Annotated in this window: 57 protein-coding genes and 1 tRNA gene (1 of these 58 running past the window's edge); 17 read left to right on the top strand and 41 right to left on the bottom strand. The window is 50.3% G+C overall.

From position 1 onward, the window contains the following. A protein-coding gene (gene glyS / locus ABIK47_00290; GenBank protein MEO0019068.1) for a glycine--tRNA ligase subunit beta crosses the window boundary here: on the bottom strand, window positions 1–722 show its start. 1,339 nt of this gene lie to the left of the window's left edge; 722 of the gene's 2,061 nt are visible here — the first part of the coding sequence; it begins with the start codon at window positions 720–722; its stop codon lies beyond the left edge, outside the window. Window positions 723–810: 88 nt separating this feature from the next. On the opposite strand from glyS, the gene ABIK47_00285 reads away from it, so the two are divergent. The 6 genes from ABIK47_00285 to ABIK47_00260 are packed head-to-tail and all read left to right on the top strand — an operon-like array spanning window position 811 to window position 7,142. Continuing rightward, entirely contained in the window at window positions 811–1,473 is a 663-nt protein-coding gene (locus ABIK47_00285) for a HEAT repeat domain-containing protein (protein MEO0019067.1), read from the top strand. 60 nt (window positions 1,474–1,533) lie between these two features. Next, on the top strand, window positions 1,534–2,703 hold the full coding sequence (locus ABIK47_00280; GenBank protein MEO0019066.1) for a GWxTD domain-containing protein: 1,170 nt from the start codon (window positions 1,534–1,536) through the stop codon (window positions 2,701–2,703). Next, the gene (locus ABIK47_00275; protein MEO0019065.1) at window positions 2,703–3,977 is read left to right on the top strand and encodes a GWxTD domain-containing protein; all 1,275 of its coding nucleotides are present in this window, start codon (window positions 2,703–2,705) and stop codon (window positions 3,975–3,977) included. Before ABIK47_00280 ends, ABIK47_00275 begins: the two co-directional genes overlap by 1 nt. Window positions 3,978–3,987: 10 nt before the next feature. Next, complete coding sequence (gene ricT, locus ABIK47_00270; protein MEO0019064.1) at window positions 3,988–4,821, top strand: regulatory iron-sulfur-containing complex subunit RicT; 834 nt, start codon at window positions 3,988–3,990, stop codon at window positions 4,819–4,821. Further along, window positions 4,802–6,052 (top strand): phosphomethylpyrimidine synthase ThiC, encoded by a 1,251-nt coding sequence (thiC, locus tag ABIK47_00265; protein ID MEO0019063.1) that lies wholly within the window; start codon window positions 4,802–4,804, stop codon window positions 6,050–6,052. The genes ricT and thiC overlap by 20 nt, the downstream gene beginning before the upstream one ends. Next, window positions 6,045–7,142 carry an alanine--glyoxylate aminotransferase family protein gene (locus ABIK47_00260; GenBank protein ID MEO0019062.1) on the top strand — a complete coding sequence of 366 codons (1,098 nt, stop codon included), beginning with the start codon at window positions 6,045–6,047 and terminating at the stop codon, window positions 7,140–7,142. The genes thiC and ABIK47_00260 overlap by 8 nt, the downstream gene beginning before the upstream one ends. Window positions 7,143–7,151: 9 nt before the next feature. Here ABIK47_00260 and ABIK47_00255 read toward each other — a convergent pair whose 3' ends face one another. From ABIK47_00255 to ABIK47_00225, 7 genes are all read right to left on the bottom strand, one after another. After that, a complete protein-coding gene (locus ABIK47_00255) occupies window positions 7,152–7,766 on the bottom strand; it encodes a CDP-alcohol phosphatidyltransferase family protein (GenBank protein MEO0019061.1) in 615 nt (204 codons plus the stop codon). Next, the gene (locus ABIK47_00250; protein MEO0019060.1) at window positions 7,763–8,641 is read right to left on the bottom strand and encodes an NAD(+)/NADH kinase; all 879 of its coding nucleotides are present in this window, start codon (window positions 8,639–8,641) and stop codon (window positions 7,763–7,765) included. The genes ABIK47_00255 and ABIK47_00250 overlap by 4 nt, the downstream gene beginning before the upstream one ends. Continuing rightward, window positions 8,601–9,446 carry a peptide chain release factor N(5)-glutamine methyltransferase gene (prmC, locus tag ABIK47_00245; protein ID MEO0019059.1) on the bottom strand — a complete coding sequence of 282 codons (846 nt, stop codon included), beginning with the start codon at window positions 9,444–9,446 and terminating at the stop codon, window positions 8,601–8,603. The genes ABIK47_00250 and prmC overlap by 41 nt, the downstream gene beginning before the upstream one ends. Next, window positions 9,443–10,513 (bottom strand): peptide chain release factor 1, encoded by a 1,071-nt coding sequence (prfA, locus tag ABIK47_00240; protein ID MEO0019058.1) that lies wholly within the window; start codon window positions 10,511–10,513, stop codon window positions 9,443–9,445. Before prfA ends, prmC begins: the two co-directional genes overlap by 4 nt. Window positions 10,514–10,723: 210 nt before the next feature. Continuing rightward, window positions 10,724–11,065 carry a DUF86 domain-containing protein gene (locus tag ABIK47_00235; protein ID MEO0019057.1) on the bottom strand — a complete coding sequence of 114 codons (342 nt, stop codon included), beginning with the start codon at window positions 11,063–11,065 and terminating at the stop codon, window positions 10,724–10,726. Next, complete coding sequence (locus ABIK47_00230; protein MEO0019056.1) at window positions 11,062–11,352, bottom strand: nucleotidyltransferase family protein; 291 nt, start codon at window positions 11,350–11,352, stop codon at window positions 11,062–11,064. The genes ABIK47_00235 and ABIK47_00230 overlap by 4 nt, the downstream gene beginning before the upstream one ends. Window positions 11,353–11,382: 30 nt before the next feature. Further along, entirely contained in the window at window positions 11,383–12,390 is a 1,008-nt protein-coding gene (locus tag ABIK47_00225; GenBank protein MEO0019055.1) for a helix-turn-helix transcriptional regulator, read from the bottom strand. Window positions 12,391–12,950: 560 nt separating this feature from the next. On the opposite strand from ABIK47_00225, the gene ABIK47_00220 reads away from it, so the two are divergent. Further along, window positions 12,951–16,937: a T9SS type A sorting domain-containing protein gene (locus ABIK47_00220; protein ID MEO0019054.1), complete on the top strand. Its 3,987-nt coding sequence runs from the start codon at window positions 12,951–12,953 to the stop codon at window positions 16,935–16,937. A 46-nt stretch (window positions 16,938–16,983) separates the two neighbouring features. Here the strand turns inward: ABIK47_00220 and ABIK47_00215 are convergent, their stop codons facing one another. Genes ABIK47_00215 through ABIK47_00195 form a run of 5 tightly spaced genes read right to left on the bottom strand, consistent with a single transcriptional unit; the run spans window position 16,984 to window position 20,095 of the window. After that, window positions 16,984–17,265, bottom strand: a complete 282-nt coding sequence (locus ABIK47_00215) for a DUF4321 domain-containing protein (protein MEO0019053.1) — start codon at window positions 17,263–17,265, stop codon at window positions 16,984–16,986. A 36-nt stretch (window positions 17,266–17,301) separates the two neighbouring features. Next, window positions 17,302–17,820, bottom strand: a complete 519-nt coding sequence (locus ABIK47_00210) for a Gx transporter family protein (GenBank protein ID MEO0019052.1) — start codon at window positions 17,818–17,820, stop codon at window positions 17,302–17,304. Beyond that, window positions 17,804–18,172 carry a NusG domain II-containing protein gene (locus ABIK47_00205; protein MEO0019051.1) on the bottom strand — a complete coding sequence of 123 codons (369 nt, stop codon included), beginning with the start codon at window positions 18,170–18,172 and terminating at the stop codon, window positions 17,804–17,806. The genes ABIK47_00210 and ABIK47_00205 overlap by 17 nt, the downstream gene beginning before the upstream one ends. Next, on the bottom strand, window positions 18,169–19,155 hold the full coding sequence (amrS, locus tag ABIK47_00200) for an AmmeMemoRadiSam system radical SAM enzyme (GenBank protein MEO0019050.1): 987 nt from the start codon (window positions 19,153–19,155) through the stop codon (window positions 18,169–18,171). Before amrS ends, ABIK47_00205 begins: the two co-directional genes overlap by 4 nt. After that, window positions 19,148–20,095, bottom strand: a complete 948-nt coding sequence (locus tag ABIK47_00195; GenBank protein MEO0019049.1) for an FAD:protein FMN transferase — start codon at window positions 20,093–20,095, stop codon at window positions 19,148–19,150. The genes amrS and ABIK47_00195 overlap by 8 nt, the downstream gene beginning before the upstream one ends. Window positions 20,096–20,353: 258 nt before the next feature. On the opposite strand from ABIK47_00195, the gene ABIK47_00190 reads away from it, so the two are divergent. Continuing rightward, entirely contained in the window at window positions 20,354–21,619 is a 1,266-nt protein-coding gene (locus tag ABIK47_00190; GenBank protein ID MEO0019048.1) for a M23 family metallopeptidase, read from the top strand. On the opposite strand, the gene ABIK47_00185 is transcribed toward ABIK47_00190, so the two are convergent. Continuing rightward, the gene (locus ABIK47_00185) at window positions 21,570–22,319 is read right to left on the bottom strand and encodes a ComF family protein (GenBank protein MEO0019047.1); all 750 of its coding nucleotides are present in this window, start codon (window positions 22,317–22,319) and stop codon (window positions 21,570–21,572) included. The two genes, ABIK47_00190 and ABIK47_00185, sit on opposite strands and share 50 nt — an antisense overlap. Further along, entirely contained in the window at window positions 22,316–23,083 is a 768-nt protein-coding gene (gene lgt, locus ABIK47_00180) for a prolipoprotein diacylglyceryl transferase (protein MEO0019046.1), read from the bottom strand. Before lgt ends, ABIK47_00185 begins: the two co-directional genes overlap by 4 nt. A 96-nt stretch (window positions 23,084–23,179) precedes the next feature. Here lgt and ABIK47_00175 point away from each other — a divergent pair, with 96 nt between their 5' ends. Together ABIK47_00175 and ABIK47_00170 are read left to right on the top strand one after the other, a co-directional pair. Beyond that, a complete protein-coding gene (locus tag ABIK47_00175) occupies window positions 23,180–25,141 on the top strand; it encodes a tetratricopeptide repeat protein (protein MEO0019045.1) in 1,962 nt (653 codons plus the stop codon). Window positions 25,142–25,176: 35 nt separating this feature from the next. Beyond that, window positions 25,177–25,250, top strand: a tRNA-Val gene (locus ABIK47_00170). Window positions 25,251–25,256: 6 nt separating this feature from the next. On the opposite strand, the gene ABIK47_00165 is transcribed toward ABIK47_00170, so the two are convergent. From ABIK47_00165 to gap, 6 genes are all read right to left on the bottom strand, one after another. Next, window positions 25,257–25,634, bottom strand: coding sequence for a hypothetical protein (locus ABIK47_00165; GenBank protein MEO0019044.1), 378 nt, complete (start codon window positions 25,632–25,634; stop codon window positions 25,257–25,259). Window positions 25,635–25,717: 83 nt separating this feature from the next. Next, window positions 25,718–26,035, bottom strand: coding sequence for a 50S ribosomal protein L21 (gene rplU / locus ABIK47_00160; GenBank protein ID MEO0019043.1), 318 nt, complete (start codon window positions 26,033–26,035; stop codon window positions 25,718–25,720). After that, on the bottom strand, window positions 25,992–26,330 hold the full coding sequence (secG, locus tag ABIK47_00155) for a preprotein translocase subunit SecG (GenBank protein MEO0019042.1): 339 nt from the start codon (window positions 26,328–26,330) through the stop codon (window positions 25,992–25,994). Before secG ends, rplU begins: the two co-directional genes overlap by 44 nt. 58 nt (window positions 26,331–26,388) lie before the next feature. Then, window positions 26,389–27,150: a triose-phosphate isomerase gene (gene tpiA, locus ABIK47_00150; GenBank protein MEO0019041.1), complete on the bottom strand. Its 762-nt coding sequence runs from the start codon at window positions 27,148–27,150 to the stop codon at window positions 26,389–26,391. After that, window positions 27,150–28,331: a phosphoglycerate kinase gene (locus ABIK47_00145; protein MEO0019040.1), complete on the bottom strand. Its 1,182-nt coding sequence runs from the start codon at window positions 28,329–28,331 to the stop codon at window positions 27,150–27,152. Before ABIK47_00145 ends, tpiA begins: the two co-directional genes overlap by 1 nt. Before the next feature lie 3 nt (window positions 28,332–28,334). Continuing rightward, window positions 28,335–29,348, bottom strand: coding sequence for a type I glyceraldehyde-3-phosphate dehydrogenase (gene gap, locus ABIK47_00140; GenBank protein ID MEO0019039.1), 1,014 nt, complete (start codon window positions 29,346–29,348; stop codon window positions 28,335–28,337). 590 nt (window positions 29,349–29,938) lie between these two features. On the opposite strand from gap, the gene ABIK47_00135 reads away from it, so the two are divergent. The 7 genes from ABIK47_00135 to ABIK47_00105 all read left to right on the top strand — a co-directional run bounded on the left by ABIK47_00135 (window position 29,939) and on the right by ABIK47_00105 (window position 35,498). After that, on the top strand, window positions 29,939–30,616 hold the full coding sequence (locus ABIK47_00135) for a hypothetical protein (protein ID MEO0019038.1): 678 nt from the start codon (window positions 29,939–29,941) through the stop codon (window positions 30,614–30,616). Further along, complete coding sequence (locus tag ABIK47_00130; GenBank protein ID MEO0019037.1) at window positions 30,613–31,107, top strand: hypothetical protein; 495 nt, start codon at window positions 30,613–30,615, stop codon at window positions 31,105–31,107. The genes ABIK47_00135 and ABIK47_00130 overlap by 4 nt, the downstream gene beginning before the upstream one ends. A 54-nt stretch (window positions 31,108–31,161) precedes the next feature. Continuing rightward, on the top strand, window positions 31,162–32,442 hold the full coding sequence (locus ABIK47_00125; protein ID MEO0019036.1) for an HAF repeat-containing protein: 1,281 nt from the start codon (window positions 31,162–31,164) through the stop codon (window positions 32,440–32,442). A 213-nt stretch (window positions 32,443–32,655) separates the two neighbouring features. Continuing rightward, entirely contained in the window at window positions 32,656–33,927 is a 1,272-nt protein-coding gene (rho, locus tag ABIK47_00120; protein MEO0019035.1) for a transcription termination factor Rho, read from the top strand. A gap of 12 nt (window positions 33,928–33,939) precedes the next feature. After that, window positions 33,940–34,161, top strand: coding sequence for a 50S ribosomal protein L31 (gene rpmE, locus ABIK47_00115; protein MEO0019034.1), 222 nt, complete (start codon window positions 33,940–33,942; stop codon window positions 34,159–34,161). Between the two features lie 9 nt (window positions 34,162–34,170). After that, a protein-coding gene (gene prfB / locus ABIK47_00110; GenBank protein ID MEO0019033.1) for a peptide chain release factor 2 occupies window positions 34,171–35,254 on the top strand; the annotation gives its coding sequence in 2 pieces (ribosomal slippage) (window positions 34,171–34,227 and window positions 34,229–35,254; 1,083 coding nt in all). A gap of 58 nt (window positions 35,255–35,312) precedes the next feature. Further along, complete coding sequence (locus ABIK47_00105) at window positions 35,313–35,498, top strand: ferredoxin (protein MEO0019032.1); 186 nt, start codon at window positions 35,313–35,315, stop codon at window positions 35,496–35,498. Between the two features lie 20 nt (window positions 35,499–35,518). On the opposite strand, the gene hflX is transcribed toward ABIK47_00105, so the two are convergent. The 20 genes from hflX to ABIK47_00005 all read right to left on the bottom strand — a co-directional run. Then, window positions 35,519–36,769 (bottom strand): GTPase HflX, encoded by a 1,251-nt coding sequence (gene hflX / locus ABIK47_00100; protein MEO0019031.1) that lies wholly within the window; start codon window positions 36,767–36,769, stop codon window positions 35,519–35,521. Continuing rightward, window positions 36,769–37,347, bottom strand: a complete 579-nt coding sequence (locus tag ABIK47_00095; protein ID MEO0019030.1) for a CDP-alcohol phosphatidyltransferase family protein — start codon at window positions 37,345–37,347, stop codon at window positions 36,769–36,771. Before ABIK47_00095 ends, hflX begins: the two co-directional genes overlap by 1 nt. Then, window positions 37,331–38,020, bottom strand: a complete 690-nt coding sequence (rsmI, locus tag ABIK47_00090) for a 16S rRNA (cytidine(1402)-2'-O)-methyltransferase (protein ID MEO0019029.1) — start codon at window positions 38,018–38,020, stop codon at window positions 37,331–37,333. The genes ABIK47_00095 and rsmI overlap by 17 nt, the downstream gene beginning before the upstream one ends. A 5-nt stretch (window positions 38,021–38,025) precedes the next feature. Further along, window positions 38,026–38,496 carry a metallophosphoesterase gene (locus ABIK47_00085; GenBank protein ID MEO0019028.1) on the bottom strand — a complete coding sequence of 157 codons (471 nt, stop codon included), beginning with the start codon at window positions 38,494–38,496 and terminating at the stop codon, window positions 38,026–38,028. Then, the gene (locus ABIK47_00080) at window positions 38,496–40,196 is read right to left on the bottom strand and encodes a sigma-70 family RNA polymerase sigma factor (protein ID MEO0019027.1); all 1,701 of its coding nucleotides are present in this window, start codon (window positions 40,194–40,196) and stop codon (window positions 38,496–38,498) included. Before ABIK47_00080 ends, ABIK47_00085 begins: the two co-directional genes overlap by 1 nt. 6 nt (window positions 40,197–40,202) lie before the next feature. Beyond that, a complete protein-coding gene (gene dnaG / locus ABIK47_00075) occupies window positions 40,203–41,879 on the bottom strand; it encodes a DNA primase (GenBank protein MEO0019026.1) in 1,677 nt (558 codons plus the stop codon). Further along, window positions 41,872–44,175 carry an endonuclease MutS2 gene (locus ABIK47_00070; protein ID MEO0019025.1) on the bottom strand — a complete coding sequence of 768 codons (2,304 nt, stop codon included), beginning with the start codon at window positions 44,173–44,175 and terminating at the stop codon, window positions 41,872–41,874. Before ABIK47_00070 ends, dnaG begins: the two co-directional genes overlap by 8 nt. A gap of 33 nt (window positions 44,176–44,208) precedes the next feature. Next, window positions 44,209–44,403, bottom strand: a complete 195-nt coding sequence (rpsU, locus tag ABIK47_00065) for a 30S ribosomal protein S21 (protein ID MEO0019024.1) — start codon at window positions 44,401–44,403, stop codon at window positions 44,209–44,211. Window positions 44,404–44,433: 30 nt separating this feature from the next. After that, window positions 44,434–45,156 carry a 16S rRNA (uracil(1498)-N(3))-methyltransferase gene (locus tag ABIK47_00060; protein ID MEO0019023.1) on the bottom strand — a complete coding sequence of 241 codons (723 nt, stop codon included), beginning with the start codon at window positions 45,154–45,156 and terminating at the stop codon, window positions 44,434–44,436. After that, a complete protein-coding gene (gene dnaJ, locus ABIK47_00055; protein MEO0019022.1) occupies window positions 45,156–46,298 on the bottom strand; it encodes a molecular chaperone DnaJ in 1,143 nt (380 codons plus the stop codon). Before dnaJ ends, ABIK47_00060 begins: the two co-directional genes overlap by 1 nt. A gap of 76 nt (window positions 46,299–46,374) precedes the next feature. Continuing rightward, complete coding sequence (gene dnaK, locus ABIK47_00050; GenBank protein MEO0019021.1) at window positions 46,375–48,261, bottom strand: molecular chaperone DnaK; 1,887 nt, start codon at window positions 48,259–48,261, stop codon at window positions 46,375–46,377. 65 nt (window positions 48,262–48,326) lie between these two features. Beyond that, window positions 48,327–48,887: a nucleotide exchange factor GrpE gene (locus ABIK47_00045; GenBank protein MEO0019020.1), complete on the bottom strand. Its 561-nt coding sequence runs from the start codon at window positions 48,885–48,887 to the stop codon at window positions 48,327–48,329. A gap of 458 nt (window positions 48,888–49,345) precedes the next feature. Beyond that, window positions 49,346–49,900, bottom strand: a complete 555-nt coding sequence (locus ABIK47_00040) for a 2-oxoacid:acceptor oxidoreductase family protein (protein MEO0019019.1) — start codon at window positions 49,898–49,900, stop codon at window positions 49,346–49,348. Next, entirely contained in the window at window positions 49,890–50,651 is a 762-nt protein-coding gene (locus ABIK47_00035; GenBank protein ID MEO0019018.1) for a thiamine pyrophosphate-dependent enzyme, read from the bottom strand. Before ABIK47_00035 ends, ABIK47_00040 begins: the two co-directional genes overlap by 11 nt. Continuing rightward, entirely contained in the window at window positions 50,648–51,709 is a 1,062-nt protein-coding gene (locus ABIK47_00030) for a 3-methyl-2-oxobutanoate dehydrogenase subunit VorB (GenBank protein ID MEO0019017.1), read from the bottom strand. The genes ABIK47_00035 and ABIK47_00030 overlap by 4 nt, the downstream gene beginning before the upstream one ends. After that, window positions 51,709–51,951, bottom strand: a complete 243-nt coding sequence (locus tag ABIK47_00025; GenBank protein ID MEO0019016.1) for a 4Fe-4S binding protein — start codon at window positions 51,949–51,951, stop codon at window positions 51,709–51,711. The genes ABIK47_00030 and ABIK47_00025 overlap by 1 nt, the downstream gene beginning before the upstream one ends. 9 nt (window positions 51,952–51,960) lie before the next feature. Next, complete coding sequence (locus ABIK47_00020; GenBank protein MEO0019015.1) at window positions 51,961–52,746, bottom strand: cobalamin biosynthesis protein CbiA; 786 nt, start codon at window positions 52,744–52,746, stop codon at window positions 51,961–51,963. Window positions 52,747–52,852: 106 nt separating this feature from the next. Beyond that, complete coding sequence (locus tag ABIK47_00015) at window positions 52,853–54,127, bottom strand: hypothetical protein (protein MEO0019014.1); 1,275 nt, start codon at window positions 54,125–54,127, stop codon at window positions 52,853–52,855. A gap of 11 nt (window positions 54,128–54,138) precedes the next feature. Next, window positions 54,139–56,805: a BamA/TamA family outer membrane protein gene (locus ABIK47_00010; protein MEO0019013.1), complete on the bottom strand. Its 2,667-nt coding sequence runs from the start codon at window positions 56,803–56,805 to the stop codon at window positions 54,139–54,141. Window positions 56,806–57,023: 218 nt separating this feature from the next. Further along, window positions 57,024–57,671 (bottom strand): isoaspartyl peptidase/L-asparaginase (locus ABIK47_00005; GenBank protein ID MEO0019012.1); only part of this gene is annotated, 648 nt, incomplete at its 5' end.

The following is a 57,671-nucleotide window of genomic DNA, read 5'->3' as shown; positions in this document are numbered from 1 at the left end:
TCCTTCACAATCAAACCATTAACCTCTGCAGCCAGTTCTGTCAGCCGCTCAAGAAGGAGTGACCTCCGTCGGTAGGGATTAACGACAACCTTATAACTTTCAAGCAGTTGCTCATAATCATCCGCCTTAGAAATAGCTACCGGCTGCTCACTAAAGTTGCGGTGACCGAAGGTCACATTCCCAGCAACGACACCCTCAATTGAAAATGGCACCACCTCGCTTCCCAAGAGACATAAAATCCAGCGGACCGGCCGGGAAAAACGGAAGTTCCCTTCATTCCAACGCATCAGTTTGGGAAAAGGCAGGGTGGCAATGACCTCGGGAAGGCGGTCGGCAAGGATTTTCGCTGTTGGCACCGCCGGGATTTCCTTTTTAACAAACACATAATCACCCTTTGCCGTCTCCTTGACAAACAAATCCTCCACCCTCTTCCCTTGAGCCGCAGCAAAACCCATCGCTGTCTTTGTCGGTTTACCATCACTGTCAAAAGAGACCCTTTTGGGCGGACCCTGCACCTCAACCACAGCACTTGGCTTTTCCTTTGCCACCGCTTTAATGTAAACAGCCAGCCGCCGTGGTGAAAAAAGCGCCGCGCTGACACCAAACCCAATGCCATTCTCTTGGAGAATATTGACAACCCGGCGCTTAAGTTCTTCAGCGGTGCCCGGGATCACCCCGGGCGGCAGCTCCTCGGTGCCGATTTCCAATAAAAAACTTTCCACGTATGGATAATATAATCTTAAATTCCGATGTCAAGGTAAAGAACATCTCTCCATTTGACCATTAAAAATGCTGTTTTAAAATATAACAGTGGCTTGGAGATTACCGGCGTTAACCGCGATTCTCCTTTTACTCTCAGGCTGTTCATCTCCATCTGACCGCCTTCGTAGAGATTTGAAATCTCCTGACCCGATGAAGCGGGCAAAAGCCTGTGAAAGGCTCGGGCAACTAAAAGATAAGAATGCCGTGCCCCTGTTAATAGAACTACTTGCCGACACTATACCTCTTGTCCGGCTTAACGCCGCGCTCGCATTGGCTAAAATCAAGGATGAGACGGCGCTTCCCCATCTTGCCCAGCGAGCAGAAAAAGAGCCCCAAGATGAGGTAAGAATGGCGATGGTCCGAGCGCTCGCTGATTTTGGTCAAGGCGGTATCGCACCGCTGATTGAACTCACCAACTCTTTAAACCCTCTGGTGAGAAAGGCTGCTTGCCAAGGGTTGGGAAGAATCGGCGGACATCAGGCGGTTGAGCCCTTAATCCGGCATCTTGACGACCCTGACTTTAATGTCCGCAGGGCGGCAATCATCGCTTTAAGACGCATCGGCGACCCACGGGGACTTGAGGCAATCGCCCGCAGGGTTCAAAGTCCAGACCCGGCAACCGAAGAGGCGGCAGCAGAGGCATTGAGTGGCAGGGGTTACGAGGAGCAACTGAACAGGATAAAACACCTCCTCCGGCAATTTCGGCAGTGAGGCTCAAAACCTTTCCTCCTTGACTTTACTAATGGATAGTTTAAACTATAAGACTGGACGATGAATACCTTTATCGGCATACCGTTACCCCTCCTTATCTTCCTTCAGCCCGTATTCCAAGGCAATTTGAGGCTGAACCTGGATTATTTGCTCTATCCCGATACGGGCAATAACTATTCGCTGGAAATCTTCTATGAAATCCCTTATTCCTCCCTTTCCTTTATAAGGGATACCACCGGGTTTAGTGCCAATTACCGCCTGACACTCGAACTATTTGACCGGCATAAAAATATCCTTAGCGCTGAGGTATTCGAACGCCGTGTTCAGGTTTTTGACTACAATTTGACCATAAGTCGCGACTCCTCTACAAGCGATATCATCAGAGTGCCGATTCCCAAAACCGCTGTGGCCGCAGTGATAACCCTGTCTGATTTAAGGAGCGAACGCCGGGCAGTTGCCCAATTTCCCTTGGAAAAGCAATCAAGTACTTTCCTCTTGCGGCTGTTAAAATCAAGCCAACCAAATCCCAGTCGCACCTACAATCTTAACGACACTATCCAAATCCTTGCCCAAATTCCTCCTGAATATCATTTTGATAGTCTGCGACTCACCATCAAAAGCGGGGGCAGAAATATCATCCAGGAGAAACTCATGGTGGTAGAATCAGCGGGGGTAAAAAAGGCGGAGTTTCGCTTGCCGGTAGTTGATACCTCAAGCCGCTATCGGTTAAGTTCCGGGGTTTATCTTGTGGAGGTGTCACCGTTTTCTCAAGCTACTCCTCAAGGCACGGTTGAGTTTAAGGTTGATTTACCCTTCTATTTTGATGACAGTCTTTGGTCAGCAAGGGTAGACCAGTTGCTTTATATTGCCACCTACGAGGAGATGAAAAAACTTAAAAAGACTAAAAAGGAATTCCGAAAAGAGGCGTGGGATGAATTCTGGCAGAACAAGGACCCCAACCCATCGACCGAACTCAATGAAAGAGAAGAGGAGTATTTTGAACGCATTAATTATTGTGAACAGCGGTATAGCAAAGGTGACCGGGGATATAGAAGTGATCGGGCGAGGATTTATATTACCTACGGACCACCTGACCAAATTGAATACCGACCGTTTGAAATTGACCGTCCGGCTGAGGAAATCTGGCATTATTATCGAGAGAACCGAACCTTTATCTTTGTCGACCGATACGGGTCAGGGCAGTTTGTCCTCGTACAGGGAGGAAATTAATGCCTCCTGTTTTGATTCCCCTTCTCGTATTTGCCGCCTTCGACTCCCTCAGGTTTGACTTTGACTGGGCGCTATTTCACCATCAGGGTGATTCAGCCCGAGTCGAGTTTTATTACGGGATCGCCTATGACCAGTTAAACTTCCAAGAGATAGAAGACTATTTGACAGCCTTTTTTAATGTCAGTTTTGAAATGAATGGGTTGGACAACCAATTTCGGGAATCGGGCACAATTCAAAAGCGCGCTCGCATAAGAAGCTTTCAGGAGGCAGCGGCTACCCAGAGGACCTTCATCGACCAGTTCAGCGTCATCGCTTCACCTGGCTTGTATGAGGTCAAGATAACTGTTTTTGACTCCGTCCATAGTGGCATGGTAATCGATACAATAAGAGTCCCGAACTTTAATGAAGGGGGGGCTTTGAGTTCAATTCAACTCGGGAGCGGTATCTTTACCGACAGCACAACCGGCGGGTTTGCGGTCATCCCTAATCCCGGCAGACGTTTTCTCTCTGGCGAGAGAAGAAAAATCTATGCCTATTTCGAGACCTATGGTTTGAAGCCCGATTCTCAGGACTATCAGGTTCGGTACCATCTCATTAAAACCAATAGGAGAGACACCCTTCTCAGCTCCGCCCCCATCCCCCGCAGGAAAACCGCCTGGAAAGGTGCTGTTTGTGTGGAGCTCACCATTGATAGCCTAATGCCAGATTCCTACCTCTTGGTCATCGATGTCTCTGACGCCAGTTCTAACCAGACCCTGCACGGTGAAAGGGAACTGACGATTGCCTCTACAATCAGAGCCACAGGTGATCACCAACCTTACCAGTTTACCATCACTCCGAGAGAGGAACGCTATTATCGTGAACTCCAATATATCGCCACCCCTGGTGAACTTGCCTACTATCAAACCCTTTCTGACTCTGGCAAGGAGGCATACCTCGCCTGGTTCTGGTCAAGGCATAATTTAACCGAATTTGTGCGCAGAATGGAAACAGCGGAAAACCGCTTTAAAACTGCCCGGACCCCCGGTGTTAAAACCGACCGGGGCAGAATATATGTCAAATATGGTGAACCGGACGCAGTGGAGAGAAAGACCATCGAAATGGAAATTAAACCACGAGAGTACTGGTTTTATTACCAAGAGGGACTTAAATTCATCTTTATTGACCTGCGCGGGGATGGGAACTACCGGCTTGTCTGGAGCAATAGTCCTGATGAACCATCAACCGGGTTGGAACACCTCTTGACACCTCAGGAACAGGAGGAATTTCATTAAATTAAATTTTATGGAAGCAACGATTGGTTCAGAATCGCACCTCCATCCTCAGGGCAAACAGATAGGTCTTGTTCAGTTCAATCTTTTTAAAGCAGACTGGTGTGCCTTACCACCAGAACTCGAAGTGAAACCGGGGGATTGGGTTGTGGTCGGGGACGATGATGGCGAAGATATGGGCAGACTGGTTGCGCTCGCCCCTGCCGGTATAAGACCGGTTGAGGGTGTTATCCAGCGCCGGGCAACAGAAACGGACCTCCACAACCGTGCAGCCCTTGATGCCAAGGTAGCACAGGCGATTGAACTTTTCCGCCAGTTACGTGATGAGTATAAACTCGATATGCAAGTCGTGGGCGCTCACTTGCGACTGGACAAGAGAAAAATCTGCTTCTATTTTGTTGCCGAGGAAAGATTGAACTTCCGGATACTTCATAAAGCCATCGCCTCAGCGCTCAATATGAGAGTGGCAATAAAACAGATTGGTGTCCGTGACCACACCCGTTTGCTTGGTGGTTTGGGTATCTGTGGTCGGGTTGTCTGCTGCAAACAGTTTCTCAAGGAGTTTAAACCAATTACGCTGCGGATGGCGCGACAGCAGAACCTCTTTGTGGAACCAACCAAGATCTCCGGATTATGCGGAAAACTGCTCTGTTGTCTCAGTTTTGAAAAAAGTGATTATCAAGTTGCTAGTTATCCATCTGTGGGTTCACAGGTCGAAACCACCTATGGCATCGCTACGGTAATCGCGGTCAATCATTTGACCAAACAAGTAACATTGCGTTATGGTGACAGCACCGAACAGACCGTGACGGTAGAGGAACTGAAAAATGGACAGAAAAACGATTGAACTCATCGCTCGCACAGAGGGTGTGAAACCTACAGAGTTAATGAAATTGGTTGAGTCTGGACGGGTGGTGATAATGAAGAATAAAAAGAGACGGATAGCACCTGTAGCGGTTGGTGAAAAGATGCGGGTTAAAGTAAATGCCAATCTCGGGACATCACCAGACAGAATCGACATCGAAATGGAACTGGAAAAACTCCGCACAGCAATTGCGGCTGGCGCTGATACGGTAATGGACCTATCGGTAGGTGGGGATGTTGACGAACTGCGTCAAACCATCCTGAACTCAGCCTCGGTGCCGGTGGGAACGGTACCGATATATCAAGTGGCTTTGGAAGCGAGGAAACACCACCGATCGTTTCCCCAAGCCACTGTCAAAGAAATATTCAAAGTAATCGAAAAGCATCTCGAGGATGGCGTGGACTTCATCACCGTGCATTGTGGGATTACTAAAGAAAATATCAAACCGCTCTTGTCCCGACCCAGACTCTGCGGTGTTGTCAGCCGGGGTGGTGTGATGATGATTGAATGGATGCGTTACAATCGAAAGGAAAACCCACTTTACGAATATTACGACGAACTTCTCCAGTTGGCAAAGGAGTATCACGCCACCCTTTCTCTTGGTGACGGTCTTCGCCCAGGTGCCATAGCAGATGCCACTGACGAAGCCCAGATCCGAGAGCTAATTACCATCGGCGAACTTGTCCAGCGGGCACGAGCCACTGGTGTGCAGGTAATGGTGGAGGGACCCGGACACATTCCCCTTGACCAGGTTGAAGCCAATGTTCGGCTCGAAAAGACCATATGTAACGGTGCCCCGTTTTATGTCCTCGGTCCACTCGTGACCGATGTCGCCTGTGGTTACGACCACATTGCCGGTGCAATCGGGGGCGCAGTCGCAGGTTGGCTTGGTGCCGATTTTCTCTGCTACGTTACCCCATCGGAACACCTTGGTCTGCCGGATATTGAGGATGTTCGGGAAGGGGTAATTGCCGCTCGCATTGCCGCTCACGCTGCCGATATTGCCCGGCACCATCCCAAGGCGCTGAAATGGGACAAAGACCTTTCCCGTTATCGCGCCGCCCTCCAGTGGAAAAAAATGCTTGCCAAGAGTATCGACCCTGAACGGGCAAAAACAATCTTTGCCGTGCAGCGTTCCCATACCGAGAATGCCTGCACAATGTGTGGCGAGTTTTGTGCCGTTAAGAAAAGCAAGGAGACATTATATGATTAAACCGCAATACAAACTTTATACGCCCGGACCGGTAGCGGTCCCTAAAGAGTATCTGAAAGCCCTTGCCAATGACCTAATATATCACCGAGAGGAGTCGTTTGGCAAACTGCTCAATTCGGTCGTAAAAGGCCTGCAGCAGGTATTTCTGACCTCAAGACCGGTTTACATCTTAACCGCATCAGGCACCGGCGCGATGGAAGCAGCGGTCGCCAATCTGATAAATCCCAATGAAAGGGTAATCGTGGCGCATGCCGGCAAGTTCGGCGAGCGCTGGCGGGAACTTGCCATCCGCTTTGGTGGTTATGTTGATGAGCTCTCCCGTCCTTATGGAGAAACGATCCCCCCTGATGAACTGGAGAGGAAATTGAAAGGCAACGACGCTGCCCGCTGCGTCTTCACCACCCTCACCGAAACCTCAACCGGGGTCGTTCACGACATAAAGTCCTTTGCCGAAATCTGTCACCGATTGAACCGCATTCTCATTGTTGATGCCATTGCCGGTCTTGGTATTGATGAGTTACAGATGGATGCCTGGCGTGTTGATGTCGTCCTTGGTGGCTCCCAGAAATGCCTCGCGGTTCCACCAGGGCTATCCTTCATCGCCCTGAGCGAACGTGCCTGGGAGGTTGTGGAGAAAAATCGCAACGCCCGCTTCTACTTTGACCTCCGTCAGTACAAAAACTTTGCCGAAAAGGGTCAGACACCCTGGACACCGGCAATATCAATTCTTTATGCCCTAAATTTCGCTCTGCAAAAACTTAACCGCAAAGGGATTAAAACCAACTGGCGGGAAAAGGAACAGATTGCCAGTTTTGTCCGCCAGGAGGTTCAGAAACTGGGTTTAAGCATCTTTCCCCAGCGTCCATCTAACGCCCTGACCGTTATCCGCCTGCCGGAAAAGGTTGACGGCACTAAAATTGTTGAATACTGCAAAAAACGGCACAAAATTCTGCTGGCAAATGGCCAGGCAGAATTGCGCGGGAAGGTTGTGCGAATTGGTCATATGGCACCGGTAACAAAAGCGGAGATGCGAAGGGTATTAGGATATTTTGCTGAAGCCTACAAGAAAATCAGCCGCGGCTCTGCTTAAATAAACCTCTTAATTTGATTCCCCCGGAAGATGGAATCTGACCATTATCCGGAGGAAGAGAACAAGATAGTTCAAGAACGAAACCACAATCAGAATCAGGACGGTGTAATCAGCAAACGGTTTCAATTGAGTAAGATAGGGCAGAATTTGACCAACCGCGGAATTGCCGGTATCGGCATAAAGTGTATAAAAAAGAATTAACAGGGCAAAGGCACAACCTGTTATCTTGCCCACTACATCGGAAGAGATCAAAGAGCCGCGCACCTTCATCACAATTGCGCTACCGGCAAGTATTAAAATATCCCGGGCAATGACCGCGCCGGCAAGGTACAACGGCAAATCGCTGATAAAAACTAATGTTACCAGCACTGCGGCTACCCAGATTTTATCCACCAAATGGTCAAGCACCCTGCCCGTGTCCGAGACCTGATTTAAACGCCGTGCGAGAAAACCGTCAAGCGCATCGGTTGACCAAGAGATTATCATCACAACTATCGCTGCGACACTCTGATGCCGGAACAGGAAGAAAAGCACCAAAGGCAAAAAAATCAGCCGGGAAACACTTAAGATATTGGGAATGGTTAAAATCCTTGCGCTGTTTAATCCACCCTTTTCCTGGCTCAACGCTGGCTCCCTGACCATTTAAGTTTGTTACGCAGGATATCAAAGTAACATTCACCCTTGGGCACAACCAATCGCACCGCGAAATCTGCTCTCCTGATTGTCAGGTGCTCACCTAACCTTATTAACCACCGATTCTGCCCATCCAGGGTAACGATTGCCTTCTGCGATTTACCGGTGAGCTCCATCACCACCGGCTCATCTGCAGGTAGCACAACCGGACGGGCAGCGAGGGCATGCGGGCAGAGCGGTGTTAATACAAATGCGGACATTGTCGGAAATACCACCGGACCACCTGCGGCGAGGGAATAGGCGGTTGAACCGGTAGGGGTTGCCACCACAATCCCATCGCCACTAAACTTGTTCACGAACCGCTCCTTCCAGTAAACCGATATCTCCACCACCCTGCCTGAAGGACCCATATTCACCGCACAATCATTCAAGGCATACCCAACCCTCCTGCCCAGACGGGCGGACAATAGCATCCGCCGCTCTTCAGCATAATCCCCGCGGATGAACCCCTTTATCCCGGCTCTGGCGGCATTGATAGAAAATGCGGTCAGAAAACCCAGCCCACCAAGATTAACCCCCATTATCGGCTTCTCTGCCTTGCCAATCATCCTTACAGCACGCAAGAGGGTTCCATCTCCACCCAACGCCACAACCAAATCGGCAGCTTTTATCCTCTCCTTATCAGCCGGCTTGGCTCCTAACCCTTTTGCGGGCAAGTCAAGGACAATCAACTCTGCCCCTTGCCCCTCCAACCACCTCACCAACTTCGGGACAAAAACCTCTGCCCGCTTTTTATTCCAGTTAATCACCAAGCCGATTTTCATCCTACCCTCCCTTCTGCCAGAACAGATACCGCACCCTGCCATAGACATCAAATTCCACCTCTGCTTTGGCAAATCTCTCCTGAACATATTCACCCTGGCTGGCATCAATCTCAACCGCCAAGAGCCCACCAGGCTTGAGCAACTCCTGCCCGCACTCCCAAATCATAGTTATCACCTCGATTCCATCCTCGCCGCCATCCAGGGCAATCCGCGGCTCATACTCGCGCACCGTCAAAGGCAACCTTGCCAATCTCGCTTTAGGAATATATGGTGGATTGGAGATTAAGAGGTCAACCCGGTTATGAAAAGCCCTGAACAACTCCGAGCGCAAACTGGTTGCCCATAGCAAACGAACCCGATTCTCTAAATGATAACGCCGGATGTTAATCTTCGCAACCTGCAATGCCGACCCTGATGCGTCAACCCCGAAAACAGTAGCATCAGGAAACAACCGCGCCAAGGCAATGGCAATACAACCTGAACCGGTCCCGTAATCCAAAATCACTTTCGGTTCCCTCACCCTGGCGCTCGCCCGCAAGACCAGCTCCTCGGTTTCCGGTCTGGGGATAAAAACCCGCCTGTCAACATATATGTCCAAATCAAGAAAAGGTGCTGAATTGACCAGATACTGAACCGGCATCCCCTCCCTTGCCTTTCCTACAAGAGAGAAAAACCTCCTCTCCTCTTTTGGTGTTAACCGCCGCTCGGAAAGATACAGTTCGACACGGCTCAAACCGAAAAGCCCCATCGCCAGATACTCCGCCTCAGCGAGAGGAATTATCAACCGCGCCTCTTGCAAAACCTCCCTTATGGTCAAACCTCCCCTCTTAACCAGACACCCGCTCACAAAGCCGCCTCCGCCTTCTCTAACGCCGCAAACAATGGCTCCATCTCACCCTCAAGCACCGCATCCAGATTATAAAGAGAAAATCCAATCCGGTGGTCGGTAACCCGATTCTGGGGAAAGTTGTATGTCCTAATCTTCTCGCTCCGCTCCCCGGTCCCAATCTGCTTCCTTCTGGTCGCGGTTGTCCTTGCCATCTCCTCCTGCCTTTTCATCTCCCCCAGCCTCGCCAGCAACACCTTCATCGCCTTTGCCCGGTTCCGTGCCTGAGACCTTTCATCCTGACACACCACTGTAATTCCGGTTGGCAGATGGGTCAAACGCACCGCGGAACTGACCTTATTAACATTCTGCCCGCCATGACCGCCCGCCCGAAATGTCTCCATCTGAATCTCATCCGGATTTACCTTCAGCTCATACTCCTCCTGCTCCAAGAGAACCGCCACGGTTACGGTTGAAGTATGAACCCTGCCTGATGCCTCGGTTTTGGGCACCCTCTGCACCCGGTGAACACCGCTCTCAAACCGGAAATACCGGTATGGCAACTGCCCCTCAACCGCAAAGATAATCTCCTTGAATCCACCCAGGTCGCTCGGTCGCGAGGAAAGCACCTCTATCTGGAGACCCTGCCGCTCGGCAAACTTTGAGTACATCTTGAAAAGGTCAGCGGCAAAGAGCGCCGCCTCCTCGCCACCTGCAGCCGCCCTTATCTCAACGATGCACCCCTTTTCCCATTCCGGCGGTTTCGGAAGCGTCGCCTCCTCCAGTTCCCGAGACAACCTCACCAGTCGCTCTTTGACTGTTTTTGCCTCCTCCTCTGCCATCACCCTTAACTCTGGCTCTGTCGCACTCCGCGCCATCTCCTCTAAATCCTGCAACTCCTTCTCCAGCCGCTCATACTCCTGCAACCTGTTAAGAAGGGCGCTCAACCTTCGGTGCTCGCGGGTTATCTCCTGGAGCCGATTGACATCAGAAAGGAGCCCGGGCTCCTGCAGCATTTTCTCCAGTTCAGCCTGCCGCTGCCGCAAAGGCTCAAACCTACTCTTAAGTTCCTTAAAAGCCAAAGCCATAGATTATATTAATTGAACCTAAAGGGGGCTACAAAAATCCTGCCAGACCAATACTTTCACACTTAATTATCCCCAAACGACCCTGACTGTCAATCTATCACGCACTCCTTTTTCGCTCTCAGAAAAAACTGGCATCTCAAATTTTACCCTTGTCTTTGCCCATCCCACTTCTCAAATATGAACCGGGCGAGGTGTTGGTGAAGGAGACTATCAGTCTCGGGGTAGAGTTTCAAGAATGGCTTTGACCTTTGATTTGAGGTCGGGCAGGTCGCGCTCAACCGTTGCCCATACCTCTTCAGTATCAATACCGAAATAGTCGTGAATCAAGATATTGCGCATAGCGATAATTGCTGTCCAGGGAATTTCTGGGTGTTCATTTCTGAACGCCGATGAGAGTTTTGCCGCGGCCTCTCCGATTATCTGCAGATGATGAACAACCCAGGTCTGGATGAGTTCACTGCGGTCAAACTCAGATCTGCCCTGAATGGTATAGCGCTCAATGCTGTCAATTGCCTCAAGGATATCAAGGAGCCGTTCGCGGTCGCTTCTCACAGGGCTACTGCTTCCTGCAGAACCCGTTCGCGGATACGGGGGCGCAGACCGCGCTCGGTGATGACATCAACATTTATCCCCAGGAGGTTGCGCAACTCCAAAAGTAGCGCGGCATGGTCAAGCAGGGTTCTCCCCGGCTCAAATTGGACGATGATGTCAACATCGCTTTCCGGTCTCGCATCCCCACGGGCAACCGAGCCAAAAATACGGACATTGCGTGCACCATACCGCTCGCAGATGGCAAGAATCTCCTTGCGCCGGGCGAATACCAGTGATTTGACATCCATTATCTAATAATACGGGGATGGGCTATAATGTCAACCGGCAAAATGCTTTTCCCCATCCCACTTCTCAAATATGAACCGGGCGAGTTTGCGGAGAAGGATGGGGTTGTGTTTGGGGCGGGCACAGGTCTTTAGGTTATACTCAACCCTTTTTCTCCGCTCCTCAGAATCGGGCGGATAGAGCCGCGCCAGGTTTAAGAAACTGTTGATAAACCCCCGGTAGTTAGCCAAATCTGAACCAGAAACACCCTGCTGACTCAAAAACCTGAGCGCACCCGCAATTATCGGTGCCGAACGCCTCTCAAACTCCTTTAGCTCCTTTAACCGCTCCTGTTGCATCTCATAACGGCACAGCCACTCATCACTGACAACCCTTTTCCTTGCCGGGCGCACCAATACCCTTTCCGCCTCCTCTATCGTCGGCAACCTGTCAAGTTCCCCCGCCTTTTTCAGACCGATAAAAACCTGGGCAACAACACCCTGCAGGTGCTCTAAAAGCTCCTCGGGCACACCCTTTTCCCTCTGCCTTTTCTTTAGCCTCTCCACCCTCTTTTCAAGACTGGTTCCCTGCCCCTTTTCCTCCTGGACAAGGATGCGCAGTAAACCCCGGCAGAACCTGACCGCATTCCTGCGCACAGAACTGAACGGAGCGACTTTTAGCCGGTTAAGTTCATTGTGAATCGCCATCTCAAGTTTCTGGATTAAACCCACCATTGCCGCAGCCTGTCGCATCCTCTCAACCTGCAAATCCTTTTCTTTCGGTCTTGGTCCCCGGCCCTTCTTCTCCGGAACCGGCAAAGGCTCGGAAAGGTAGTTTGCAAAGATGTTTTTTAGGTCTTCAGGCGTTGCTCTACAGGCACGCAGATAGTCAAGGATGAGTTTCAAGGATGGATTGGCAATATCCCCTCTCTCCAACTGGCAGATAAAACTCCTTCTGTTTTTCCCTTTGAGACCAAGCGCACCGGCAACCTGCTCCTGGGTAAGATTTGCCTTGAGCCGCAGACTCCGCAACTGGGCAAAGATGTCACGGGCAAGTGCCATTGGCTAAGTTTATATAAACATAAACAAATTACAACCCTGATATTTTAACCTATCCATCGCAATTTCGCAACTTAACACAAAAACAAATTTTGCTGGGAGACCGTCCCCTAAGCGGTTTTGGACACGGCCCGGAATTGGGTCTTGATAGCGGCAACCAGGGTGATTTGCCCGACCATTCCCATTGCGGTGTTAGAGACGGCTTATAAGGCTCACTGGGATTGAGGATTAAGGGCGGTGATGCCGGCTCTCCTGAAGAGCGCCCTGAAACCTGCCCCTTATTTCCCCGTCACTGCTATTTTGCAGATTGCCTCGCAGATAAACTACCTAACCCCTTACCTCAGAGTAACCAGGGCTATCCTTCGGGCAGAACCCCTCGTTGCCCTGGTCAGGGAACAGCGGTGGGAACGGACGGAACTGTTGCAATTAAATCATTGACAAAGAATCACCAAACGGTATAATTCAGTTGCAAGTAGAAGACGGTCAGGGTTGAGGAACAACTCCTCAACCATTGGGTTACAAATTTAAAGGAGTAAGGCCTTAAATTTTAAAAGGAGGCTAAGATGAGAACCTTGGTTGTCTGCCTGGCAGTTTTCGCCACCTTGGGTTTTGCCGACATCCTCTTGATGGAGACATTTGACTCGCCCTGGACACCCCAATCACCACCAGCAGGGTGGACGATAATCTATGACACCTTAAACCCGAAGGGCTATTGTGACTGGCACCGGGAAGGGGCAAATGCCGCACCCTGGAGCGACCATCCCAGCCCTTATCCGGCAATCTTCTGGCAGCCAAACCCGAACCAGGCGCCTGATGCCTTTGTCTCGCCGATGATTGACTGCTCAAACTTCCGCAATGTTGTCCTCTACTGCAGCACCTATTTCTATCACAAACTTGACAACCCCTATGTTGCCCAGATTCGCTATTCAATTGACGGCGGCAACACCTTTCCCTATCTCTTGCGTGACTACCACGGTCAGAATGTTGGACCCGGTGTCTTAGAGTCGCTGGAACTGACCTATGCGGCAAGGCAGGACAGCGTCGTGATTATGTGGATTTATGACGGCAACCTGTTTGACATCAACTGGTGGTTCTTTGACGATGTCGTTGTCACCGGTGAGTCCATCCCGAAGTACGACATTGAATGCTCTGAGATTGTTGAGCCTCACCTTTACGAACTGCCGGGTGGCTTTGTCCCCCATGCCCGTTTCCAGAACATCGGTCTTTTGGACCAGGTCAATGTCCCGGTGGTCTGCAGTTTGTTTGACAATGTCGGTAATCCGGTGCAGGGTTGGATAGACACCATCCCCAACCTCCCCTCTTACGGCGGTGAGCAACTGGTATACTTTGACTCCATCTCCATTTTACTCACCCCGGGCGACTACACCATCAGGTACTGGTCCGCTGCTGACTCTGACTACATTCGGAGCAACGACACCCTTGAGCGCAACTTCACCGTTTCCAACCTTGAGGAAATTGCTAATGACGATGGCACACCCGCACGCTATCTTTCCTATCCGGTTGGACATTACGGCTGGGCTGCCAAGTTTTCTACTACGGGACCGGTTTACATTGAATCGGTCAGGGTGTTTTTGAATGCGCCCACAAACCCTAACCACTGCCGCTATCAACTGGCGGTTGCGCTTGATGATGGCGCCGGCAACCCCGGTCCATTTATCTATAAGAGCCCGGTCCTTTATGCCACCCCTGGCACCTCAGGCTGGAACTCGGTCTTTCTTGCCGATATTGGGGAATACATTGTTGTTCCCAACGAATTTTATCTCTTTTACCTGCAGGTGGGCGAGCCGCCTGAATGCCCTCAACTTGGTGCGGACAACTCCCTTAACAACCCAAGCGCCTACTGGGAGTTTCACCGTGGTGGCACGGTTACACCCTACACACCCCCTGGGGACTTGATGCTGCGGGCGATAGTCAATCACTCAACACTTACCCCGAGCGCCAATGATGTGCGGGTCACCTTTATTGAACAGCCCCTTTATGAGTTTATCCAGCGACCGTTTGATGCCCCCTGTCCAATCACCGCCCATATCCACAACTTCGGCACCAACACCCTTTACTATGTCCCGGTTGTCTGCTCGGTCTTTGACCCGGCAAATGCCCTCCTCTATTACGACAGTGTCAACATCGCCCAGATAAACCCGAACGAAGAGATTGGGGTAAGTTTCAACACCTGGGTGCCAATTGTCGGTCAGACCTGCTCAATCATCGTGCGCACCCTGGCATCTCCAGATGATGTTCCCCAGAACGACGACAAGCGCTTTACCGTTGATGTCCTCAAAGGCGCCTATACCGGCAGGCATCCTGCGGGCTACGCCTGGATTGACTCCGACACCACCGATGGTCCGGTATATGACTGGATTGACACCACCGGCTTCAATGTGGTCTTCTCCCGTGGTGATGATGACCGCCTCTTCGTCCCGCTCGGTTTCAAATTCCGTTGGTCTGACACCACCTATGACAACTGCTATGTCACCACCAACGGCTGGCTCTCGCTCGGTCCTGACCCCCATACCGCCACGCCCAATCCCAAACGGCTGCCCATTGACAGCCTCCCCAACGCCGGCATCTACCCCTGGTGGTGCGACTTTGTCCTCACCTCGGCGAGCAGGGTTTATTACAAAACGATCGGCGAAATGCCCAATCGGAAATTCGTTGTCATCTGGCACAATGTCAATGTCAAGGGAACGGACACGACCAACCTGGTCAGTTTTGAGGCAATCCTCAACGAGAACGGCACCATCGTCTTCCAGTACAAGGATGTGGAAACTGGCAGCCTGGTATATGACCAGGGGAAGAACGCCTCAATCGGTGTGGAAAATAAGGAAGGCACCGCTGGCCTCAACTACCTTTACTCCTTACCGCCGATGTCCCTGGCGGTCAACGACCCTGCCAACCGGCTCACATCAGGTCGGGCGATAAAACTCTATCGTGAATTCCGCGATGCCGCTGCCCTTGAGATTGTCAAACCGGAATACAATGTCTTCCCTGTGCCCTTAAACCCGGAGGTCAGGATTCAGAATTACGGCACTGTTGGCGACTCAATTATGGTGTATCTCTCAATCACCCCTGGAACGTATCTCGAATCACTCCTTGTTACCGGGCTCAGACCTGAACGGGAGACTCTCTTAACCTTCCCCGCGCCTTGGTCTGGTAGAGGGAACTTCACGGCAGTCTGCTCGGTGGCGATGACGGGCGATATCAATCCGGCAAACAATTTTGTCATCAAGAACATCTTCGCATCTGCGTGGGTTCAGCGCGAGGACATCCCGATTGGTCCGCAGCGAAAGAAGGTAAAAGACGCCTCTCTGGTCTACGCCTCAACCACGAATAAACTCTACGCACTCAAGGGTGGCAATAGCAACGAGTTTTACTGCTATGACCCTGCCACCGGCACCTGGGACTCGCTCTCACGGATGCCCCTTGCCCCATCTGGTAAAAAGCCCAAGGATGGTTGCGACCTGGTATTTGACCCATTCCAGGGAACTAATGGCGGCATCTGGGCAATCAAGGGTGGTGGAACGGGCGACTTCTATCTCTATGACATTGCCCTTGACTCCTGGATTATCAAGCCCAATGTAAGGGTTGAAGGTTTTAGTTTCCGTCCGCCCAAACGGGGAGCCGCACTCGCCTATGTGCCGACCCAAGGTGCTAATGGAACGGTCTATTGCGCCACCGGTAGCAACACCCTCACCTTCCTCAGGTTTGATGTCGCCAGGGACAGCTGGTTCCGCTGCCCTGATGTGCCGTATAATCCAGGCAACAGAAAAACCTGCCGTTTTGGAACCGATATGGTCTATGACGGCGATAGCATCATCTATCTCCTGAAAGGTTCAAACTCCACCGAGGTGTGGAAATATCGTCCTGCCCTTGATGTCTGGCACACCATTCCGTTGGATGAGGTCACCCTGATAGGCACCCGTAACCGCCGGGTGAAAAATGGTGGCGCCATCACCTTCCTTGACAACAACCTCTATGTTCTAAAAGGAGGCAACTGTCAGGAGTTCTGGAGCTATCAGATTGGTGGCGGCAATGTCTGGGTGCAGCGGTCTGATATCCCCTTCTCGATCACCGGCAAGCGCCGTAAACCCAAGCGGGGAGCCGCACTCGCAGCAACATCAGACGCCATCTTCTGTCTCAAAGGCTCAATGGTGTATGAGTTCTGGGAATACCGCCCGGAAACCGACTCCTTCCTTTTGACCGGTTCTGTGCCTCCTCGTGAAGGTGTAATGGCGGAAAACACCAAACTGCCAAATGAACTCACACTCACCGTTTATCCCAATCCCACGAGCCGTGGTAATCTGCAAATATCCTACACCCTGCCATCTTCCGGTCAGGTGCAGATAAAGGTCTATGACGCCACCGGCACCCTAATTCGCACCCTTATTGATGGGACGATTGCCTCTGGCAGGCACAACATCATTTGGGACCGGCGGACAAACAAAGGCAGGGTCGCACCAGCGGGTGTCTACTTCGTCAAAATGAGAAGCGGCAAGAACATCCTCTCAGAAAAGGTAATAATCCAAGACTGAAAAGAGCGAAAAACAAATCGGGGGTCCAACCGGACCCCCTTTATTTTTAAAAGCGGTACCAGAGATAAATTGCCAAGAGCAGCAGGATTACTGCAAAGGTGGTAATGGCAAACGAAAGCCCGAAGGTAATTGAGGCAAAACCAAGGTTTAAGATAAATGTGGGCACACCAAACTGCACCGACTTGAAGAAGAAATCCCTGACCGGTCCGGCAGGAAAAAGCCCGCTGAGGAAATGGGAAAGGACCGAACCGGCAACGCCAGCAACAACAAGCGCAATGATTAAAAGTCCGATTGAGCGTCCACCCGCATAAACTGGTCTGTTTCTCATTATCTTCTTAGGTCAACTATAACCATCTGGTTAACACTAATCAAGTCCAACCGCTTCCATACCCCTCAGCCGTAACTGCACCAGCCGGGCAAGGATGCCAATAAATGTCCCGCTGATGACCCCAAAAAGGACAACAATCGGTGCCAATAGCCACAAACCTGAACTGGGAATAAGTAAAAACCTTGCGACCAGCAACTGACCAATATTGTGAAAAACACCACCGGCACAACTGATTCCCACCGCACTGAAAAAACCCCTGCCAAGTGTTTTAATCGCAATCATTGCCCCGAGACCAAGGACGCCACCCGCAAGAGCAAAAAAGAAAAATGGGGTCAGAAACCTGCCAGCAACGATTGAGCCCAAAAGAAGTTTCAGGAAAAATACCGCAATTGCGCCGAGAGCACCGACATCCATCAGCGCGAGAACAATCCCCAAATTGCCAACACCCAGACGCAGCCAGGGTAATGGTAATGGCAGCAAATTGTCAACTGTATAAAGACCAATTGCCAGCGCCGCATAAACCGCAATCCGCACCAGTTTATCTCGTGATGGCATCAACTCCGCCTCTGCCCTTGAGCATTACCACCACCCTGTTGGGCGCGCACACAACCATCTGTCCGCCCATCTCAGCCCTGCCCATCTTAACGCACACCTTATGCGGGCAGTCTGAATCCCTTATCCTTGCACCCCGCCCCTTTATCTCCACTACCGTCTTTCCTATCGGACCGGTAAGAATTAAAACAGTATCCTTGGGCAGGGTAAATGTCAATGTCCCTTCCTGCCACTGCACAACACACTCCTCGGGGCTCTCCTTTTTTCTCCAAGTGGACCAGAGCCAAAAACCGCTGAGAAACAAAAAAAATATTATCAAAAGCCAGTCACCGGTTTTTATCAAACCCGACCTCATATTACAAGGTCAGCCCTTCTGCCGCAAACACCACATCTCCCTTCTTTAACATTCACCACCCTTCCCTGATAACCGCTGCGCTCAACCAGAACCGTTCCGCATTCAGGGCAGAATGTATCCCGATATTTCGGAGGTGCCTGGACATTTCCCAGATAAACATAATAAAGTTTCCTTTTGGCAATCTCAGCAGCCCGCTCAAGTGTTGCCAAAGGTGTCATCGGCTCCTCTGCCTTATGCCTTGGGAAAAACCTCGAGAAGTGCAAAACCGTATCTTTGCCCAGTTGAGAGACAAAATCGGTCAGCTCCTCTAACTCCTCATCAGAATCGTTCCTTCCCGGAATCAAAAGTGTGGTCAACTCAATATGGCATCGTCCTTTTGCTGTCTTTATCGTTTCAAGAACCGCACCCAAATCCCCCTTCACATAATCACGGTAAAACCCCTCCCTGATTGACTTCAGGTCAATGTTCATCGCATCGATCAATGGCAGAAGTTCGTTTAACGGCTCAGGATTAATCATCCCGTTTGTCACCAGCACATTTTTAATCCCGGCATTATGCATCAGCCTGCCCGCATCCAGAAGATACTCATACCAGACCAAGGGTTCGCTATAGGTATAGGCGATGAGTTTAAGCCCATAATCCTTGACAATCCTTACCAGTTCCTCAGGCGCTATGTATTTGCTCGGTGCCCGGTTCTGGGAAATCTCCCAGTTCTGGCAGAATGGACACAGAAGGTTACAACCGTAGGTGGCAACAGAAAAAATCTCCTCCCCCGGATAAAAGTGGTAAAGCGGCTTTTTCTCAATCGGGTCAACCGCCATTGAAACCACCTCGCCATAATTGACCGCAAAAAGTTCACCATCAATGTTCTTCCTGCCCAGACACCTGCCGGTTTTTCCCGGTGCAACCAGACACCTGTTAGGACACAAAAGGCATCTCACCCTGCCATTCTCTTTCTCTGTCCACAGCGCCCTTTTATTCATCTCCACCTGTCCTTATTATAATAACTGAATCACCCCTCGCCTCAAAGAAATACGCCTCCACACCCGGCAGACTTTTTAACATTTCCCTCCCCTCATCCACACCTAAGACAAAAAGGGTCGTGGCATAAACATCAGCCTCGAGCGCATTTGGTGCTATCACCGTAACCGCCGCACAACTTTGTGCCGGATAGCCGGTTCTTGGGTCAATGATATGGCAGAACCTTTTACCCTCCCTTTCAAAGAACTGCTCATAATCACCGGATGTTGAAACCGCCCTCTCCCTTAACTGCAAAACTTTTACCACACCTTGCTTCCTTGGGTGCTGAACCCCGACTCGCCAATCTCTATTACCAAAAACCCTGATATCACCACCAGCATCAATCAACCCCTGCTTTACCCCTGACGCCTGCAAAAGTTCCACAACCCTGTCAACCGCATAACCAACCGCAATCCCTCCAAGGTCAATATTGACATTATTACCCAAAACAACCGATTCCCCCTTAACCACTACCCCCCTGCAATCAACCCTTTCCAGCAATCCGGCAATAACCGCGCTTTCCGGAACCTGATAATTACCATCATAAAAACCCCAAACCCTCAAAAGCGGCTCAACCGTAATATCAAAAACCCCGCCGGTCCTCTCTCCAAAATCATGCGCCCTTTTAAGCAAATCCCTGGTCTCTTCTGAAACAAAACCCTTCTTATTCCTATTCAGCCTCACGACCTCGCTCTTATCAGAAAAGAGCGACCATAAGGAATCCAGCCTCCCCATCTCCTGCAGCGCCTTATCAACCGCTTTATCCAACCCCTCCTTACTCTCCCCTATCACCTTGATTCGCACATAACTGCCAAAAACCATCCCGCTCTTCTCCACCTCAATCAGCCGCGGTTTGCAGGAAATGAAAAAAAGCATCGCCACGCAAAAAATCAGCCGTCTCATCGCTATAATATAAGCGCCCAATCCCTGAAATCAAGAAATAAATCCATAAGTTTAAATATATTTAAACAATTTATCAGAGGAGATATTTTTCTAAATCTCGCATCTTCGTGCCTTATCTAAAATCCACCTTTTACCCCGGGGGTGATCCCCTGGGTAAATTTGTTTTCTGCCCAAAAAGGCGGCTGAAAACCGGCATTAAATCCAAAACACCCTGATAAATTTATTGCCAGATTGCCATTTATCAGTAAGATACCCATTATGCTTCAAACCAGACCCCTGCTTGTGCCCGCACCCAAGAAAAAGCCCAAAGCAAAGAAAAGGCTGATATTTGTCATTTTACCAATAGCCCTTTTTGCCCTTATCTACTTTGTCATCTTCAATCGTCCTAAAAAAATGGCACCCATTTTAAAAGAAACACCTCCATTAGAAATCACCAGCAAATCCTTTGCAGTCCAGGCAGGTGAAATCCTGCCCTTTGTTTTGAACCGCGCCGGTGTTCCGGCAAAGGTTGCCGACAGCACCATCATCGCCCTGCGTGACTTTGGCTTCAACTTCCGCCTGATGCGCCCTGGTGACAGCCTTATCCTTCTTTATCGCAACGACACCCTGTTCCAACTCCATTACTGGCGCAGTTATGACACCATCTATTCAGTCGCGATAGAATCCTTCCCCTATCGCGTGGCGCTCATCACCAGGGAAGTTCAACTTCTGCCCGCGCTCATTAAAGGTGAAATTAAAACCTCACTTTACCAAGCGCTGATTGACTTAGGTGAAAAGCCCGGGCTGATCGCCTCTTATACCGAAATCTTTGACTGGGAGATTGACTTCTTTTCTGAAACCCAGGAGGGCGACTCCTTTATGATTCTCGTCGAAAAGAGGTATGCCGACTCGGTATTTCTGGGCTATGCGCCCATAATCGCTGCCCGTTACAAGGGTCTTGTCGGCGACTTCTCGGCGTTCAGGTTCACCGACCCAGAAGGCATAACCGACTATTACAACCCTGAAGGTCTTTCAATGCGCAAGACATTCCTCAAGTCGCCTTTGCGCTTCTCCCGCATCTCATCATTCTTTGGCAGACGCTTCCATCCGATTCGGCGCATCCCGGCAAGGCATCAGGGGATTGACTATGCCGCACCAAAAGGGACACCAGTCTCCTGTGTTGCTGATGGCAGGGTCATCTCTGCGGGCTGGTCTGGTGGTTATGGACGGCTAATCAGTATTGGTCATCGTGACGGTTATGAAACCCGTTACGGACATTTAAGCGGCTTTGCCAGAGGAATAAAGGCAGGGATGCCGGTAACTCAGGGTCAGATAATCGGCTATGTTGGTTCAACCGGACTCTCCACCGGACCCCATCTTCACTACGAGGTGCGCAAATACGGCTCACCGGTCAACCCTTTGCGTCTCAACCCTCCCCGCGCCGGTGCGATTAAACTTGCCCATCTCCCGCTTTTTAAGGCTTTGCGGGACAGCCTCAACCCCTATCTTTCGGGCAAATCGCCGCAGCCAGGACCAGTCCCATAACATCTGCCGCACCCGCTTTTAACAGCTCATTTGCTGCGGCTGAAATTGTTGCCCCGGTGGTCATCACATCATCAACTAAAATCAACCTCTCACCTTGGAATTTCACCCCTGGTTTTACCATAAACGCATCCTGGACATTCTCCATTCTTTCAGCATCATCTTTCATCTTTGTCTGACTCTCGGTATTCCTTTTTCTTATCAAAGGGTCAAGAAGTGGAAGCCCGGTGATATTTGAAACCTCCTTTGCCAGAAGATATGCCTGATTAAACCCACGCTCCCTTAACCTTGCCGGATGCAAAGGCACTGAGCAGATTCCATCCGCCCTTTTCAACTGACTGTCCTGCTCAAAAAGGAGCGCGAGCGCACCGCCAAGAACTGGCACAAGCGCGGTCTTTTCCAAATACTTTAATGCCTGAATCAGACCCTGAAAAGGCGGCTGATAAACACCCACCGCCCTGACCCTGCTCAAACTCAATGGCAACTTGCACCTGCCGCAAACACCCGCATCGGGCAGACAGGGGCGACCGCAACGACAGCACACATCAAGTTCACTGGTAAAGAGTAAAAGCCGGCAGGAGTCGCAGATGAGCCCCTCTTCTATCTCCTCATCGCACCCAAAACAGACTGGCGGAAAAAGAAAATCGGCAAGGGAGCGAAAGAGAAAACCGACCCGGCTCAAAATTGAGCCGCTTGAACTCATTTTCTGCGCAGGAAGATAAACAAAATAACAATCCCTACGAGCGTGAGGAAAAGTGCAACCACCTGGTTTCCCCAGAAGTTTGCCGCATTTTCGTAGAAGCGGACAAAATCAATCCCGAACCGGAAAAGGGAGTAAAGGATGAGAATGATGGCAAAAAGAACACCGGGCTTCAGCCTTTTCCTTTCAAGAATCAGCGCCAGACCAAAAAGGAGAAAACCGGCAAGGGATGAATAGAGCTGGGTGGGATGAAGCGGCTGATTGGGAAACTGGGCACCGGCAGCAGAACCAGGCGGAAAGACAACGCCAAGGAAAGAATTTGCAGGTTTGCCAAAACAGCAGCCGTTAAGAAAACAGCCAATTCTGGTAAACCCTTCACCCAAAACCAGTGCTGGTGCGACCGCATCAAGCAGTTTGACCAACGGCAGCCTATTAACCCAGACAAAGACGAGCCCGGCAATGAATGCACCGATAAACCCGCCATAAAACATCAAGCCGGAAAGACCGGGCGGATTTCCCCAGAACCTGATAATACCAACCAGGTCGTTTTTGAAATCACCCCAGTGAAACGCCACATAAAAAAGCCTGGAACCTAACACCACTGCCAAGAGCACCCACAACGCCAGGTCGGTAATCTTCTTCGATTCTATTCCCAATCGCCTTGCCCGGGTTTCCACAATCCATATCCCTAAGGCGAAGGAGATAAAAAGCATCACCCCATAGGAATAGAGCTGCAGACTGCCGACCCTTAAAAGCACTGGCAACATCGGGCAATCGTAAACCTTTAACGCTAACAGTCAAGAAAATCCCAAAACCTCCTGATGAAAAATTTGCCCAATCCCTTTTTGCCATTATTATAAAGGGTGATTTATCTGATTTTAGTTTTATTCTCCGCCTCTTTGAGCGCCCTCATTCTTCTCATTTTTGAGAAAAGGGAGGGTGATAAGCGGCTGCTCCACATTGAGGCTGAACTTGCGCGGTTAGAACCCCTTGCCTTTGCCAAACATTATGCCCGTCTGAATCAGTTTCAGCGCCGGGTGGGCATTGTTTACCTAAACCGGTTACCCACCACCCAGGACCGCACGCTGGCAAATTTGTTTGAATCAGGGCTGAGGTTTGCCGAGCACAACGCCTGGGACAAGGCGTTAAACCGCTGGCAGGAGGCAAAATCAAAGGCAAAACGGGATGAACTGCTTGCCCTCCATATCCTCTGTGCCGGCTGTTTCATTATCACTCGACGCCAAAATGAGGCACAAGCGGAATTGACCCGGGCAATTGCCCTTGCCAAAAAAACAAAAAACAAAACCGGCCTTGCGGCTGCATCTTATCTCCTTGCCGGCATCGCAAAGGATAACGGCGAGCTCAAAAGGTCAAAACTTCTCTTATGCCAGACTGTTCAATTAACACAAAAAATCAAAAATCGGGATTTCCAAGTAAAAGCGCTCGTCAGACTGGCAGAGGTCCTTGAAAAGGAAGGGCAGTTTAATAGAGCAATCGACCAGTATCGAATTGCCATCAGACTCCTTGAAGAAACTGGCAATTACCATACTGCCGCTACCCTTTATACCGCTATCGGCGATATCCTTTTCTCTCAGGGTGAAATTGATAAAGCCCGCGCCGCTTATGAGGATGGACTCCACCTTGCCCGTGAGACCCGTAACCGGCTCAGCGAGGCTCAGAACCTCACTGCCATCGGCACAATTCATCGCACCCAGAATGATTATAAAAGGGCGATAGATGTTTTTGAGAGGGCATTGCATATCTACCGTGATATCAACTTCCTGCGGGGTCAGGCACAGGTACTACACGAACTGGCGATTGCCCATGAACGCAGCAACGCCATTGACATTGCCCGGGAGTTTTTTGCCCAAGGGCTCGCCCTCGCCCGGCGCGTCAACGACACCAAACTCATAGCCCGCAACCTCATTGGTCTGGCGGTCAACCACATTCTTCATCACTCCCTTTTCGATGCTGAAGCCCTCTTAACCGAGGCGCTGAACCTCAGCAAGCAATCTGGGAACCTAACCGAACTCACCTCCTCCCTGATAAATCTGGGACGACTCCACCTCATTCAGGGCAACAATGATAAAGCCATTGCCACAATAAAGGAAGGATTGGAATCCGCTCGCAAAAACAAAGACCGCTACCACCAGTCAAAGGCGCTCTTGGAACTATCACGGGCTTATCGTAACGGTGGCGACACCGATAACGCCCGGCGTACCCTCGACCAGTTGCGAAAGACCAGCCGCAATCTTATTGACAAAAGAATAAATGCTGATGCCGACACCGAACAGGGATTAATCCTGGCATTGGATAAGGAATGGGATCAGGCACTGGCAATGCTCCATCGGGCATTAAGACAACACAGGGAAATGGAAATGAACCGTGAGACTGCCTACGACTTGCTCAATATCGGCTTACTCCACTTATCACAAGGAAAACCAAAAGAGGCAAAAGCCCCACTGGAAGAGGGTTTAAATGTCGCTCAAAAGATTGCTGACTTTGGCTTAACCGCGCGGCTCCATTCCGCACTGGGAGAGGTATATCAATCATTAGGAGAAAAAGCACTTGCCAGGGAAAATTTTAGCCAAGCGCTGAATCTATTTCGCAGTATCAATAACCAGTGGGGCGAGGCGAAATGCCTTCTGAAATTAGGCTCACATCTGTTGGCGTGTAACCTTGTTGAGGAGGCCCGGATGAATCTCGAACAGGCTTTAAGGCTTTACCAGCGTCTTAACGACAAGAACGGCACAGCCACCGCTAAAGCCCTTTTAGAGAAACTACCACTTCCTCCTACTGGTGTTCAATTCATCACCGGTGCTTGACTTGAAAACCAGAATCTATATATTAATTCCGTAAAGGGCGATTAGCTCAGTTGGTTAGAGCGCTGGTCTCACATACCAGAGGTCACACGTTCAAATCGTGTATCGCCCAGTGTTTTTATTGCACCTTCTTCCGTGGCCTGCCCCGTCCCCTCTTAATATTCAGTTCCTCTCTCGTGAGCCGGATTGCCTCACGAACATGGTATTCGCTCACACCGTACTTCTTGGCAATGTCGCTGAGCGGAACCCCATCCTCCTGCATCTTCAACATTACCAGCCGCTCTGCCCGCGAAACCGTTCGATGCCAGGCAACTATCCGCTGTCCCGGCTTGATTTTCATCCTTGGAACCAACTGACGAATCCGCTCGCGGGAAACACCAACCGCTCGCGCCAATTCCGCCTGGGTCATACTCGCAACCTTCTTACCCAGCTTCTCGATTTTCTGGATTGCGGTCAAACCCGCACTCTTTCCCTGAGTCTGTTTGGTCTGCTTCATAACCTTTTTCCTCCCTTCAATGATTGGTAAACAGCCTTTTTATCTTGCCATTTTGATTTACTCGGACACCGGCTATTAAACCCTTATCCTTCATAATTGATTTTCGTTATTTTGATTCTGGTCATGGGCTGCCGGTGCCCCTTTTTCCGGCGGTAGTTTTCCCTGCGGATGAACTTATAAACCGTCACCTTTTCCTTGCGGATATGGTCAACTATACTCGCCTCCACATAAGAGTTGGCAACAACCGGATTACCGATAATTGCTCTGTCATCGGTCCGGACTAGAAGGACATCCTCAAACCTGACCGTACTCCCCACATCCCCTGGGAGTTTCGGAACGGTCACCACCTCGCCAGGCTTAACCAGGTATTGAAAACCACCAATTTTCACAACTGCGTACATCTTCCCGCTCCATCTCAACAACATTTACCGACCTTGTTCTTAAAAGCGATGTGCTGCTCCTTGGCTGAATGCGACGGGCAGAAAGCAAAACCAAACCAAGCGAGGTGAGCATAAAAGCCACCGCCAGCGCGCTTGTAATCTTCGCCATAAATGGGGCCGCGCCGCCGCCGCCAAAAATCGATTCACCACCGCCGAATATTGTACCTAAGCCACCCTTTTGGGGTTGCTGTATTAACACAACCAGCACCAAAAGGATTGCCACTAACAGATGCAGAAATATCAGTACCGCATACATATCATCTTCTCCTTTACAAATTAAATTTTAACTCCTTCAAAACAGAAGTCAAGAGTTGTCATTTCCCTTTTTGACCAGTGCAAGCATTGACAATCGCCACAAAATCATCCAGGTCGAGACTGGCGCCCCCCACCAAAACACCGTCAATTTCAGGTTCCTGCAGGAGATCCCTAACATTTTCAGGTTTTACACTCCCTCCATAGATAATTCGCACATCCTTTGCCCCAAGGGGCAGGTTATCTTCAAGCCAACGCCTTATATAGGAATGAACCTCCTGTGCCTGCTCTGGAGTGGCATTCTGACCTGTGCCAATCGCCCATACCGGCTCATAGGCAATTTCAAATTCTGGCTGGGCAATCCCCTTTAAGCCTTTTTCCAGTTGGCGCCTGATGACGCTGATAGTCTCACCACCCTGCCGCTCCTGCAGGGTCTCACCGCAGCAGAGAATCGGTCTCAGACCATAAGCAATGGCTGCCCGCACCTTGAGGTTACACGCCTCATCACCCTCACCGAAAAAGTGGCGCCTTTCCGAATGACCGATAATACAGTAGGTGCACCCAAGCTCCTTCAAAAAAACCGGAGAAACCTCACCGGTAAAAGCACCCTTCTCCTCCCAGTGCATATTCTGCGCACCATAGGTAATATGACTTTCCCGCAAAACATCAGCCACCGCCGGAATTGAGGTAAAAGGGGGAAAAACCGCCACCTCGCAATTCAAAGAATCGCCCACCCTCTTCACCAACTCCTGAACAAACAACCTTGCCTCATTCACACCCTTGTTCATCTTCCAGTTACCGGCAATAAGTAGGCGCCTCTGCATCACTCCGCCTCAGCCAAAACGGCAACACCCGGCAGTACCTTCCCCTCAAGAAACTCAAGTGTTGCTCCACCACCGGTTGAGATGTGGCTCATCCTATTGTCCAATCCCGCCCTTCTCACCGCCGCCCCGGTATCGCCGCCACCGACAATCGTTGTTGCCCCTAATGCTGTCGCCCTTGCCATCGCTTCAGCAACAGCAAATGTCCCCTGGGCAAACGGCTCTTTCTCAAACATACCCATAGGTCCTGCCCAAACAACCGTCTTTGCCCCCGTAATTATCTCACTGAAGATGCCAGCGGTCTCCTTGCCAATATCCAGCCCAATATCCTCTGGTCCAATCTCCTCCACCCTCACATTTTTGCCTTCCAAAACACCGGCATTTTTTGCCACCACCACATCCACCGGTACAACCAGCCGCGGGTCATCCTTCAGATCACTAATATCTTTTAATAAATCGGGCTCACATATTGACCTGCCGATTGAAACCCCCTGCGCTAAAAGAAAGTTAAAGGCAACACCCCCACCAAGCAAAAGTCTGTCCACCTTAGGTAAAAGATTCCTTATCACCCCTGCCTTGTCTGAAACCTTGGCACCCCCGATTACCACCACAAAAGGTCTAGTAGGATTACCAAGCAAAGGCGAAAGATAATAAAGCTCCTTTTCCAGGAGAAGACCGGCAGCCGGTTGCGAAAAAAACCTTGCCATTCCAACGGTGGATGCATGTGCCCGATGGGCAGTTCCAAAGGCATCGTTGACATAGAGGTCAACCAGTGAAGCCAGCGCCTTGGCAAATTCCGGGCTGTTCCTTTCCTCACCCGGATGAAACCGCAGGTTCTCTAAAAGGACAAGACCCTTAGCGGGCACATCCTTGAGGAACCTCACCACCTCAAACCCAACGCAGTCCGGCGCAAAATAGACCCTTTTGCCCAAAAGTTGTTCAAGACGCTCCGCCACCACTTTAAGGCTGAATTTTTTGTCAGGCTTGCCTTTTGGTTTGCCCAAATGTGAGCCCAAAACAACCGTCGCCCCCTTATTTAGTAGAAGCTCAATCGTTGGCACTGACGCGCGAATTCGACTGTCATCGGTAATCTCACCCCGCTCATTCAAAGGGCAATTGAAATCCACCCGCACAAAAACCCTTCTCCCGAGTGTGTCAAGCGCCTTCACCGAAAGTTTGGGCATCCCCTAAAGCCTTTCCGCAATGTATTCAATCAGGTCAACCAGTCGGCAGGCATAGCCGAACTCATTGTCATACCAGGCATAAACCTTGACCAAGTTGCCATCAACAACCGCGGTCAACCCGGCATCAAGGATTGCCGAGTGCGGATTGCCCACAAGGTCAACCGAAACCAACGGCGCGGTCTCGTACTGTAAAATCCCTTTCAGTTCCCCCTCTGCCGCCTGTTTGAAGGCAAGATTGACCTCCTCAACACTGGTTTTTTTCTCCACCACACAGGCAAGGTCAACGATGGACACATCCGGGGTCGGCACCCTTATCGCCATCCCGTCAATCTTCCCCTTCAGTTCCGGAAAGATGACGCCGATGAGTTTTGCCGCACCGGTTGATGTCGGAATCATAGAGAGGGCTGCTGCCCTTGCCCGGCGCAGGTCAGAATGGGGCAGATCAAGAATCCGCTGGTCATTGGTATAGGCGTGAACTGTGGTCATATAACCCCTGACGATTCTGAAACGCTCATGCAGCACCTTCGCCACCGGCACAACACAGTTGGTCGTGCACGATGCGTTGGAGATGATGTGGTCATTTTTCGGGTCATAGGAGTTTTGATTCACACCCATCACGATTGACTTAATCCCCTCACCCTTTGGCGGTGCGGAGATGACCACCTTACGCGCACCAGCAGCCAGATGACCGCTCGCCTTCTCATAACTCCGGTAAAGACCGGTTGACTCAAGAACAATATCAACACCCAGGCTTCTCCAGGGCAACTCAACAAGATTCTTGACGGCAAAAACCTTTGCCCTCCTGCCCGCAATCACCAACTCATCACCCTCCGCACTCACCTTTTCCTTGAATCTGCCATGAACCGAATCGTATTGCAAAAGGTGCGAGAGTGTCCCCGCATCGGTGATGTCATTCACACCCACAAGTTCAATCCTTGGATGGGTTGCCACCAGCCGACCGACCAGCCGACCGATTCTGCCGAACCCATTTATTGCCAGTTTAACCTTTTCTGCCATAGTCTTTCCTTTCTTTAATAAACTGTCTATCAATATTATTGACAAACGCCTTGCGGTCAAGAGAAAAATTAAAAAAATTTTCTGCCGACCTCCCCCGCCTGTAACCCCTACCGAAACCAACTCTATCCTTGAATTCAAACCCATACTTCCATCTCCACCACCTCAAAAGACACTGGGAAAAATGGTTAGGGGGAGGGTGGAGGGGACGCGTGCTAAAATTCTATGATATTTATCCCTAAAATTTTGAAATTCAAGGCACTATGCCAATCTCCCCAGCCATTTTGTATACCTATAAGTATAATTATGGTGGTCTCTGAAAACAGCCACCTTAAAAGGGTAAAATGTGGCTATGAGAAAAGGGAAATGTCCAAGGTGTTCTGACACTTGGCGTATCCATAGCGGAGATATAATAATGGGGAATTGACCACACAGGGGAAATAAATAGATTATTGACTTAGTAAAAATTTGACAGTTTAAATAAGTATGTTAATATCCTCCAAAATGCAAAACTTGGCGGTTATAATCAAAGATAACCCTAATTTTCATTGTGCACAATATGAGCATCCATTCAAATCGGATCGGAGGTAAAAGTGAGAAAAGTTATAATCTGGTCTGCAGTACTGTTAATCTCCTTTACCGGTTGCAAGAATTTAAATCCGGTAGCAAAGTTGAAAGGTCCGGAGTATTTCCCCGAGCGGGGGCAGTGGATTTATCAGATGTATGAGACGCGGTCACCGAATTTCCGCTGGTCCTATAGCCGGGTTCAGCAGGACTGGGAGCGGATGAGATATGAGAACAGTTCCGGCAAGGAGATTGAGATTGAGGTGATCAGGACCCTTAACTTTTACCCGGGCTCTTCGGGCTCGTGGTGGACCTATTTTTATGTTGATGCGAGCGGGGTTTATGATTATACCGGTTATGAGTTTTATCCGACACTGCTTTTTCCGGTTGAACCGGGCAAGGGTTGGGTGGTGGAGAAGGTGGCGCTCATGGATGGCAATGGATGGCCGGTTGACACCCGGCTGGAGGCAGAGACTTCACTGGATACGGTGCGGGTGCCTGCCGGCGAGTTTAAGGCGGTGAAGGTGGAGCTGAACTTTTATGACTATTACGAGTGGTATATTAATAAGCAGAAGCGACTTTACTGGAAACTGGTGCGCTGGTTTGCCGAGGGTTACGGGATTGTCCGGGAGTATGATTCCTATATACCGAAGTATAAGGACTTGGAGTCGGTTAATTTATTTGTGGATGGCGGAGGCGGGAAATGAGAAAGGGAAGGCTGCTTGTTGCCGGGGTGCTGGCGGTGCTACTCCTGCCGGCAGGGGTCAGCGCCAAGTCGCTGATGGCGATTAATTTTCAAACCGGCTTGACCCAGTCTGCAGGTTATACATTTGCCGGTATCAGGTCGGTTTTTTCGGGGATTGTCGGGGTCTCCTATGACCGGGCACTTGTTACCAGCCGTTATAACAAAGGTGTATTCGGGTTGCTTGTGGGTTATCAGCCGGAAGGAAGCACCTTTTTTGTTTTTCTGGGCGGAAACTTTGCCGTTGGCATGAAGAGCGGGGTTTATGACCCGGTGCAACGGGGTAGTGTACCACTGTTTATTGATTTTGGGGGCAAGATGCGAATTGCCGGCAGTGAGCAGGTCAGGCTATGTTTGAGCGGTGAACTGAAATATCACTTTGACCCCGGGATGATGTTTGTCCCAACTGGACTTTCACCCGGCCTCGGTCTTTTGGTGGAGCTGGGCAGGTTGTGATAAAACAGTAGGTATCATGAAAAGGACTTTTTTGCTTGGCTGGTCATAGTTGCGATGTGTTCCGCAGCCAGTCTTACTTGGCTCGGTTCGCTCGGCACCCCTTATGCTGAGTGCCATGGTGTTTCGGCGGATGGCGGTGTAGTTGCGGGCTGGGCTGGTGTTTACAGCCCGCATTATGCGTGGCGCTGGACAGCGGATTCGGGAATGGTTGCCTTGCCACCACTGGTGTCCGGCCGGGACTGTGAAGTCTGGGGTCTGTCCGGGGACGGCAGTGTAGTTGTGGGCACGGGTTTTGTTGACGGAAACAATGATTACCGTGGTTTCTGGCGCCGGGGTGATTCATTGATTATATTGGGCACTCTCGGCGGCAGAGTGAGCTGGGCTTATGCCGCATCCAAGGATGGTTCTGCAGTTGCTGGTAGCGCCGAACATTCCTCTGATTACAACCATGCGTTCCGCTGGACCCCTGATTCTGGAATGCAGGACCTGGGCGTGCTGCCGGGAGCGCTGCGGAGTGTCGGTCGGGCTATATCCCTTGACGGTGGTGTAGTGGTGGGCTGGTCCGGGTTTGAAAATATGATTCACCATGCTTTCCGCTGGGAAAACGGGCAGATGGTGGACATTCATAATCCCAGCTTTGACCAGAGCGAAGGGATTGGGGTATCAGGTGACGGGCAGGTGGCTGTGGGCGCCTGGGGTCCCCAGTCAATGACGCCGTGCCGACCTTTCCGTTGGACCCAAACCACCGGTATGCATGACCTTGGAACACTTGGGGGTGAATGGGGAGAAGCCTGGGCGGCAAATTATGACGGTTCAATTGCAGTGGGCTGGTCAGAAAGATCTGAGGGCAACTGGGGCGCTTTCCGTTGGACCGAGTCGGGCGGAATGGAGGATCTGAATGTTACCTATTCAGAGCTATTAACACCAGGGTCGGTTCTCCGTGATGCGATGGCGATTTCGCCCGACGGCAGATTTATTGCCGGCAGAGGTTATAATGCTGCCACAGGGAGGGATGAAGCGTATCTCTTGTACACGGGTCCGCACGGGACTTCAGAAATGGAAGCCCGGGCACGGTTGGACACTCCTTTTACCGGAGTAAGGACATATTTCCGAGATGTATTACTACTCGGTTTTCAGTTAAAGCAAAGGAATCAGGTGGTCTTGAAGGTGTATGATGTAAGTGGCAGAAGCGTCGCCTGCCTGATTAATTCGGTACTGCTGCCGGGTGATTACCAAACGGTTTTTGTCCCTGAAACGGGTTGTGGTGACGTCTTCATCTGTCGGTTGCAGATAGGTGATGCGGTTTATAACCAGCGGCTGATCAGAATAAGGTAAGGTCACCAGTTTCCCTAATTAGTCTTTGACACCGTCTCTATACCGGGGATAATTTATTTGCCACTAAATTTTCTTGACAAAAATATCAGGGGTGATATAATTAACCAGGTAATCTGATGTCATCCTTGGCGAAATTCTAAGGAACTGCTCCCGGTTATTGGCATAACCTCCAATCAGGGAGATGAGAAATCAGGCTTATCTAAAGGAGCAACTATGACTCAGGAAGAACTTAAAAACAAAAAGATAACCGAACTGTACGAAATTGCCGAATCCTTGAACATCCCGGACTACCGGGAAAAAAGGAAGCCCGGATTGATTATGGCAATCCTTGAAGCCGAAGCCCGGCAGCGGGCAACCGAAGGTGGCGAAGGTGGTGTCCAGGTTGACGGTGTCCTTGAAATCCTTGAGGAGGGGTTCGGCTTTCTCCGCTCACCCGAATACAGTTATCTGCCCTCATCTGATGACATCTACGTCTCCCCCTCCCAGATAAAGCGTTTCGGGCTGCGCACCGGTGATACCATTACCGGTGTTGCCCGACCACCAAAGAACAGCGAGCGCTACTTTGCCCTTTTGAAGATTGAGACCGTGAACGGCTCACCACTTACTGGTGAAAGACCGCGCATACCCTTTGATGCCCTCACCCCCTTATATCCGCAGGAACGCATCCATCTTGAAGTCCCGGAGCGTAACGACCTGTCAATGCGGGTTGTTGACCTCTTCACGCCGATCGGCAAAGGACAGCGCGGACTCATCGTCTCGCCACCCCGTGCTGGCAAGACAGTACTACTCCAGAAAATCGCCAACTCCATTACCATCAACCATCCGGAGATCAAACTCATCATCCTCTTGATTGACGAACGTCCCGAAGAGGTGACCGATATGGAACGGTCGGTTAAAGCAGAGGTGATAAGTTCCACCTTTGATGAGGTGCCGGAAAGGCATGTCCAGGTAGCGGATATGGTCTTGGAAAAGGCAAAACGCCTGGTCGAGAGCAAGCAGGATGTCGTTATCCTCCTTGACTCCATTACCAGACTCGCCCGCGCCCACAACCTGGTTGTTCCCCATTCTGGTCGCACCCTTTCTGGCGGACTGGACTCCAATGCCCTGCAGAAGCCGAAGAAGTTCTTTGGCTCTGCCCGCAACATTGAGGAGGGTGGTAGCCTCACCGTGATTGCCACCGCCCTAATTGAAACCGGCTCAAGGATGGATGAGGTCATCTTTGAGGAGTTCAAGGGAACCGGGAATATGGAACTCATCCTTGACCGCCGGCTCGCTGACCGCAGAATCTTTCCGGCAATTGATCTGCAGCGTTCAGGCACCCGCAAGGAGGAACTCCTGTTAACCGAATTTGAACTCAACCGCATCTGGGTTTTGCGCAAACTCCTTGCCGAACTCAATCCGGTGGAGATGATGGAGTTCGTTCTTGACAAGATGCGCCTCACCCGGCACAATAAGGAGTTCTTAGAGTCAATGAGTGAAGGCTAAAGGAGAATTAAAATGAAACCAAAGATTCACCCACCCTATGGCGAATGTATCGTTACCTGTGCCTGTGGTAACACCTTCAAGACCCGCTCAACCCGACCCAAACTCCATGTGGAAATCTGCTCTGCCTGTCATCCCTTCTTTACCGGCAAACAGAAGATCGTTGATACCGCCGGACGGGTTGAGAAGTTCCGCCGCCGCTATCGCAAAGGCGCTGCTGAAAAGGAAACGAAATAAACCCCAGCCGTGACCGAAAGACTCACCGCCCTGAGCGAGCGTTTGCAGAAACTTGCGGAGTTTCTTTGACATTAATGCCCTCCGTGCCGAACTGATAAGACTCAACACCGAATCTACCCGACCGGAATTCTGGAACTCACCGCGCGAGGCGCAGGTGGTAATGCGTCGCATCGCCATGCTCAACGACCTGGTTAACCGTGTTGATAAGCTTACTAAAGAGATAAACGAAACGAAGGAACTTACCACCCTCTTTGCGGATGAGACCGAGGCGAATACCCTGCAGGAGCTAACCGAACACTTAAATAAAATTGAGCATGACCTCGAAGCGCTTGAGGAGCGCGCCCTTTTCAACTCGCCAGAGGACAATCGCAGTGCAATCCTCTCCATTCATCCTGGTGCTGGCGGCACCGAATCCTGTGACTGGGCAGAGATGCTTTTTCGCCTCTACACCCGATATATTGAAAATCAGGGGTTGAAGTATGAAATCCTTGACTTTCAGCCCAATGAGGAGGCAGGCATCAAGGATGTAACACTTGAAGTTACCGGACCATATGCCTTCGGTCTGTTGAAATCAGAAATGGGGGTGCATCGGCTGGTTCGGATATCACCATTTGATGCCAATCGCAGACGCCATACCAGTTTTGCCGCTGTTTCGGTCCTGCCGGTGGTAGATGAGATTGAGGTTGAAATCAACCCCAATGACTTAAAGATCGATACCTTTCGTGCGGGCGGGCATGGTGGACAGAATGTCAACAAGGTCAGTTCCGCAGTGCGGATTACCCATATCCCCACTGGCATCGTCGTTACCTGCCAGAACGAACGCTCCCAGTTTCAGAACAAGCAGAACGCCCTCAAGGTCCTTCGCTCCCGCCTTTATGAGTATTACCGGCGCGAGCAAGAAAGCGAACTGAAAAAATTTGAGGAGTCAAAAACCGATATCGCTTGGGGGCATCAGATTCGCTCCTACATCCTTTTCCCTTACCAATTGGTGAAGGATCATCGCACCGGCTATGAGACCCGAGATGTGGAGTCGGTTCTTAGCGGCCATATCGAAGGCTTTGTCCACGCCTATCTGACACAAAAAATTTCTTGACATCAGCAGAGTTTTGGGTAAAAGATTTAATGGAAAATATAATAAAAAAGGAGGCATCGTGAAGGCATCGATTGACACAGAACTTTGCACCGGTTGCGGTTTGTGTGCAGACACCTGCCCGGACATTTTTGAACTCAACGGCGACGTTGCCCGGGTCAAGGTGGATATTGTGCCTGAGGCCGCTGAAGAATGTGTTCAACAGGCAGCTGAAGACTGCCCGGCAAGTGCGATAAAAGTCGAGTAAAGGCTAAGTTAGCTCTCTCGTTAGATTAACACCCGCTTCAGCTCTTTGCGTAACCTTCCCAAGTGAGCGGGGAAACCTTTTAGCTTAACTTGCCGCCTGCCGTCAAACACCCGCTCAGAAACTAAAAGACCGCTCCTTTTAATCTTAACAACCAAATCCCAGCGATTTTCCGGAATGGTAAACGTCCTAACAACCATCCGCCTCTCAACATAATCCCAGATTACATCCTTGAGCTCTTTCACCCCGTCACCGGTTAATGCCGAAACAAACACACCAGCCGGATAACGCTCTTTGAGTCGAAAAATCGTGGTCTCGTCAACCGCTCGATCAATTTTGTTAAAGACCAAGATAGTGGGTTTTTCACCTGCCCCAATTGCGGTCAGTGTTTCTTTCACGGTATCTATCTGAGATTCAACCTGAGGCTCGGTGACATCGGCGACATGGAGGATCAAGTCCGCCTCATTAATTTCTGCCAGCGTTGAACGAAATGAAGCGACAAGTTGTAAAGGCAGGTTACGGATAAACCCAACTGTGTCGGTTAAAACTGCCTCAAACTCCGGGTGCAGGGGAAATAATCTGGTGGTCGCATCAAGTGTAGCGAAAAGTTGGTCCGAAACCTTGGCATCGGCACCAGTAAGGCGGTTAAAAAGGGTTGTCTTGCCTGCGTTGGTATAACCGACAAGGGCAATCTGCCAAATGGAACTCCGGCGCCGGCGCTGTAACTGCCGCTCCCTTTCAATCCGTGCTAACTCCCGGCGCAACACCGTTATCCGCTGCTCAATCCGCCGTCGGTCAACCTCAAGTTTTGTTTCACCAGGACCCCTTGTGCCAATACCGCCGCCCAACCTGGACATCTCGACTCCGAGCCCGGTAAGCCTGGTCTTAATATACTCCAACTGGGCAAGTTCAACCTGTGCCTTTGCCTCGGCGGTTCGGGCATGAATAGCAAATATATCAAGAATTACCGCCGCCCGGTCAATCACCCGGACGCCGATAATATCTTCAAGGTTCCGCAGTTGGGTGGGAGTAAGTTCATCCTCAAACACTACGAGGTCGATTGCATATTTGCGGCAAAGCTCTTTTATCTCCTCGGCTTTGCCTTTCCCAATCAATGTCGCCGGTTCGAGACGACTTCGAACCTGAATCAACTTTTCCACGACAGTTCCTCCAGCGGTCTTGACCAATGCTGCCAGTTCTGTGAGGGCATCCGCCTTTGCCCAGCGGTGGCGCGATACTCGCACAACGCCAACAAGTAAGACTCGGGAACTCATCACGCCTTTGGTCTCAATACATACAAGAGTCGGTAAACGAAGGTAAAGAGCGTGCCGGCAAAAATGAGCCCCACCCCGAAGGGGAAATACCGCTTACCAAGAACAATAGCGCTGAACATCAGAACCACCACCCGCACCGGTCGTTCAAAAAACCCTACCTGGCAATCTCTGCCGACCCCTTCTGACCGCGCCCGAACATAGCTCACCATAAATGAAAAAAGTGACGCCAAGAGGGTCATTAACACAAAAATGTGGTTAATCTCCAGATAATACCAAGCGATGCCGATAAAAATAATCCCCTCGCTCAAGCGGTCAATTGTGGAATCCAGAATCGCTCCTGCTGAGGAGGTCTTACCAGTTAACCGGGACAACTCTCCATCAATCGTATCACACAAACCCACTAGACCGGTAATAATCCCTGCCCAGGGAAAGAAACCATACTTAAAAAGAAATGCGGCGCCGAGGCTTAAAGGAATAGCTGCAAGCGTCACGCTACTCGGGCTAATTCCCAAACGAGCAAACAACAAGACAACCGGCCTCAAAATCCTTCTACCTTTGTCCTTAGTCTCTTTTCTCATACCCAGCGATAACCACCATCACCTCACCCTTCAATTCTCTTTCTGCCAGCTGCTCAAGTAATTGCGACACCGAACCGCGCAACACCTCCTCAAATTTCTTCGTTAACTCCCGACAAACAACCGCCTTTCGGTCTCCCCACAGTTCTTTTGCCTCGCTGAGGAAGCGCTTAACCCGCCGCGCCGATTCACAGAAAACCATCGTCCTTTCCTCTTGGGCAAGCGCCAACAAGCGCTTTCGCCTTCTACCTGCGCGCTTGGGTAAAAATCCTTCAAAAGCGAACCTGTCCGAAGGCAGTCCTGAAACTACCAGTGCTGCCAATAACGCCGATGCACCGGGAACCGGTATTATTCTGAATCCCTTCTCAATTGCTGCCCTGATCAGATAAAAACCGGGGTCAGAGATACCAGGTGTTCCCGCATCACTTACCAGCGCAATTGCCTGACCTCTTGACAAAAGTTCAAGAATCTCCGGAGTCCGACGGAGCTTGTTGTATTCGTGATAGGAAATCAAGCGGTTTTGAATTCGGAAATGTCTCAAAAGCAGACCGGTACGACGGGTATCTTCACAGACGATGCCGTCAACATTGGCAAGGGTTTCCAAAGCCCGCTGCGTGATATCCCCAAGATTACCTATGGGAGTGGAAACGATATAGAGACCAGGTGCAGGTTTCACTCTATTTACAGGTCAAAAAATTCAACCTTGGTTTTCTCGATATCGAGAACTGCCGCAGTGCTTCTCCCAGTAAGCCACCCACATGCCTCACCTGGGTTGATAATTACTGGTTTACCGGGCTCATATCTGACCCGATGGGTGTGTCCGTGAATATAAAAATCGCAATCAGGTAAGTCATCAGTCGGTTCATGGGTAACCACCACCGTCTTACTGCCAAACTGCAAGGAAAGAGGGGATAGCTGAATCCTGAAGCCGAGTTTATTCGCCACCTCTGCCAGCGCATTGCGGTCACCGTCACAGTTACCATATATAAGTACCAGTGGTGATCTTAGCTGTCCAAATTCCTTAAGAACAAATGGGGCAACAATGTCCCCGCAGTGGATTAGCTGATTAATTCCAATTCGGTTGAACAGTGCTACCGCTTGACGGACCTTATCAAGATTGTCATGCGTATCAGCAATAATTCCCAATTGCATCAGCGGAGTAACTTAGTTAGCTCCTCAAGTTCCTTCAGCCGCATCGGGTGGCGCAGTTTGCGCAAAGCCTTCGCTTCAATCTGCCTAACCCTCTCTCGGGTAATGTTGAAAATCTGCCCGACCTCCTCGAGCGTCCGCGGGCAGTTGTCGCCAAGACCAAAACGCAATCTCAGCACCTTCTCCTCTCGCCGCGTCAATGTTTTCAAGCCTTCATTTAACTTTTCCCTCAAGAGCTTTACTGCAGCATCGTGTGAAGGGGAGACTGTTTTATCATCGTAGATGAAATCGCCGATAAAACTGGAGCCTTCTTCATCAATCGGTTTGTCAATTGATATGCCGAACTGGGCAATCTTGCCCAGTTGCTCCAGTTTTTCCTTTGGCGTTGAAAGACGCTGCGCCAGTTCGGCAGTGGTCGCCTCCCGACCACAGGACTGGAGGAAGCGACGTTGTATCTTCGCTACTTTGTTAATGGCATCGATAATATGTGCCGGAACCCTTACGGTCCGAGATTGATCAGCAATCGCCCGCGTAATCGCCTGTTTAATCCACCAAGTGGCATAGGTTGAAAACTTAAAGCCTTTCCGATAGTTGAACTTCTCTACCGCCTTTATCAGACCGACATTACCTTCCTCTAAAAGGTCAGCAAACTCCAGTCCCCGATTGATATAACGTTTGGCAATTGATATCACCAGCCGCACATTACCTTCAATCATCCGGTCGCGGGCAGCAAGAATTTTTTCTTCACAGGCAGCCATCTCCGTCAATATGCGTTTCAGTTGGGAAGGACCTTTGCCAAGAAACTGCCTTGCCTCTCGGATTTTCTTTCGCAATTCCTTTGCCTCTTGAGTCCGGGTTCTCCCCTCCTTCTCTAATTTTTCCAACCTTTCCTGATATTCTAACGCCTTATTGGCAACCGCTTTGAATTCGTTAAGGAAATTATTAATGATGTGGTGCTGAAGTGAAAGTGCCTGAATCCGATTGAAGACATGGTGTTTGAGCGTAGCGATTTCCTTCTTTATCTTGTTAGTAAGTTTTTTCTCCTGTAATTCTTTTAACCGCTCAGCTGCACGGCGAATATCCCGCAAACACCGTATAAATCGCGTCCGTTCCCTTGCTAAAGCCTTCTTGTCAAAAAGACATTCGAACTCCACCCGGGCGATCTGGTCCAATGCCCTTGTTCCATCCTCAACAGGCTTGCACTCCTCAACCAATCTAATCATCATCGGCACCGGATCAAATAAATACTGAATCAGATTCCTGTATCCGTCTTCCATCTCCCGGGAGTACTTTACCTCTTCCTCACGGGTGAGAAGGGGTAATTTTGCCAGTTCGCGGAAATAAGCCTTGGTAGGATCATCTGTGCGCTGAACTACTGGCTTAGGTCCACGACGAGGAAGAAGCACCTCCTCCTCATCCACATGCCTCTCCGCCATCTGGATTCCCTCCCGGTCGAGACAAGCGATCACCTCCTCTAACCTTTCAGGTGCCATTAAGACCTCGTCAGGCAGCGCCTCCTCAAGTTCTTCGTAAGTAATCCGTCGGTCGCCCGCTGCTTTTTTTAAAATATTATCTAACCACTCCGGCTGTTGACCACTCTCAACTTGAGCCGTATCCCCTCCAAAGCCTGCGTTCTTTTTTAACCCTTTTGTCTTCTTTTTATCTCGAATTTGCTCTTTTCGCTGGTTGTTCTTTTCTCTCATTCCATATCACCCCTTTCTCGAAACGGGTCTTTTTTCTCTTAATAAGAGATCCTTTTCCCTAATTAAAATTTCTGCTCTTTCCTCATCTCCTTCTGCATGAGCCAGTTCAATCTGTCTTTGAAGCCAACGTGCCCGTAAGCGGCATATCTGCTCCCGAAACTTCTCTGCGGTTGGCGGCTCCGGTCCATCAAAAAGCCATCTTGCAATCTTCCTCCTCGCCCTTTCATCATCCACAATATCCATCAAGAGTGCCGGCTTATAAGAATCGCTTCGCCAATGCTCCCCCACTAACCGAGCTACCCCTCTTAGAACTTCATCCTCAACCATTTCGTATAAAGAAAACTCTTGAGCGATACTGGCGAGGTGTTTATCCTGGACCGCTGCCGCCACCAGGTTCTCTGCCAAAATCGAATCACCTGATACCGTGGGATTGACGATTCTTGCACTTTGACGCCCCTCACTCCGCGGGAGGAGTTGTGATTGACTTATTCCAAATTTTTTCGCAATAAGGTTGGCGTACAACTCTCGGGTAACATCATCAGCAATCGCCTCCACAATGGCGCCCAGTTCACTAATAGCAGACCGCTTTTGGGCAACCGTATCCAATCTTCTCCCTCTAATAACAAAGTCAACAAAGTCAATGACATTATCGACTTGCCGAAGAAATGCATCTTTACCAAATTTTTGGATATAACTATCTGGGTCATCGCCTCGAGGTAAAACCATAATCTGGGGATCCACCCCTGCCCGCAGGAGCGTCTCAATTGAGCGACGACACGCCTTCTCCCCGGCCTCATCGCCGTCATAGCACAACACCACCTGTCGGTTATAGCGACCAATCAGCAACGCCTGCTCTTGCGTCAGCGCGGTCCCGAGGCTAGCAACACAATTGTTTATTCCCTTGTCAACTAAAGAAAGGAGGTCGAAATTGCCCTCAACAAGAATCGGCACGGCCTCGCGGATGTATCCCTTGGCTTGAAAAATTCCATAGAGAATTTCCCCCTTGCGGAATATTCGGCTGTCTGGAGAATTAAGATATTTGGGTTCACTATTATCCAATACCCTTCCACCGAAACCTATCACCTTACCGGAAAGGGAAAATATCGGAAAGATTATTCGTTCCCGAAAATAATCTATCAAGCCATTATCCCGTTTTATAAGCAGCCCGGCTTCTAACAAAGCCTTTTCTCCTAATCCTAATTTGCTCCCCGTCCCGCGCAAAGCATTGCCTCCAGGAGCAAAGCCAATCCGAAACCGCTTTACCGTCGTCTCCTTCAAACCCCGTTTCTCAAGATACCTTTGGGCAACATCTGATTTTTTAAGCATTTGCTCAAAGAACCTTGCCGCCTTTTCGCAAGTCTCGTATAGTATTTGTTTTTCACCGCTAACCGTTTCCTCCTCAACCTTTAGCCCCAGCCTTTTCGCAAGTAACCGCACAGCATCAGGAAAATCCAATTTTTCAAACTGCATAACAAAGGTAATTACCGTTCCCCCAGCCCCACATCCAAAGCAATGATAAGCCTGGCGTTCAGGACTAACATAGAATGAAGGCGAGCGTTCAGAATGAAATGGACAAAGCCCTCGGTAATTTCTCCCCACCTTCTTCAATGGCAAATAGCTGCCGATTAGTTCCACGATATCTGTCTCTTGGCGAATCCGCTCAATTACCTCGGGTTTAATCACTTTCACCTCGGAGTCTTAGAACCGTTACCCCAGTTCCACCTGCTGATGGTTCAGCAAACCTGATTTCCGCTACCCGGGCATCCTTACGCAATCGCCGCCAGAGCATCTGCCTAAGAGCACCCGTCCCTTTCCCGTGGAGAATCGCTAACTCTGTGGCCCCTACATTCATTGCCTCATCTAAGAATTTACTCACCGCCATCTCCGCCTCTTCCTTTGTCATACCCCGGATATTCAACCTCGGAACAAACTCAAACTCCTCAACCCTGACCTCTGTCTGCCTTGAATCCTTTTCAGCAGCCAATCTCAGAATGCCGGTCTCAACCTCAAGTTTGATGTTTCCAAACTCCACGACCGCCCGTTCACCATTCACTGCGACCACTTTCCCCCGACGATGAAAAAGGAGGGACTCGACAATATCACCAACACCAAACGCAGACACGGTTTGCACTGGTAATATCTCCTGTCTCTCGGACTCTATTTTATCAAGTTTCTCCTCAATGAACCGTTTTGCCCGGACAATACTTTCATGGTCTGCCTGGCGCTCACGCAACTCCCTCACCAGATTTTCAACCTGCCGTCTCATCTCCTTCAACAGCCGTTCCTGCTCGGTTATAAACCTATTTCGCTCTCGCGCCTGCCACTCCTCAAACTCCCTCAACCTTTTTTCGTAAACCTGAACCATTTCGTTCACCTTCGTCTTATTCCTATCTATCTCTTGTCTCTCCTTTGCCATCTCCCTAAGTTCCTCATCCAGTTGTTGCAGCTTAACCTTGAAATCCACCCATTCCTTTCCCATCCGCTCCTTTGCCCGTATAATTATTCTTAGGGGCAAACCCGAACGTTCAGCAATCTCAAAGGCACTTGACTCACCCGGTATACCCATTATCAACCGATAGGTCGGACCGTTCCTGAACTCCATTCCTGCGTTAGCCATCCCCGCTTCATTCTGCACAAAAACCTTTAGACTGTTAAAATGGGTTGTAGCAATTGTGCATACACCCCGGTCGCGTAGTTCCTCGAGAATAGCAAACGCCAGCGCCGAACCTTCCTCCGGCGCGGTTGCCGCCCCAATCTCATCGATTAAAACTAAGGTGCGCGCATCAGCACTCGCCAAGACCTCATTCAGTCTAATGAGATGGGCAGTAAACGACGATATATCCGCCTCCAAGGACTGCTCATCACCGATATCCGCATAAATCCTTTCAAAAAGCGGCAACCTCGTCCCCACGGCTGCCGGCACAAACATTCCGCATTTCAAAAGCACGCTGCATAACCCTATCGTCTTTAACACCACCGTTTTGCCACCGGCGTTTGGTCCGGAAACAAGCACAACCTTTGTTCGGTCTGGTAAGATGAAATCAAGCGGCACCACATTGGTCTTATGGAGAACCAACAATGGATGTTTTGCCCGAACAATCTCCAGTCGGGCATTATCAATTATCGGGCGGAGACAACCAAACCTCTTTGCAAATCGGCACTTCGCCAAAAGCAAATCCAGAGCTGCCATCGCCATTAGACCGGTGTCGATCTCCTCTCGATAATTGAAGACGAATGCCGAAAGTTCCCGCCGAATCCGCTCAACCTCCTCAGTCTCAGCATCCCGCAACTCCTGCAACCTATTCTGCTCATCAATGCTCTCCAATGGTTCCACAAACACCGTCTGACCGCTGGCAGATAATGAATGGACAACACCTGGCACTTGGTTTTTTGCCTCCAGTTTTACCGGCAGAACAAATCTTTCTCTTCGCACCATCACCGGTCCTTCGAATCTCTCGGGATTTCTCTCCATCATTCGCTCCAGACGCTCCACCAGTTGATTGCGCCGTTCCCGCAACTCCGCTCTTATTTCCTTCAATCTTGGGCTCGCATTGTCTTTGACCGCACCAGACTCATCAATCGCCTGGTCAATTGCCTTTTTTAACTGATATAGCCCCACTATTTCATTAACGATTGGTTTAAGTGCAGTGATTCTTTCTTGGTGACGCCGGAAAAACTGCTCGCACAACTCAAACTGCTCGCACACCTTTCGCACCTGCCACAGTTCAGTAGGTGTAAGAACACCTCCTGCCTCCACCCTTCGCAATAGTCCCCGAACATCGCCCACTCCTGACAGAGGTGGTTCCGTCTCAAGTGCCATCAACTCTTCCATTCGCTCAAACTCAGTCTTAACCTCCAACTCCGTTAGCACCGGCTCCAATACTCGCGCCCGCTCCCTTCCCAATTCACTCTCACAAAGGCTCACAAGCTCCTCTCGGATGCGAAAGAAGTCTAACGCCTTTAGCGTTTTCTCATCCAATTTCAGCAACCTCTTTACCGAACATCTTATAATTTATCTTTCGCTCATCTGCTTACGATAGAGCCGGCGTCTCGCCTCAGCCATCTTGCGCTTACGCCGCTCGCTGGGCTTCTCATAATACTCCCGGCGTTTGAATTCGCGCAGGATCCCGGCCTGTTCACACGCCCGGCGAAACCGCCTGATAAAACTCTCATACGGCTCGCCCTCTCTTACGGTAATACTTACCATTAAACGCTCCACCTCCTTTCTTTAGGCTCATCATTTTAAATCACCCAAAAGCCCCAGACATAGTGCCGTTGCCGCAACCGCTGCGGTCTCAGCCCGAAGTCTCCTTGGACCAAGGGTGAAAAGGGCTGCCCCTGCCTCCCGCATACCAGTCACCTCTTCCTCTGTAAACCCACCTTCAGGACCGATAACCAAAAGGAGCGACTTGACCTTAGAATCTAAAACCGCCGTTAAACTTGTGGCATGCTCCTCTTCATAGGCAACAAGAACCCTGTCAAAATCCTTAAATCTCCTGACAAGGGATTCAAACTCAACTGCCGGTCTTACCTCGGGCAGAAATGTCCTTAAGGCGGTCTTCATCCCGCTTATTGCTACCGTCCGAAGCCGCTGCAACTTCCTCTCGCCCATCCTGCCAATCACCCGTGAACTGAAAAAGGGAACTATTTCACTAACCCCTAATTCAGTCACCGCCTCAACCACGAAACTAAGTTTATCCCCTTTCAAAACCGCTGGAGCCAGTGTCAACCTATGTGCCGGTTCCCTTTGCCCATTTCTTCTCTCGAGCACCTGCACCAAAACCCTGTCCGGTTTGATACCCTTAATTACCATCCTGAACTCATCCCCTCTACCATTTGTGCCAAAAATCTCGTCACCGGGTTTATGTCGTAAAACCTTGGCGATATGCCTTGCCTCCTGTCCAGTGATCACCGCCTCCCCTTTTTCAAAACTCACCTCTTGAAGATAGAAATACTCCATTATGAACCCACAGGCTTTCTTGGCTCGGGCACCGGTTCTGACTGAATCTCAGTCAGTTGCTTGTAAAGCGCCCGCTCCTTCTGGCTGAGATGTTTGGGGATATGAACCACCACCCTCACCAACAGGTCACCGCTACCACCCTCCATCCTCTTTATCCCCTGTCCCCGCAACCTAAAAACTGTCCCTGAATTTGTCCCTGCCGGTATCTCCACCTCTTTAATCCCGTTCAATGTTGGCACCCTAATCCTACCTCCCAACACCGCAACCGGAATTGAAATCGGCACCTCCACAATCACATTGTCCCCATCCCGAACAAAAAGCGGATGCTCCTTCTCCTCCACCTCTATCACCACATCACCACTCCCACCCGGACCCCAATGCCCTTCATTGTGAAGGACAATCGGCATTCCTGGCATTACTCCAGCGGGAATTCTTACCTTTAAGGTTCTACTCTGCCTTATCCTGCCTTCCCCATTGCAGCGCGGGCACAAACTTTTCACCCGTTCACCAGTCCCCCCACAATCTGGACAGGTTGATACCTGAACAAACTGCCCGAATATCGAACTGGTCTGCCGCCTGATCCTGCCGGTACCACCGCAAGTCCCGCAATTAACCCGACCTGAGCCGCCAGCACCCCGACAGTCAGGACACACCTCGTAACGGGAAAACCTTACCTCTTTAGTCACACCGCTCGCAATCTCCTCCAGGCTCAAACGCATCCTGATGATAATATCCCTTCCCCGAGTCTGGCGCCTGGTTGCCCTTCTTTCTTCAGAACCAAAGAGCAAATCAAACAGGCTCCCTGCCCCCCCGCCAAACCCGCGCAAGATATCACCAAAGATATCCTCAAGGTCCTCCTCGTGGGTAAAGTGACGCCGGAAATCAAAGCCACCAGGACCAAACTGAGAAGAAACCCCTTCATGTCCATAGGTGTCATAAATCCGGCGCTTTTCTGGGTCAGCCAGAACCTCATAAGCCTCAGAGAGCTCCTTAAACTTCTCCTCAGCCTCTTTTCTGTTTTCCGGGTTGCGGTCAGGGTGATACTCTTTTGCGAGCCGGCGGTAGGCGCTCTTTATCTCCTCCTGTGTGGCATTACGGGAAACGCCCAGGACCTCATAATAGTCCCTTTTTGTCTGAGGCATTATTAACTAAGCCGACATTTCAATCGGCTTTAAGAACACACCTCCTTAAAACCTTCAGTTCTAAACCAGCCTCCTTTTATTTCTTACCTTCGTCGTCAATTACCGTGTAATCAGCCTCTACCTTTTTATCCTGACCTGAGCCACCCTTCTCTTCACCACCAGCTCCTGCCTGCTGACGATAAAGCCGCTCACCCATACTTGCGGTCACCCTCTGCAAATCAGCAATAGCCGCATCAATCGCACCTTTGTCCTCGCCCTTCATCACCTCTTTTAACTTAGCAATCGCCGCCTCAATCTGCCTTCTATCATCAGCCGGCACCCGCTCACCCAAATCCTTCAGGGTGCGCTCAGTTTGATAGATAATGGTATCGGCACGATTGCGGCTGTCAACAAGCTCCCTGCGCCTGCGGTCCTCTGCAGCGTGCGCCTGCGCCTCGCTCACCATCCGGTCAATCTCCTCTTTGGAAAGACCGGATGATGCGGTAATCCTGATGCTCTGCTCCTTCCCGGTCAGCTTGTCCTTGGCGGTAACATGGAGAATACCATCGGCATCAATGTCAAATGTCACCTCAATCTGGGGAATCCCTCTTGGTGCCGGTGTGATTCCCACCAGGTCAAACATCCCTAATGTGCGATTGTCTGCCGCCATCTCCCGCTCGCCCTGAAGCACATGTATCCGGACGGTGGTCTGATTGTCCTCAACCGTGGTGAAAATCTGACTCTTCCTTGTGGGAATGGTGGTGTTGCGCTCAATGATTTTGGTAAATACCCCGCCCGCAGTCTCAATCCCAAGTGAAAGCGGTGTCACATCCAAAAGAACCACATCCTTGACCTCACCGGCAAGAACCGCACCCTGAATCGCCGCACCTATCGCCACCACCTCATCTGGATTTATCCCTTTGTGCGGCTCCTTGCCAAAGAAGTCCCGCACCAGCTGCTGAACCCGCGGCATCCTCGTCTGACCGCCAACCAAAATCACCTCATCAATATCCCTTGGTGTCAGCTTGGCATCCTCAAGCGCCTGCTTGACCGGCCCGAATGTGCGCTGGATTAGGTCCTCAACCAGCGCCTCCAGTTTTGCCCTTGTCAGCCGATAGTCAATGTGGAGGGGGCCCCTTTTCTCATCGGCATAGATAAACGGCAGACTGATGGTGGTCTCCATAGAGGTGGAAAGCTCACACTTCGCCTTCTCTGCCGCCTCCTTAATCCGCTGCAATGCGGTCTTGTCCTTGGAAAGGTCTATCCCGTGCTCCTTTCTGAACTCGCTGATAATCCAGTCCATCACCCGCTGGTCAAAATCATCCCCACCCAAATGGGTATCACCATTGGTTGAACGCACCTCAAAAACACCCTCACCAATCTCAAGGATAGAGATGTCAAATGTGCCGCCGCCAAGGTCGTACACCGCAATCCGCTCTGAGCGCTTCTTGTCCAGACCATAAGCCAGTGAGGCTGCGGTGGGCTCATTGATGATTCTTAACACATCAAGCCCGGCAATCTTACCGGCATCCTTGGTTGCCTGACGCTGGGAGTCGTTAAAATAGGCAGGAACGGTAATAACCGCCTTGGTCACCGCCTCACCTAAATATGCCTCTGCCGCCTTTTTCAGATAGGAGAGAATCATCGCGGAAATCTCAGGGGGTGAATAGCGCTTGCCATCAACCTCAACCCAGGCATCACCGTTTGCCGACTCAACCACCCGGAAGGGCACCCGCTTAATCTCCTCACTGACCTCAGAATACCGCCTGCCCATAAAACGCTTGATTGAATAGATGGTTGACTCCGGATTAATCACCGCCTGGCGCTTGGCAAGGGTGCCAACAAGCCGCTCCTTGCCCAAGGCAACAACCGAAGGCGTGGTCCTGCCACCCTCAGGATTGGGTATAACAACCGGCTGACCACGCTCCATCACCGCCACACAGGAGAATGTCGTTCCCAGATCAATACCAATAACCTTACTCACATTTTCCTCCTTTCATAAAGAAGGTGAATTTCCAAATCTTTATCACCCTATTAGACTCCTTTTACCTACTGGGCGATTTCCCCTTCTTTCCCTGCCTTATCCTCACCCGACTCTAACTTGGCTCTCCCCACCTTCACCCGCGCCGGTCTTATCACCCTGCCCGAGAACTCATAACCCTTGCACAACTCCTCAACCACCAGATTGGCATCCTTTTCTTCGCACTCAACAAAGCCAATCGCCTCTGCCCGCTTCGGGTCAAAAACCTGACCCTGACAGGAAAACTCATTAAGCCCGTGCCTCTTGAGCACCGCGCATAACTCCTTATGTATCAGCTCAATGCCCTTCTTAATACCATCAATATTATCACTCGGTGCACCAAGCGCCCGTTCAAAATTATCAAGGACCGGCAACAAATCGGCAAAAAGCGCCTCCACACCCGCCTGCCTTTTCATCTCAATATCCCGCTCGGTCCGCTTCCGAAAGTTGTCAAAATCTGCCAAAGCGCGCAGATAATCATTCTTCAGGCTCTTCACACCAGCCTCAAGCTCTGCCACCCTTTCGGTCAACAAAGTTACCGGACCCTTTTTGGCCTTTGTTTCCAGAGGTTGTCTTTCAACTTCACACATCAATAGATTAGACTCTCCTTTTTACCTATCCGATTCAAAATCAATGTGATAGAAAAAGAGCTCACCATTAACCTGCTCCCCAGCCAATCTCTTATACCCTGCGCTGATGAACGGTCTAAATCATTCTTAACCCTTAATTGCATATGATACCACCCAGGGAATCACTCAGGGGGTGACCCGGGGGGTCACCCCCTGAGTCACACCCAGAATCACAGGGTAATTTAATCCCTGAATCATTCACTATTTAACTCTCTGAATTACAGGGAGATAGAATCAGGGTATCAAACACTGAATAAGACAGAGAATGATTTACCCAATGAATAAAGGGTTGACTCAAGGATTGAAACCCTGATTCACTTACCAAGTGAAATACCGAGTCACTCGGTGACTAAATCCCTGAGTGAGTCACCGAATAATATCCTATATGGTATCCTTGGTTGTAATTTATATGGATTTTTCTATTTTGAGGTTTTTAAAGCCTCCTGCCCGATTCTAAAGCCCTGTTCAACGCATTTGATGTTTAATGGTATCAGTTTTGCTTTGGCTTCAAACTCCTCCTTAACCTGCTCAAGAAGCGCCTCAAGCGGCACAATCCCGGTGGCACCAACATAGGCACCAAGCATCACCATATTTGCCGCCCTGCCACTCCCAGCCTCAATCGCTATCTCATTCGCCGGCACCTCAACAACCTTAAGGTCATTTCTTTCTGGTCTGATGTTTATCAGTGAACTGTTGACGATGGCAAATCCCCCTGGCTTCTGCGCCGGGCAGAACTTCTCAAGTGAGGGGCGGTTCATAACAACAGCATCCCTCGGATGGGCGATAATCGGTGATGCGATGGGCTCATCAGCGATGATGACAACACAGTTTGCTGTCCCTCCCCTCATCTCCGGTCCATACGATGGAAGCCAGACAACCTCCTTGCCAAGTTTCATCCCCACCTCAGCCAGGACCCTGCCGGCAAGCATCACCCCCTGTCCTCCAAAACCGGCAAATACCGTCTCAATCTGCATCTTTTGCCTCTGGTTTTTCCGGTGTCTTGAAGTTCCTTACCGGATAATAGGGAATCATATTCTCCTCCAGCCACCTTGCCGCCTGAATCGGTGCAAGACCCCAGTTTGTCGGACAGGTTGAAAGGAACTCAACGAATGTGAAGCAGACATTGTCCCTCTGATAAATAAAAGCCTGCTTGAGCGCGCGCCGGGCGTTGGTAACACCCTTGGGGTTGTGAACCGTAACCCGCTCAACAAAACTGGGGGTGCGCAGGCTGGAGATGAGTTCGCACATCCTGACAGGATAGCCAACATCATTAACATCCCTTCCCCTTGGTGATGTGGTTGTAACCTGTCCGGGCATTGTTGTTGGTGCCATCTGACCGCCGGTCATCCCATAGATGGCGTTGTTGATAAAAACCACCGTGAACTTCTCGCCGCGGTTTGCCGCATGGATGATTTCGCTCATCCCGATTGAGGCAAGGTCACCATCACCCTGATAGGTAAACACAATCAAATCAGGTCTTGCCCTTTTTATCCCGGTTGCAACCGCGGGCGCCCTGCCATGAGCCGCCTGCTGAAAGTCAAAGTTGAAGTAGTTAAAGGCAAGGACCGAACAGCCAACCGGTGCAATTCCCACTGCCCTTTCCCTTAAATTCAACTCATCAATCACCTCAGCAATCAAGCGGTGGATGATGCCATGGGTGCAGCCAGGGCAGTAATGGGTCGGGGTGGGTGTTAAAGATTCCGGGCGTTTAAATATCACCCTCATCTCTTGCCTCCAAGATGGCTTTTTACCGCCTCCATAACCTCCTCTGGACTTGGGACCATTCCACCTGCCCTGCCAAAGAAATAGACCGGCTTTGTCCTGCCAACCGCAAGCCTCACATCCTCAACCATCTGACCGGTGCTCATCTCGATACTCATCACAAACCCTGCCCTCTCGGAGAGTTCAAAAACCTTATCCTCAGGAAACGGGAAAAGGGTAATCGGACGCAAAAGCCCAACCCTGATTTTCTCCTCATCAAGGCGCTGAATAGCGGTCTTGCACACCCGAGCGGTGGTGCCGTAAGCAACAAGAAGGCAGTCCATATCACGGTCGGTCCGATACTCCTCAAACCTGATTTCCTTTTTCTTCATCTCCTCATACTTTGCCGCCAGTTTGAAGTTGAGTTTCTCCTCAATCACCGGGTCAAGGTAGAGTGAGTTGATAACATTCGGCCTTCTCCCCTTGCAGCCGGTTGTTGCCCAGTCCTTTGGCGGCAGCGGTGGAAAATTTTGCTCCTTGAACTCAACCGGCTCCATCATCTGACCAATCATCCCATCGCCGATAACGATAACCGGGTTCCGATACCTGTCTGCCCGGTCAAAGGCAAGTGGCATCAAATCAACCGCCTCCTGGACCGATGATGGTGCCAACACCAGGCAGCGGTAATCGCCATGACCACCACCCTTAACCGCCTGGAAATAGTCACCCTGTGATGGCAGAATCCCACCAAGACCAGGACCGCAACGGACAATATTGACAATCACACAGGGCAGTTCTGATGCGGCAATATAGGAAACGCCCTCCATCATCAGACTTATTCCCGGGCTTGATGATGATGTCCAGGCACGGGCACCAGCGCCAGCAGCACCATAAAGGCAATTGGCAACCGCCACCTCACTCTCAATCTGGAGAAAAACACCCCCAACCTCAGGCATCCGGTGCGCCAGATACTCGGCAATTTCGGACTGCGGGGTGATGGGATAGCCAAAATAGCAAAGACCACCCGCCCTTATTGCCGACTCGGCAATCGCCTCATTACCCTTCATCAGAATCTTAGCCATTACCCCTTAACCTCCTGCGCCTCAGGCTCATCAACCGCAATCTCAATCGCACAGTCGGGACACATCATCCCGCAGAACCTGCAGGCGATACAGGCATCCTGATTAACCACCTGGGCAAAGAAGTAGCCCTTGTCATTAATCTCCTTTGACATCGCCAGGACCTGTTTCGGGCAGTAGTTGACACACAACTCACACCCCTTGCACCGGTTTCTGTCAATCGTTACCTTTGCCTTTTTTGCCACTTGCGCTCCTTAAATCCTGAACCGCTGCGGTCCCAATCCCTCACCCTTTTCCCAGGGCTTCAAGAGCAGCCGCTCAATCACCAAAACCGGGTAAGGGCACATTTCAAAGGCAAAATCTTCAAGCACCCTTTGTTCCAGCGCAACAAACCCAATCGGTTTGGCGGTCTTGACACCGACCATCTCGGCAAGTTCAATTCCCTCTTCAATCACAAGGGAAGTTGTTTCCTCAATCAGATGGGAATTGACAACAATATGGGTAATCTGCAGACCCGAAGAGTTCTCAATCTCCTTTATCAACTCAACAACCTCTTTCACCGTGCGGGTAAAGGGTCGCCTTGAGTTTAGGACAAAAAAGCAGTTAAAATCAAAGGGCTCTATGCCAGAGGCAATGGTTGCCATCACCCGCGCGCCCACCGGGTCACCACCAAGGTCAAGCACAACAAAACCTTCACCGGCAAAAAGCGCACCTTTTATCTCTGGCTGCAACATCGGCAAATCGCTCGCCATCACCTCCTCAGGCGGGACCAAAACATTGATGCCCAAACCCTCCAGGAGTTTGCGCGCCTCCCGGGAGCGGAAATAGGGGTTAACAACATCAAGGTCAGCGATACTTACCCCTTTCCCCTCTTCCCTGAGGCTGATGGCAAAATTGACCGCTATCTCGCTTTTGCCCGAGCCGTAGCCGCCACAAAAGATGTTCACCCGGCGCAGACTGGACAAAAACCCATCCGCATTAAACCAGCGCTTAAGCGCCCTTTTTTCAACCGGATTATTCACTTTAATGTCGCTGGGCATGAAGAAAAAATTTTACCAACAATCTATTATAGGTCAACATCGGCAGATAACTTGAAAAAATGCATCGGAACAATCGCTCGAAATGCTTTCCCGCATTCTTTGGTAATTATCTCTCTTTAACAACCAACCCTAAATCAACCGGCAAGGGCGGATTGTTTGCAAGGGCAGCAAGGATACGCACAGTCTCCTCGTTCCCCAAATCAGCAAAAACCAATCTATTCTCAGTAATCTCTTCAGTAACATCCACAACCGCGCCATCAACAACAAGCGCAAACTGACCGAGGAGCGAGGAGCGAAGACCGATGACCTCCGTCTCCCGTCTTCCCTCGTCCGTGTTTTGTAGTTTGATTATCAGTTTTGGCTGGACCGGCAGGGTGCAATCAACCTCGGCATCTATCAAACTGTTATCGGCAAGAAGGGTATCAAGGTGAATCATCCTTGCGGCATCACCGGCAACCGGCACCACAGGATAGATTGAGGAATCTTGACCTTGCCTTACCCAGGACCCTTGATAGATTTCAATCCTGCCCTTCGATGTCAAGAGCCTTAATGCCTGAATGGTCATTGCCCGGTCAATCTCAAGGCTAAGCGCTGAACCCATCCATTTCAGCCGATGCTCAAGACCAAAATCTTTAAACCGCTCCTTAAGAATCCTCATCACCTCTTGCCTTTGCCCCTTTAGCAAGGAACGACTCTGAGGCACAAGGCTCAGCCTCATCACCGGCACAAAGGGCATTTCCACCCTGCCCGCGCGATTATAACGGTCAATCCGAACCTCCCATTTAGCAGCGCCATTCTCATCAAAACAAAAGAGCCTGACCGGCAGACCAGAAACCCCGTCCAGTTCAACGACGCCCTTAAGCCTTTTCACCCTTAATGGGTCAATCAGACTCATTTGCGGCTCAAACTGATAAAGAACCCGCCCCTTTTCCTCCTGCAAGAACTCAAGCTTGGCTCCTGTGAGAACCTGCTCAATCTGTTTCACTATCATTGTCTCCAGACCCCTTGGCTGGGTCTGCCAGCCGGCATCACTGAGTTGCATCTGAACATCTGCCCTTGCCCGCAAAACCGCCCTAACCTTTTTACCATTTTTAACATAGAAACCATCCCAGGATTCAATGTCAGGTTGATTGAAAATGCCGGAAAACTGCGCCCTGATTCTCACCGGCACATCGGTAAAGTATTGCAGATAAAACCTGAATGACTTTAACTCCGATAGCCTTCTCAGAACCTCCTGCGGCTCAAGGTTTTGCTCTATTGGCTTATGTGAAAGCCGCGCTGGAAGCGCACAAGAGGGGGCTATTATGCAGAATGCGACGCAAAAGGCAAAATGGAAAACTAACAATGCAAAATTTTGATTTTTACATTTTGCACTTTGCATTTTGCACTGCGTCAGAAGTCATAGCCCAATTCAAATATGACCTTCCAGGACCGGTCCTGGGTTACCGATAGTGGTTTGGCAAAGTCAAGTTTGATGGTAAAGAAGGTAAAGGGAATCCTTAAGCCTGCACCCGCACCAAGTTTTAGGGCGTCAAACTGCTGACCATTCCAGATGCTCATCCCCTCACGCCAGACCATACCACCGTCAAGAAATAAAACACCCCTGAGACCCTGAATATTTAATGGCAAAGGAAAGGCAATCTTTAACTGGTCAATAAAGGGATAGCGGAGTTCAAAATTAAAAAGGGTGATGCCCTGCCCTTGTTCATCATAAAACTCACCCCAATTATAACCGCGAACATATTCACCGCCGATGTAATAACCGCTGACATTGCCAAAGTTGACCGCATTAAGGAGCCGGCTGGCAAAAACGAATCGCCTGCCCAGACGCTGGTAGTTTCTGACATCCGCGTAAACAATCTCAAACTGGCGGCTGGAGAGAAAGGAACTTCCCGCCTCAAGCCTTAATCTTGTTCCCCGCACCGGTGCCAGTTGGTCAGGCCAGAAGGTGTTGTCAAAAACAAAGGCACCGCTTGAGTAAAAAAGGTGCTCAAAATAACGGTCGGCAAGATACCAACCGCCCTCATAGAGATAGATGCCAATTTCACTGGAAATTGCGCTCAAACCTGCCTCAACCCTGGTGAACTTATCAAAGGGATAACTGACAATCGCCTCTCCCCCGCGGTCAATACTCTGGGCGAGAATCTCCCCAGGATGGTAAAACGGAATGCCGTAAAGTTGGAAAAGGGCAAAGCCGTAGTCAATCCGGTAGGGGAGCAGCCAGTAGAGAAAGATTGCATTGGAGTTGAGGATGTTGCCATAAAGGTCGGTATAAACCTCAAACCGGTGGTTGCCCATAATGTCGGAAAAGGCAATATCAACCGTGCCGGCAAAACCAGCGGCTCCAGGCGAATACGATGCTGCACCGGCAACATAATCAAGGGAAAGGGCAAAACCAACCGGTTTCACCCTTTCAATGTCCAGACCTGCCCTGTTGAACGGAATGGTATCCATCGCCAACGGACGCGCCATCGTGTCTAAAGGAATCTTTTCCAAAGGGTTAAAAACCACCGCCACATCCCAGCCAACATTGTTAAAATAGGCAAAGGCAAGTTTTTTGTCATCCTTTGAAAGGCTCAGATGGGAAACCTCACCAAGAAAATCGGTACGGTGAACTATTCTTTGTTCCTCGAGAGAATATACGGCAATGTTCTGGGAATGGGAGTCCGCGCAAACCCAGAAAATATGCGAACCTGAGTGAGCCCATACCGGATAGCCAAAGAACTGTCCCCGCTCAGAAAGAGGTTGAATCTCCCCTTTCTCATCTCGTAAAAACACGGCGTAGTTACCAGGAACCCATTCCTCGCCAGGGTTGGGTCGGTCAGAGACAAAAACAATTGATTCGCCGGTAGGAGAAAAGTCAGGGTCCCGTTCCTCATAGATGTCATAGGTTAGCCGCCTTGGCTCTTTCTCATCAAGCCCAATAATGTAGATATCACTGTAGCCGTTTTTCAAGCCGACGAATACCAGTTTATTACCGTCAGGAGAGAACTTCGGGCTATAGATGGCATCAAGATTGGCAAAAATTCTGCGCCTAACCCTGCCGGTGTTGATATCGATCAAAGCAATGTTGTCCCGCCCGGCAGTGGTGGTAACGAGCGCAATAGACCTTTCATCTGGTGACCAGGTTATTCCCGGTCGCAGAAGATGTAAACCTTCAAATCCACCTGATCTGGCTCCACGTACCACCCTTTTCAGGAGATTTCCGGATAGTGCCGATATCAGGTAGCAGTCAACATATTCGCTCCGGTCGGAAATCATAGCAATCTTTGTTCCCGATGGCGAGATGGCGGGCGCGGTGTTGTATATTGAGCCGTCCTGAGTGTGGTCAGTGAGTTTTTGCGCTACCGTTTCAAAGTTTGGCATCTTGGTAATTTGAGGGAGGTATTTTAGCCTTAACCATTTTTCCCATTCTTCACCAATTCTCTTCTGACTCATACCGAAAACCGCCTGAAATGTTGCCTCAAGGTTGCGTTTTGCCCTCAGGGTATTCATAAACTCATAAACCTTCTTGGGACCATAACGCTCTGCCACATAATTAAAGAAGGATTCACCCTCGCGATAGGCAAGATAACCGTAGTTGTCATTCAGGTCGGTGAGCGAAACTAAACGATTGTTTAACACCAAATCGCGCATGAAAATTTCTGAACGGACCGTTACCCAACCGCTCTGGAACTCGGCAAAGCCTTCAATGACCCAGAGTGGAACCTGAAACTCACCGATCGCGCCCAAGAGCGCAGACAACCTTGACCGGTAAAACATCTGAAACTCAAAAATATGGGTAAGTTCGTGACCGATAATATGGTAGAGGTCATTATATGAACCATTGAACGGAACAACAATCCGATTCTTAATCAACTCAGCAAAGCCGCCAACCCCCTCTTCAATCAGGTCGGTGATGACATTGGTCTCCTGGAATTGACTTGGCGAAAGATAGATTATTACGGGGGTCTTCCCTTCCAGTTCCATATTAAGGTCCTCTTTGTTCTTCTCATAAAACCGCTCAAGAGCATCTGCGGCAAATTCGGCTACCGCTTCCCCCCCAGGATAGTAAAGCACCTTAAAATGTTCTGTATCGTAAGAAAAAAACTGATAGTCCCTGGTTTGGACTTTGTTTTTGCCAAAATAAGAAAACTGTCCTAAGGAAATATCGGCCAAAACTATAAAAATAAATAAAAACCCACGGAGGAAGGAAGATGGAAGGTGGATGACGAGTTTAAAGATTATCATATATCTTTAGAGCTGCAAATCCTTACGATCTCCTCACCCAGCTTCTTCTACTTCCTTTTGTTATCGGTAAATAAAAACAGCCGGTCCGCCACTTTATAACCCCAAGCCATATCTGGTGTTGTATGACCGTAACAGATGCCACCACGGGCATCAAAGCCCACAGCTCCGCATAAGACCTTTTTCCTTTTCGCCTCGGAGAGGGCCAAGGTCAATGCGGTTGGTGCGGGCAATGTCTTCATCCGCTCAACAATATCTTTTGCTAAAAACAGTTTGATTATCCCCTCACCGTGTCCGGTACAGGAAACCGCGCCATATGCAGAGGCATATGTCCCGCACCCAGGTAAACAGGAGTCCCCTACTCTCCCTGTCATTCTACCTGCAATTCCACCACTTGATGTTGCTGCAGCAAGGTGTCCATTACGGTCTATTGCCACCGCCCCTACCGTTCCCATCTTTTCCTCTATCATTCCGAGAGCACGATTTAGTTTCGGGAAAAATGGCGAACCCTCCCTTTTTACCTCTTCCAGCCTTGCCCGGGCTTTCTCGGTAACGCAGTCATATTCCTCAAAACCCATCCTCCGAGCAAAGAGTTGCGCACCCTCGCCCCCAAGTATCAAGTGGTCGGTCTCGGTCATCACTTTTTCCGCAACCAAAATAGGATTTTTTACATTTCGGATGCAACATACAGCCCCAAA

This window comes from candidate division WOR-3 bacterium (genome assembly GCA_039801245.1).
Lineage (GTDB): Bacteria > Hydrothermota > Tepidihabitantia > Tepidihabitantales > Tepidihabitantaceae > JAOABP01.
The sequence above is the reverse complement of the archived record's forward strand: the minus strand, read 5'-3'. Positions and strand labels throughout refer to the sequence as shown.

Excerpts from the sequence above, each read along its gene's own strand:
- gap (MEO0019039.1), bottom strand. The coding sequence starts at position 29,348 with ATGGCAGAAAAGGTTAAACTGGCAATAAATGGGTTCGGCAGAATCGGT.
- ABIK47_00030 (MEO0019017.1), bottom strand. The coding sequence starts at position 51,709 with ATGGCTAAGATTCTGATGAAGGGTAATGAGGCGATTGCCGAGTCGGCA.
- ABIK47_00095 (MEO0019030.1), bottom strand. The coding sequence starts at position 37,347 with ATGAGAAAAGAGACTAAGGACAAAGGTAGAAGGATTTTGAGGCCGGTT.
- lgt (MEO0019046.1), bottom strand. The coding sequence starts at position 23,083 with ATGTTGCCAGTGCTTTTAAGGGTCGGCAGTCTGCAGCTCTATTCCTAT.
- ABIK47_00205 (MEO0019051.1), bottom strand. The coding sequence starts at position 18,172 with ATGAGGTCGGGTTTGATAAAAACCGGTGACTGGCTTTTGATAATATTT.
- ABIK47_00045 (MEO0019020.1), bottom strand. The coding sequence starts at position 48,887 with ATGTGTGAAGTTGAAAGACAACCTCTGGAAACAAAGGCCAAAAAGGGT.
- secG (MEO0019042.1), bottom strand. The coding sequence starts at position 26,330 with ATGTATGCGGTACTGATATTTCTGCATCTGTTAGTGGCAATCCTTTTG.
- ABIK47_00040 (MEO0019019.1), bottom strand. The coding sequence starts at position 49,900 with ATGCAGATTGAGACGGTATTTGCCGGTTTTGGAGGACAGGGGGTGATG.
- prfA (MEO0019058.1), bottom strand. The coding sequence starts at position 10,513 with ATGGCTTTGGCTTTTAAGGAACTTAAGAGTAGGTTTGAGCCTTTGCGG.
- ABIK47_00185 (MEO0019047.1), bottom strand. The coding sequence starts at position 22,319 with ATGAGTTCAAGCGGCTCAATTTTGAGCCGGGTCGGTTTTCTCTTTCGC.
- rplU (MEO0019043.1), bottom strand. The coding sequence starts at position 26,035 with ATGTACGCAGTTGTGAAAATTGGTGGTTTTCAATACCTGGTTAAGCCT.
- ABIK47_00130 (MEO0019037.1), top strand. The coding sequence starts at position 30,613 with ATGAGAAAGGGAAGGCTGCTTGTTGCCGGGGTGCTGGCGGTGCTACTC.
- ABIK47_00220 (MEO0019054.1), top strand. The coding sequence starts at position 12,951 with ATGAGAACCTTGGTTGTCTGCCTGGCAGTTTTCGCCACCTTGGGTTTT.
- amrS (MEO0019050.1), bottom strand. The coding sequence starts at position 19,155 with ATGAATAAAAGGGCGCTGTGGACAGAGAAAGAGAATGGCAGGGTGAGA.
- ABIK47_00080 (MEO0019027.1), bottom strand. The coding sequence starts at position 40,196 with ATGAGAGAAAAGAACAACCAGCGAAAAGAGCAAATTCGAGATAAAAAG.
- ABIK47_00165 (MEO0019044.1), bottom strand. The coding sequence starts at position 25,634 with ATGAAGCAGACCAAACAGACTCAGGGAAAGAGTGCGGGTTTGACCGCA.
- ricT (MEO0019064.1), top strand. The coding sequence starts at position 3,988 with ATGGAAGCAACGATTGGTTCAGAATCGCACCTCCATCCTCAGGGCAAA.
- ABIK47_00230 (MEO0019056.1), bottom strand. The coding sequence starts at position 11,352 with ATGGATGTCAAATCACTGGTATTCGCCCGGCGCAAGGAGATTCTTGCC.
- ABIK47_00035 (MEO0019018.1), bottom strand. The coding sequence starts at position 50,651 with ATGAGGGTGATATTTAAACGCCCGGAATCTTTAACACCCACCCCGACC.
- thiC (MEO0019063.1), top strand. The coding sequence starts at position 4,802 with ATGGACAGAAAAACGATTGAACTCATCGCTCGCACAGAGGGTGTGAAA.
- dnaJ (MEO0019022.1), bottom strand. The coding sequence starts at position 46,298 with ATGCCTCAGACAAAAAGGGACTATTATGAGGTCCTGGGCGTTTCCCGT.
- ABIK47_00195 (MEO0019049.1), bottom strand. The coding sequence starts at position 20,095 with ATGAGACGGCTGATTTTTTGCGTGGCGATGCTTTTTTTCATTTCCTGC.
- ABIK47_00260 (MEO0019062.1), top strand. The coding sequence starts at position 6,045 with ATGATTAAACCGCAATACAAACTTTATACGCCCGGACCGGTAGCGGTC.
- ABIK47_00085 (MEO0019028.1), bottom strand. The coding sequence starts at position 38,496 with ATGCAATTGGGAATTATTGCTGATACGCATGACAATCTTGATAAGGTC.
- ABIK47_00125 (MEO0019036.1), top strand. The coding sequence starts at position 31,162 with ATGTGTTCCGCAGCCAGTCTTACTTGGCTCGGTTCGCTCGGCACCCCT.
- ABIK47_00020 (MEO0019015.1), bottom strand. The coding sequence starts at position 52,746 with ATGCCCAGCGACATTAAAGTGAATAATCCGGTTGAAAAAAGGGCGCTT.
- rpmE (MEO0019034.1), top strand. The coding sequence starts at position 33,940 with ATGAAACCAAAGATTCACCCACCCTATGGCGAATGTATCGTTACCTGT.
- ABIK47_00060 (MEO0019023.1), bottom strand. The coding sequence starts at position 45,156 with ATGGAGTATTTCTATCTTCAAGAGGTGAGTTTTGAAAAAGGGGAGGCG.
- tpiA (MEO0019041.1), bottom strand. The coding sequence starts at position 27,150 with ATGCAGAGGCGCCTACTTATTGCCGGTAACTGGAAGATGAACAAGGGT.
- ABIK47_00210 (MEO0019052.1), bottom strand. The coding sequence starts at position 17,820 with ATGCCATCACGAGATAAACTGGTGCGGATTGCGGTTTATGCGGCGCTG.
- rho (MEO0019035.1), top strand. The coding sequence starts at position 32,656 with ATGACTCAGGAAGAACTTAAAAACAAAAAGATAACCGAACTGTACGAA.
- ABIK47_00190 (MEO0019048.1), top strand. The coding sequence starts at position 20,354 with ATGCTTCAAACCAGACCCCTGCTTGTGCCCGCACCCAAGAAAAAGCCC.
- ABIK47_00225 (MEO0019055.1), bottom strand. The coding sequence starts at position 12,390 with ATGGCACTTGCCCGTGACATCTTTGCCCAGTTGCGGAGTCTGCGGCTC.
- rpsU (MEO0019024.1), bottom strand. The coding sequence starts at position 44,403 with ATGGTAAGTATTACCGTAAGAGAGGGCGAGCCGTATGAGAGTTTTATC.
- ABIK47_00280 (MEO0019066.1), top strand. The coding sequence starts at position 1,534 with ATGAATACCTTTATCGGCATACCGTTACCCCTCCTTATCTTCCTTCAG.
- ABIK47_00015 (MEO0019014.1), bottom strand. The coding sequence starts at position 54,127 with ATGCAAAGTGCAAAATGTAAAAATCAAAATTTTGCATTGTTAGTTTTC.
- ABIK47_00250 (MEO0019060.1), bottom strand. The coding sequence starts at position 8,641 with ATGGCAGGGTGCGGTATCTGTTCTGGCAGAAGGGAGGGTAGGATGAAA.
- hflX (MEO0019031.1), bottom strand. The coding sequence starts at position 36,769 with ATGAGTTCCCGAGTCTTACTTGTTGGCGTTGTGCGAGTATCGCGCCAC.
- ABIK47_00215 (MEO0019053.1), bottom strand. The coding sequence starts at position 17,265 with ATGAGAAACAGACCAGTTTATGCGGGTGGACGCTCAATCGGACTTTTA.
- ABIK47_00145 (MEO0019040.1), bottom strand. The coding sequence starts at position 28,331 with ATGCCCAAACTTTCGGTGAAGGCGCTTGACACACTCGGGAGAAGGGTT.
- ABIK47_00275 (MEO0019065.1), top strand. The coding sequence starts at position 2,703 with ATGCCTCCTGTTTTGATTCCCCTTCTCGTATTTGCCGCCTTCGACTCC.